Below are 57,519 nucleotides of genomic sequence, written 5' to 3' on the forward strand. Positions count from 1 at the left end.
CTCTCACCTATCGCGGAGATGGCGACATTTGCGGCGAGGTGAACGGGGTTGAAGAATGCATCCAGGAGTTGTCTGCGAATCGGATCCGGCGCACCCTTGTACAGCTCTTCTGGGTGTTCGAGCATGTCCAGATTGGTCAAGAGCATCTTGCTTGGCGGTCCAAGGTAATCGTCGCTAGACGTGCCTTCAACTCATCAGTCGCGAGCTCGCAAGTAGAGTTGCTTTAGTTAATGTCTCCCGCAATGCGCGGTCTGCCATCCGCGTGTCGTCAAGCGCAGCCGCCACCTTAGTGCGCAAGTCAGCCGTGAAGGCCTTGTCCAGATGTGTCCGTCGAGTAGATCGGGCCTCCGAATATCGACGTCTCAAACGAGGGCGGCTCGAACTCCTGAAGTTGAACGCGAGTTCGATTTTGCGTTCGAGACAGGCACGTTCGGGTGTTTGGCAGGTCAGCGGCGGATGTGACGTGCAATGTCCGGTGGTTCTCACTTGGGGTACATGGTGATGATCATCTCTTGGGCCTGGTGACGAGCTGATCTACCGGAACCGTTGCCACCCATGGTGCTGAAGGTTGCGCGTGAAACTGAAGAATCCACCTCAAACCATTGCCGTGCATCGGCGACGATATCCATGCCAGACATTCCATTGCTGGCTCTGCCTTGGGGGAATGTTGCTATAACTCGACAACTTCGATCGGCGAGGGTCTCGAGCAGGCGTCCTAGGCTCGCCCTGGCAGTGCTAACCATGCTGTACTCCGAACGACTTCGATCCGAGATATGAGGTGCCCGACCCGCACCGAACACGTCGGTATAGCCCCCCACCGCAACGGCTTCCAACACATGGTAGAACCGGCTGTACTGAGCGGCGGAATAGGGTGGATCCAGGAACACGACCTCGTTGCCCTCGAGGTTCTGTGCGAACTCATTTGCGTCGGCCTGTACGGCCCGTCCTTCGACTTGTGCGTGCTGACTAGTAATGCCGTCGAGTGACGAGGCCACTTCCTTGAGCAGATTCCTTCGCCAGATCGCGTCGATGTGAGGTAGGGCATTCTTCGTTGGCTGGAATGGTTGCGCGGTATGTCCCGGTGACGCCGAACTGCGACTAGAGGATGAGATGAGGGCGGCAAGTGCGGCTTCCGCCTCAGTCGGTTTGGTCGGCAAATTGGCTCGCAACGTGCCTATCGCGAGAGCTTGCTCAATGCTGAAATAGTGCCCCCCGTACGAGCGAACGAAGACATCACTGTGCTGAGTTGCGATCTCCCGGAGCGCCTGGACCTTTTCCGCGTCGAGCGCTTCGCTAAGCATCCTGCGCTCAAGAGCCACCGAGGCGTCTCGCTCGATTAGCTCGCTCGCCCGACTAGTCCACTTCGAGCCGAACTTGCCTGGGTCGAGGGGCACTGTTCGCCGAACCACGGCGCCACTGAGGGCCACTGCGTACATCTGCAAATCCACCGCCGTGACATGAACCGGCAGTATCTGTGAGGCGAACATTGCGACGGCGCCAGACCCCGAGAACAAGTCGACAAATCGGTCGCCAGGCTTGAGGACCTTCTGGAGCTGGAGACCCAGGCCGTTCTGCAACTGAGACCGTTTGGATCCCATGTACTTCACGCCGACATTCCCCACAGTCCTGGCAGCTCGAACTGAGCGAGGCGGCTGAAAATTCGTGGGCACGCTGCAGCTAAGTCCAAACTCGTGTAATTGCCCACATCTCGATCGAGCCAGTCCTCAACGACGTCAAGTTCATCACTTATGTCTTCCCAGAAGTCGCGTAGGTCATTCGTAGCGGGTGCCGTGCGCCAGATACCTCGTTCAACACCCAATGCTTCCCACCAGAACGACGTATCGTCTAGGCCCGATCCTGCGTCCTCGATGAGTCGACGAGACGCTGTGGTTGCGAGAACTAAGAGAAGCGCTGCGCGTGACATCACGTGCATGTGGTGGGAACGGTCAGAGGAGGCGCTGTCCTGTGCAGCGTTCCGGAGGATGTCTAGATCCAGCGGCTGCTGTGAGCGCATCAAAAAGTTAGCCGTTCTTGAGCTTGTCTGGCCGACACCCGCGACCTTCGCTATTGCGTTCGCCGCGGCTGCGAATGGCCCGGGGCGTGCAGTGGGCCCAGCTCCTTCTACGGCCTCAAATGCTCGCTCGAAGGTCACTCGGAGCAAATGTAGGTCAAGGTTTGGAAACCCATTGGGTCCGGGCTCAAGGGCGCGCCACAAGTTAATGGCGAACCGAGCACTCGCCGACGTGTCGACGAGATCTGGTTCCACTACTCGGTTTGGGCGGTAGCTGGCTTCATTTCGCGAGAATTGGTCGTTAGCAACCCGTTGAATGTCGAGACCGAGAGATTCGATCCAGCTCGTCGCGATCGGACCCCAGCCGGAGTACTTAGGGGCTGCTCCGAGCCATTCGCTCAGGTTTCGCCCGTATGGGCGAATGACGTCTCCCACCAATGACCACGAACCAGGCTTTGTTGACCACCACTGAAGCGCCTGCCAAGTAAATGTGTGCGTAGCTCCCGCACCACTGACCTTGGTGACTGACGTGGGGCTCGTGACAACGAAGTGCTGTTTGTCGAACACTCCAACGCCGTGGGCTGCAAGGATTGACATCGCCGCTCGGAGCTCTGCGTAGTACGCGAGATGACGAGCTGCTCCAGTGTCACCTGCGAGATGCGATTGCATCGCCCGTCCCAGAAAGCTCCAACCGTCCGAAGCGTGAAGTGGCGCCGAAGCAGCAATGTACTCCGCTAGGTGCTTCTGGTTGACGCCGCCATTCGTGACATCATTTTTTATTGCCATGACCGTATCGCGGCGATAGGAATTTTGTGCTCCAAGCCAGCGATCCTTCCTGAAGTACCGATCGAGCTTGGCGTAAGTGTCTACGACCGCCTGAGCACTGGCAAGCGCGAGGTCATTCTGGGCGGCAGCGCTAAGGCTTACATTCACTCCCGTCCCTGATTGGGTCATCGACGGTCCAGACCCAGCATCGATAGCACTTCCGATGCAACTTCGGCGATTTGTTCGTTCCGGCCGTTGGCGAGATGAGAGAGAACATCCTGACGCAGCTCCCGATAACCAGTGCTTCCGCGGAACCGCGCCTTGGAGCTGCGTTGTGAATCGGTCAGCCCCGGGGCGCCGTAAGTTCTCCAGTCATATGAAGCAAGTTCAGTCGCGATTTCCCGCAGGAAGTTATTAGCTCTCAAGGTCGAGAGCGACCTAAGGCTCTCGCTGAGCCCAATCTCTGATGTGCCTTCAGCAAAGTCGCTCGCCGGCCAGTTCCTCAGATCCAATTCGTCCGCACGAACGAACGACAGGTCGTTCAACACCGAGAGTACTGCTCGCACGCCCTGATCTGTATTAGGGAGGGTTGTTGGGCCGGCGAACGCAACATCACCATCAGCCTCCGGATATTCTTCACGAAGGGCGGCCGCCCACGGTGCCTCGGTTACTGCGATTTCGTCGCGCAGATGTGACCAGGCTGCAATCAAGAACGCGGCCTGTTGGGATCGTGTCCAGGGAAGCACCGCCTGATCAGCTCCTGCGGGCGCGCCGTAGAGGCCTCCAATAGGCACCCGGTTGCTCTCCCATTTCTTGACGAAGGTCGACAATAGCGAGCGAATCCATGCGGCCTGCGTGACCGACCTGCGTCCGCCGTCACCTAGCATGTCGATTCGCTGATGCCACGGGCTCTTTGGATAGGACCACAGCGCTTCCGTCAATTCCTGGGCTCGGGACTCGCGGTAAATGGTAGGACCACCCGCATGCTCGAGCCAGTCCTCGGTTCGCAGCAACGGGTAGAGATCGAACCCAAGGGAAGTGTTGATCTTGGCCGGCTTGATGTTGATTGTGTAGAAGAGGTACGCCTGCCAACTGACGTCAAGTCCGTGGAATATGACCACGGGCAACTCGAAGTCTTCGTCGGTATTTTCGTCGAAGGCCCAAAGACGATGCTGACCATCAATGACCTCGACGGGCGCCGTCTGCTTGGGCTTCCAATTGCTGCTCATACCTTCTGGCAGCGTGATTTCCGCGAACGTTCCCGTCTGCGAAATCTTTACGATGTCATTGGGGGCAACTGCACCGCCTTCTCGAACGTCGTCAGGCAACAAGACGTTCACCACAATCGCGGTCGGCAACCATCCTGGCTTCTTTAGATCGTCGTACCGTCCAGAGCGACGATCAGCACCCGACAACGCAGACCAGGGGAACCCATGTTGAACAAATTCAGCGATTTCCTCGCTTCGTTCTTCATTGTGTCTTCGCTGAACACCGAGATCACTTTTTCTCGACCCCTTGTGGGACGAAGAACGACGATGAATGTCGCAGAGCGCTCGGAGTTGGTTGGCTCGAATGGACGCAACGTAAAACTGTTCGGGTGGCCGTCGCCGATGCTGTGACTCGTCGAACTTGATCTCTTCCCAAGTTCTCAACCACTGACGAACGGGGAGTGCAGGAATGCTCGGCTGCTTGTCCTTGGGCTGTTCATCCTTGGGCATGACTTCATAGTAGAGGTGCCGGATCTCTCGGCGGTGCATTCGTCGAATCTGCGTACGTGCGCCACTTAACTCTGGTCGTCAGTTCTCGGTTACGGCATCGACCATAACTTTCAATCTTCGTGTAACGGCTAGCTACACAAGGCTGTCGCGGCTGTCGCGGCTGTCGCAAACGGTCTGCGCCTGCCCGCCGGTCTTCGCTCATGCGCACTGAGAGATTACGCACGGGACTCATGGTCCTGGTCGTGCCGGCCACGGGACTGCTCTCACTCATGGTGAGCTCCTCATCGGAATCGGCGGATAAACCCGGGCTGGATTCTTCGCCACCGCAGCCCGACAACGGGTGGATGACCGAGTTTGAACAATCGTTCAGGAACGTCGATGCTCGTTGTCTATTCGTCAACACCTGCAAGATGAGAACGGGCGTCGGGTCTATTCCTCGCCGGCCTCATCGACCGCAACCCAGCCCAATTCGACAAGCACCTTGGCAAGCACAAGATTTCCGGTCAGACCGTCGTACGGCGACTTGTTTCCGATCAGCGTCGATTCTGCAACCGCGAGCGTTGAGTCTTGCTCGCCGAGACGAGAAACCATGCGGTCGTACGCCTGGCCACACTGGTAAGCCACTGTGGAAGCTCTTTCGTGGGCGCAGCCAGGTGCGCACAAGGAAGGTTGTTCATCGGCAACGCGCTCGAGAGCTTCGCGGAACGCCTGCCCAGTCCAGCTCTGGTCCGTCCGAAGCCACTCGATCAGCCCCGTTCGCTCCGGTATTCGCCAATCACACTCCCGGCGCAGTTGTTGATCCGGAGAACCGCCGAGCGCGTCAATCACTTCGCTTGGCGTTGCGCGCATCGGCTGCATTCCGAGGACGACGCGGAACACGATGTCAGTGGCAGCGCTCAGCGGAAGGTTGAGCGTGTCTTCATTGAATGGTTCTCCGAGACTGTCGGGATTGTCGAGCGCACGCTGAACCCATTGTCCGAATCGATTGACTGCATGGGTGGCCGCGTTGTCTTTGCTCATCCCTCGATTCCGCTCATGAGCGGCTAATGCGTCGCGCGAAGATGACCACGCCATTCGGTAGATCTGCCCTAGTGGAAATTTCGTTGCAGCCTTTGCCGTATGTGAACGCAGTGTCTCAAGGTGCGCGACCGCAGGGTCCGGGAGGTTCAGCGACATCATGAAATAGCTGAAATAGCGGATCGCCTCGTCGGCAACGAGCTCTACCGAGAGTGCAATGAGGTCGCGTCGGTCAGTCGACCAGAGCGACTCGACATCGAGCGCCGATCGTAATCCGCTCGAGTGATCTTCGAGGCGCCTCGTAAGCAGACCTTCTCCAGGAGCAACAAATCTCGCTTGTTCCGGATAGAACGATCCAGTCATCGCCAGCGGGTCCTCGTCGTCCCACACAAACGCCGACGGTGCAGAAGTCGGATGAATGAGAAAAAGTTTCGCCCGAAATGCAGCAACAAAGAGTTCTCGGGACGTTTCGAAGCTGGGCGCGAGAGTGGCGTCATACTTCACGGGATAGACCAGACCCGAAGGCGTCTCGAACGCATGAATTGCGGCGAGCGCCCCGACCTTTGCGCGGAGAGTGGCGTTTGCTAGGGCGTTCCCTCCGTCGTCAAGTTCAGCCGGATACTCGGCCTCTACGACATTGCGCCGAGCCTCGACTAGTCGCTGTTCCTGCTCACGCGCTTGCTGACGTTCCGCAATCTTTGCTTCGTATGCATCTCGCGAGACTCGCTCGTCCTCGAGACGACGCGCGCGTTTCGCGAGAGCATTCGGATTGAGGATCGCAGCAGACCGATCGTTTACCGTGCCATTGCAGTTACGGCATTGCACGGATGATCCCCGCCGCGCATCAGCCAGCGTCTGACGAGACGACAAGGTGAGTGGCTTCTCGCAATTGGAACATGCAAAAGTCGGGGATAGCGCCTGAACTCCTGCTGCAGCGGCGTAGTAGGCAGTTCCTGACCATGGCTTGTAGTCGATGACGCTGGTCTTTCTCGTCCACCAGATCTCGTCGGTGTCGGGGTCAATACCTTCGAACTCCCAATACTGCTCGGCGACGACACGAAGTCCCTCCGGCGCCTCAGGATTGGGCGTGAGTATCAATTCGAAATCGATCGGATCTGCAACGCGCGGCATGGGTGAATCGTAGTGACTCCCGGAAGTCGGTGATCAGTTACACGCCACGATGCATACTCGTTGAGGGCTCTTTCTTGCCCGCGGAATCGAGGACGACAACTACATGGTCGTCCAGGAGGTCGACGGTGCGCTCGTCGAAACACCGTGGCGGATCGAGCGGGAATTCGATGGGTACCGGCTGAGCCATGCCGATGACAATCTGCAATCCGGTTTGATCGACGGCTTTGGCGCATCTAACTCGCCCGAGGCAGCTGTCGAACGACTGCGAGGGTCATCATGAGACGGTCGCCATGGAAGGCTCGGGGGCTGCCCCAAAGTTGTGGTCATGGCTGAGGTTGCAGTTCTCCGTGTCATGAAATCCGTCCTAATCGAGGAGGGAGCCGACAGCGTAACCCTCACTTGGGGGCTCGGGGATCCAGTGCCATCATCGTCGCCAGAGCATTTCGGATACGGGGGTGTATCAATACGACCCGACCGGCAACGGAGGCAAGCGATTGGGGTGCGGTTCGGATCTGAAGTGACGTCATAGGTCTTCGAGCACTCCACCAGCACTCAGGCGAACTACGTGGGCGAGCGTCACGATCTCCGACGACTCGTTGGTCATCCACTACCGAGATGCCGACCTTCGCCTTGAAGCGATCGGCACAATCGCGGCATACGCCCCATCAATGGGGTTGATCATCAGGTGGACATTTCAGTGAGTCTTCTGCGTTAGTCGAACTTGCCGGCGGAGTCTACTCGCCGGCACCTCGCTTGATGGAGGTAGTGAGCGATATGGATCGCGTGATCGATCTGAACGGTGGGTCTTCACGAGAGATCACCACAACGATAGGGTCTGTTTCACAGGAGCGGAGTTGGTACTTCTCGTCCTGGACCATGACGGGTCGGCGAGGGCCACCGTGGGGAGCTGGGCCACGAAGTTCTGCGCCGAGGCGAGGTGAACGTGAGCGTCGTGACACTACACCCATTGAGCGTCCCACTGAGAGCTGCTCTGCCAGGATGTGGGAATGACCCTCGATGAGTTCGAATACGCGATAGAACGGCTCCTGAGAGCCGTCGAGGCCGGTCCCAGCTTGACGGATTGGATAGGTGCGGCCGCAGCGGTAGTAACGGCGGTCGTGGCGGTTGTCGCGATCATCTACGCGAGAGGGCAGCTCAAGGAGGCTTCTGCCGCGAGGGAGCAGGCAAAGAGTCTCGAACTTGAGAAGTCGCAGCCGTATGTTGTCGTGACAATGGAGGGTGTCGATGGAACGCCCGAGATCCTGAATCTAGTCATCAGGAATTACGGAACCACGATCGCCCGTGATGTCCGGGTGACTATTGAGCCAAAACCGCAGTCGAGTAATGGCGGGGGTGTGATCCAGGAAGTGGGCTACCCAGACCTGATACCAGCACTAGCTCCAGGTCAACACTGGAGCACGGTTTGGGACTTTGGCAGGTATCGCCGTGACACGACTCTCCCAGATATGCACACAGGATCGGTTACTTACCTCGGTGTGAATGGCAAAGAGCTGTCCACCGACATCGTGCTTGATTGGTCCATCTACAAGATGCGGCACTGGATTGTTAGACGGGGTGTGCACGACATCGCAGAGGCGGTTCGTGACATCCGAGCGAACCAAAAGAAGTGGACAGAGAGCGCGAGCCGCGGGGGTCTGAAAGTGTTCTCGCGCGACGGACATAAGTTGGACAAGCGCGCCGAGAGGGAATACAAGAAGCGCATGAAACAGGCTGATGAGTGGAATGCGCATCAAGCCACAGCGCGAGAAGCCATCGAGTTTGACGAGTCGAGTCAGCAACTCCAGATCGAAGAACCGTCGCGTGACCTCCAATAGACATCACTAGATGCAGTCGATCTCCTGAAGTAGGCAAGGAGGTCACAATTGTTCTTCGTGGATATGTCTTATTGTGACTGTCTCCGCTAGGTAATTCCGCCTATCAAGAATGGCATTCAAATCCATTCGCGTCTCGGATTTGTCCGGGGGCGAAGGCGGCTGGGGAGGAGTTGGCCACTGTCGTTGTTCGTCAACACCCAGACCTCGAAGAGCCCGTATAGTTCGATGCCCAGCCGGACGCAGTGAAGGGTCTGCTCAGCGCGGTGATCTCGTGCACCTCGAGATCGAAAACGGGGAAACCCGGTCCATCGTCGTCATGCTCGCGAAGTTCAACATGCTGTCGCCCACCATCAAGGGTGGCCTCGCCAACCCTGACCCCCGACGGACTCCGCGGGCGTGGGAAGAGATTCCCGCCCCGGCCAGTAGGCCAACCCTCGACCCCGCTTACGTCACAGTCCCTGGCTCACGTAAGCGGGGTCCATAAAACTTCTACGGTGTTGAAGGCAGGAGATCGAAGCCGGGCAGACAGGCCCGAGCATCGATCAGACCGTCTTTGCAGGACTCTAGCCATGCGTACAGGAGGGCAGTGACCAACCTGACGAGTGCGGCGACATTGACCAACCCTAACCACCTGCGGCGAAATATAGGCCTGAAAAACGACCTCGTATGTGAGCGGCGGGTTTCGGGGCCCGGCACATCGGGGCTACCATTATTCATGTATCTAACCTTTCGACTTGACTGGAGAACGGAATTGATGCATGACCAGCGGTTGCCGCCGCTGATCGAAGACTAGATCTCAGTTGAATCAACTGAGATCTTTTCTTTTGCTACCTGAAGGATACCAAGGGTCCCTGACACAGCTCATTGAAGTTGCAAACTGTGGATCAAATTCCGGCCCCACAGCCGTGTATCGAACGTCTTGCCCCCCTACGAACTGCTCTGACATGCCAAGAATGCTCGTTTTTCAAGTAGTGGGTCTAGACCACCTCCGCTTGGGTGCATTCAAAAAACACCCATTTTTGCGAACCTTCGAGTTCTCTGAATGTCTGTAGCAATCCCGGAGGTTAATATGGCCAATGAAAAACCCGCCTTGCAGGGCGGGTCTTCTACGATGAGGCCGGAACGACTCTGCATCGCTCGACAGCGGACCTTCGTCGAACTCGATCAGCGAGTGGGTGATCGCGTGGAAGTAGTCGGCGAACTCTCGCTGATTGGCGGCGTACGCATCCGGGTTGTCGGCGGTCGGGAATAGAACGCGATAGCTCGGAGTGTCGAACAGCGCTGCTGCCATCAGGATCGCGGAGGGCTTGAACATGCCTGCGCCGACAAGCATCAGCAGGAGCCCCGGCTTCCTGAAGTTCGGGCCCGGAGAGTCGATGTGAGTCACCACGAAGACCGTAGAGTCCGCCTAGTTAGCTATGCAGCCATGCAGAGAGAGTAGCGATCGTGTCAAGGGAATCGTCGTGCCTCTGCCGCAACTGTCCGTTTTACTTGTCATAAGGTACATTATCAGCGGTGCCGGATTTGGAACTCAGCTGGCGGGCGCTAACGGCCGATGCAGATGATGACCGTCACCTGCGCCACTCCGAAACGCATGCAGCCCTTGCGCCGCACCTCCACTCTGTGACCGACTGCGTTGACTCCATTGTCGTTGAGGTTTATCGGTGAGGTGCGAGGCACGCCCTCGGCGCCGCGGGCGGCCGTATCGTCGTCCGCGCCGCCCACGAACTCGCCCGCCGAGGCGGCGGCGTCGCCGTCGCCGCCATCTGCATCGGTGTCGGCCAGGGCCTCGCCGTCGTGCTCGAACGCTGATTCAACAGAATAAGGAGTGATTCGTGATCGTCATGGCCAGTGGTCGTTCGCTGACCGAACCCGTCGAGTTGCTCGAGCCGGAACGCTTTGATGACCTGCACGTCGAGCAACCGAGGAATGCACTCATCCCGGCTGGCCTGCCCCTCGAGGCGCATAAAGATCGGCTTCGCCGCCGGAGACGGCCAGGTCGCCCTGCGAGTGGACTGGCTCGCCTCTCTGCGATGATCGGCTACGCCACGAGCAAAGGGTGGGCTGACGACCCGGCCCGCACGGTGACGGCGCACGTGGAGCTTATCTAAGCGCCTCGTGTCAGCCGTGATGCGAAGATGTAGGCATGAGCGACTTCGATGACGACGCGTCCGACCTCGAGGAGAGCCCCTTCTTCGTGCAGTCGCTCGCGAAGGGGCTCTCCGTGATCACGGCGATGGGAACTCAGCATTCGCAGGTGTCCTTGGCTGACGTCGCCCGTGCGACCTCGCTGACGCGCGCCACCGCGCGACGCCTCGTTCTCACCCTGGAACGGCTCGGCTACGTACGCGGCACGGACGGACTGTACTCGCTGACTCCGAAGGTGCTTGAGCTCGGCTTCAGCTTCCTCGGCTCCACGTCGATCCCCGAAGCAGCTCAACCCCATCTGGAGGCGCTCTCACGCTCGGTGGGAGAATCGACCTCCGCGTCGCTCCTGGACGGCACCGACATCGTCTACGTCGCTCGCGTATCCGCCCGCCGCACCGTGTCGCTCTCCATCGACATCGGCACCCGCCTGCCCGCCTACGCCACCGCCATGGGGCGAGTGCTCCTCGCGGCCCTGCCCGACCGCGAGCTGAACGAGATGTTGGCCGGGTTGACTCTGCGACAGCTCACCGAGCGCACAATCAGGAGCAAAGACGCGCTCCACGCTGAGATCGACCGCGTGCGCGAGCAGGGGTGGGCGATGGTCGATCAGGAGGCCCTGGAAATCGGGCTGCTCTCCATCGCCGCGCCGGTCTCGCGCGCCGGTCGGGTGGTAGCGGCGATAAACATCTCCTCCTCCGCCAACCGGGTCGCGGCCGTCGACCTGGTCGCGGAGTTCCGCGCCCCGCTTCTGGCCACCGCCCGGGCAGTCTCGGCAGAGCTGGAGCACCGCGACCTTCGATGACGTACCGGAGGTCGACCGGAGCCGGGGCGCGCTTACAGGTGTGCGCATTTCGCACACCTGTACGCAATGCGCTCAGACTGATAGCGTGTACCTGGGTTTGATTCACACCTACGAAACGGCAGGGACACATGCGTCACTACGGGCACTACATCAACGGCGAGGAAGTGTCCCCCCACTCCGGGGAGCATTTCTCGACCGAGAACCCTTTCACGGGCGAGCCATGGGCCATGATCAGCCGCGGCGACGGGATCGACGTTGATCTCGCCGTCGCTGCTGCGAAGCAGGCCGGAGAGGGCGAATGGGGAGCGCTCAGTGCGACCGATCGCGGCAGACTGCTCCGCGGACTGGCCGACCTGGTACGGGAGAAGGCACCGCATCTCGCACAGATCGAGATGACAGACAACGGCAAGCTCTTCGCCGAGGCCCTCGTGCAGGCACGGTACATGAGCGACTACTTCCACTACTACGCCGGCCTGGCCGACAAGGTCGAGGGTCGTGTGATCCCCACCGACAAAGCGGGCGTCTTCACCTACACGAAGTACGAGCCGAAGGGCGTGATCGGCATCATCACTCCCTGGAACTCGCCACTCTCCCTCGCCAGCTGGAAGATCGCTCCCGCTCTCGCAGCCGGGTGCACCGTCGTGGTCAAACCGAGCGAGTTCACCTCCGCCTCGACCCTGGAGCTGGTGAGCCTGTTCGAAGAGGCAGGCTTCCCGCCCGGCGTGATTAATGCCGTGACCGGGTTCGGAGCGGAAGTCGGTGAGCCGCTGGTGGTGCATCCGGATGTCGCGCACATCGGCTTCACCGGAGGCGGGGAGGCCGGGCGTCGCATCTACTCCTCGGCGGCCTCGCATCTGAAGACCGTGACCTTGGAGCTCGGTGGCAAGTCGCCGAACATCATCTTCGACGACGCCGACCTCGATCAGGCCCTCAAGGGTGCCATCGCCGGCATCTTCGCGGCGACCGGGCAGAGCTGTCAGGCGGGTTCCCGCCTGCTCGTGCAGGAGTCGATCCACGACGAGTTCGTGGAGCGGCTCGTCGCGTACGTCGCCGACATCACGCTTGGGGACCCTGCAGCGGCCGACACCCAGATCGGCCCGGTGGCCAACCGGCCGCAGTTCGACAAGATCCTGCGCTACATCGACATCGCCACCTCCGAAGGTGCGACCTGCGTCGCCGGGGGCAGAGCGCGTCCGGACATCGGATCCGGTCAGTTCATCGAACCGACCATCTTCACCGGGGTCGAGAACGGCATGCGCATCGCCCAGGAGGAGGTGTTCGGCCCGGTTCTGTCCGTGATCCCGTTCAAAGACGAGGAAGACGCCATCCGGATCGGGAACGACGTCGTCTTCGGCCTTGCCGGCGCCGTCTGGACCAGGAGCCTGCGGCGAGCGATGCTCCTAACGGACAAGCTCAAGGCCGGAACGATCTGGGTCAACAACTACCGGGCCACGAGCTTCACCTCGCCCTTCGGGGGCTTCAAGCAGTCGGGTGTGGGTCGCGAGAGCGGTCAGGAGGCCATCAAGGAATACCTCGAGACCAAGTGCGTCTGGATCTCGAGTGATCTCGACGTCGCCAATCCGTTCGTGAAGCGCTGAGAGAGGCTGGGGAATGTCCATCGATTTCGACCTGGACGGCAACGCCGCCGTCATCACGATCAACCGCCCGGAGCGTCACAACGCCATGGACGCCGAGCACTACGCCGGCCTCTCCGAGGCGTGGACCCGAGTGCGGGACGACAACGACATCCGGGCGGCCATCATCACCGGTGCCGGTGAGAAGTCCTTCACCGCGGGGGCGGATCTCAAGACCTTCGCCGGTCGCCAGGAGCCCTACGCCGACCTGTGGCTGACCCAGCGAGGGCAATTGCTCAATCGCGGACTCGAGGTCTGGAAGCCTGTGATCTCCGCCGTCAACGGGTACTGCGTGGGCGGCGGGATGACTCTGCTGTTCGCCACCGACATCCGCGTGGCCGTCGACACGGCGATGTTCAGCATCTCAGAGGTCAAGCGCGGCCTCATCGCCGCCAACGGCGGAACGCAGCGGGCGCTGCGACAGCTGCCGTACGCGATCGCCATGGAGCTGCTGCTCGTGGGTGACAAGCTCAGTGCCGAGGAGGCACTGCGCTGGGGGCTGATTAACAAGGTCGTACCGCGGGCCGACCTGCTCGAGACGGCCTTGGACTACGCCCACCGGATCTCGGCGAACGCCCCGCTGGCCGTGCAGGCGACGAAGGAGCTGGCGATCCGCAGCCAAGACGTCGACATCGCGACGGGCCTGCGTTTCGAGCAGCTGATCCAGCGCACACTCCGCAACACCACCGACGTCGCCGAGGGCGGGAAGGCCTTCGCCGAGAAGCGTCCCGCCGTCTTCCGCGGCGAGTGAGGCGCGACGTCATGGGCGAACGGATCGTGATCGCCGGAATCGGTCACACCGCCTTCGGTTCACTCCCGGGGCGCTCGACGGTGTCGATGACCGTTGAGGCCACGGCCAACGCGCTCGCCGATGCGGGCGTGGAGCGCGATGTCGTCGACGCCTTGTTCGTGAAGCCGCCGACATCGTTCTCGGAGACGCTGTACGGGGCGAAGATCGCGGAGGCGCTCGGGCTGAAGGGCCTCGGCATCTCCGGAGCCTGGGACCAGGGCGGAGCCGCGAACATCTCGCTCGTAAACTTCGCCTCCTACGCCTTGGCCGCCGGCCAGTGCAAGGTCGCGGTGATCGGTTTCGCCGACAACCCGAAGACCGGGAGTCGGGCCACCTACGCCCGCGCGCGGAACGCCGAGGACAACCTCTTCGGGTGGTACTCGACGATGGCCTACTTCGCCCTGTTCGCCCGCCGGCACATGCTACAGCACGGCACCACCCCCGAGCAGCTCGGGCACGTCGCCGTCACCATCCGGGGCAACGGCGCCCGCAACCCCGCCGCTCAATTGCAGAGACCGCTGACGCTGGACGACTACCTCGACGGCCGGATGGTGGTCGACCCGCTCCGACGCGACGACTGCGCCCTCATCAGCGACGGCGGAGCAGCCCTCGTCCTGATGACCGAGAAGACGGCGGCCGAAGTGGGTGTGGAGCGCCCCGTTCCCATCCTCGGCTTCGGCCAGGGTCTCACGTCGCCGTCTCGGCCCGATCTCACAAGGACCGGACTAGCGGTCGCGGCGGCGAGCGCCTTCGCGATGGCCGGCCTCCGCCCATCCGACATCGACGTCGCCCAGTTCTACGACTGCTTCACTCCAACCGTCATCACGGCGATCGAGGACTGCGGGTTCACCGCGAAGGGCACCGGCGGCCGGTTCGTCGAGGAGGGCCGGATCGCCCTGACGGGCGACCTGCCCGTGAACACCTCCGGTGGTCTTCTCTCGGAGACCGGTATGCCGGGCATGCAGCTGATCGTCGAGGCCGTCCGGCAGCTGCGCGGAACCGCCAATCTGCAGATATCCGGGGCCAGGAAAGCGCTCGTCACGGGCCAGGGCGGCGCGATGCAGACCCATTCGGCCATGATCCTGGGACAGTGAGATGACACCGAAACTCCCCGAAGCACCCGACCCCGCCGTCGAATACTGGCAGAACCTCTCCGAGGGTCGTCTGACCTTCGGCCGGTGCAGACAGTGCGACCACGCCTGGCTTCCCGTCTCCCGCGAGTGCCCCAGCTGCCTCGCTGCGGATTGGCGCTTCGAAGCGTCCACCGGCGATGCCGTCGCCCTGAGCTGGGTGGTCTACAACCACGCCTACAACGACCTGTGGGCAGACCGCCTCCCCTACGTCGTCGCCCTCATCGAACTCGCTGAAGGACCACGACTGATGTCCAATCTCGTCGGCGACTTCGACCCGACGCAGCTCAGGATCGACCACCCGGTACGACTGGTGATCGAGTCCGAGGGAGACACTGCCGTGCCGCGATTCGTACCCATCGAGCAAGTTCCCGAAGACGGAGACACCACGTGAACGACACCAGATCCCTTGACGACCCCACCACACCGCTCGCCGGGGTGAAGGTGGTGGAACTCGGGCAGATGCTCGCGGGCCCCTTCGCCGGAATGATCTTCTCCGACCTCGGCGCCGAGGTGCTGAAGGTCGAGAAGCCCACGGGCGGCGACGACGGGCGCAGGATGGGCCCGTCGCACAAGGGCGGCGACGCCATGGTGTTCTTGGAGTTCAACCGCGGGAAGAAGTCCGTGACCCTCGACCTCGATGATCCAGGAGATCGGGATCGTCTGCACGATCTGCTCGATGAGGCGGACATCTTCCTCCACAACATGCGTCCTGATGTGATCGAGAAGTTCGGCCTGACCTACGACGACCTCGCCGACCGCCATCCCCGGCTGGTCTACTGCGAGCTGTCGGCCTTCGGACACGTCGGTCCCCGTCGCAACCAGCCCGGATTCGAGCCCCTGGTCCAGGCGTTCAGCGGGCTGTCGAGCATCAACGGCTACCCCGAAAATCCCCCCGTGCGCGTCGGACCGTCGGTGTGCGACCTGGGAACTGGGATGTGGCTCGCGATCGGAGCGCTGGCCGCCTTGCGCCAACGCGACCTCACCGGCCGCGGCGGCCGCGTCAGCACCTCGTTGTTCGAGACCGCGCTCACCTGGGCGATGTCGCCGGTCGACGCCTGGGTCAACGAAGATCGCGTCCCCCGTCGCTACGGCACAGGACAACCCAACCTGGTGCCGTATCAGACCTTCGCTGCGAGCGATGGCGACATGATGATCGCGGCGGGCAACGACCGGCTCTTCGGCAAGCTGGCCACGGTGCTCGGGCATCCCGAGTGGATCGACGACGACCGTTTCCGCGGCAACCGTGACCGTTTGGCCGCCCGCGACGTGATCGTCGGGCTGGTCGCCGATGTCGTTCGTACGAGACCGCGCGACGAGTGGCTGCACGAGCTCTCCGCCGTGGGTGTTCCGGCCTCTCCCGTCAACACGATCCCGGAGGCGTTGGAGGAGGCGCAGTTCGCCGCCCTGCAGAACCTGCAGGCCGTTCCCGGCTCGGATCTGTCTCTGCTCGGGCTCCCGATCTCCTTCGGAGGCGAGCATCCCCGTATTCTGGGAGCGGCCCCCGCTCTGGGTGCGGACAACGGCTGACGGAGAAGGAGGGCGAGCGTGAATCCGGCACCGGAGCAGCTCGACTGGCGGATGGTTCAGCACACCCATCCGGTGATCGGTGAGAATCCCATCTACGAACCGCGCAACGACTCGCTGTACTGGGTGAGTCTTTTCGAACCCGCCCTGAAACGGATCGGACTGAGCGACGGTGTCGCTCGGTCGTGGTCACTGCCGTCGGAGTACGTGGGGGCGTATGCGCTGTTCGACGACGGTTCCGGGGCCCTGATCGCGGCGGCGACGGGGTTGTACGATCTCCAGTTCGACTCCGGCCGCACCGAGCTCGTGCACGACACCCCCTACGACCAGCAGCGATCCTGGTTCAATGACGGGCGCTGCGATCCCTCGGGGCGATTCTGGGTGGGGACGTTCCCTCAGGTGCTGGCCGGCGCGACACCCGGTCAGGAGCACTACTACCGGGTCGACGAACGCGGAGTGACCGCGCAGATCGACGGCATGACGATCGCGAACGGCACCGCCTTCTCGCCCGACGGGCGGCGGATGTACATCGCCGACCGAGTGAATCACCGCATTCTCGCCTATGAGTACGACCCCGTCACGGGTACCCCGAGCAACGGCCAGGTCTTCGTCACCGTCGCCGTCGCCGATGTCCCCGATGGAGCGGCCGTCGACGCGCGCGGGGGTTACTGGATCACGATGTACGGGGGCGGTCAAGTGCGCCGCTACACCCCGGAAGGCCGGCTCGATCGGGTGATCCGCACGCCCGTGTCCAGGCCGACCATGTGCGCCTTCGGAGGAAAGCGCCTCGACCAGCTGTTCGTCACGACGTCGAGGCTCTTCATGGATGAGGACCAGCAGGCGGCGGAACCGGACGCCGGCGCGGTGTTCGTGGTCGATGTCGGAGAGACCGGCATTCCCGAACCCCACTTCCCGAGGGCCTGGGCAGACAGCGCGCGATGAGTCTCGCGATCAGGCGAAGAGCGACCAGTCCTCGAGCAGATCCCGCTGGTTGAGAGGAAGGTCTGGCGTGGGAGCCGTCGAGTTGACGACCCGCGGAACGAGCTCGGCCACGGTCCTGTAGTTGAACGTGAGCCGTTGCTCCGCGATCAACCATCGACCCCCCACCCGTCGCATCCGGTTGAGGTAGGTGCCGCCCACGATGCCGGGGGTGCCTGTCTCCCCCACCCAGAAGTTGATGTGGCGGGCGGTCAGCAGTGCGGCGTCCCGATCGTTGGGATCGAGCGTCACCAGTACGTTGGTGCCGTGGTGGATGATGAACTTCTGATTGGTCATCAGGTACTCGTAGGAGCTGCGCAGGCTCTCCTTGCCGATGAAGGTGCCCCGCCCGTTCACCTGGATCGCATCGTCGGTGAAGAGATCAAGGGTGGCTTCGAGATCCCGGCCCCCATAGAAGATGTGGTAGAGCCGGAAGGCGTCTTCGATGGCCTTGATGTCCTCGAGGCGGGCAAGCCTCTCCTCGATCCGGAGATCGGGGTCGACCGGTGTCGCGAGCAGCCTCTTGCCCTGCTCGATTCCTGGCCGCCAGATCCCCTCGGCCCAGCCTCTGACCTGCTGTTCGATATCGTTCTCGGTGTCGCTCATGGTCCTACCTCGATTCCGTCTTCACGCTAGCACCGGCGCAAAATGCGCACAAGCGTGCGTAATGCGCACACTATCCCATCACTCGGAATCGGTCGCCCTCGCGCTCGAGATACAGCGCGGGGTGTGCCGCGATGTGGCCGGCGAGCAGAGGCACGCCGCTGTCCGCGCTCTCTGCGAAGACACGCTTGCGGGTGGCAACGGCTTCGTCGGGGAGGGAACTGAACCGCGAGGTGAGCGCCGGATCCTCGAACTGCAGAGCGTGGTGGAAGACGTCGCCGGTGATGAGCGCCACGGTGCGACCCTCGTCGACGAGTCGAACGACGACGTGCCCCGCGGTGTCTCCGGGGCCGGGCTCGAGCCGCAGGTGCGCCGTCAGCTCGAGCGGCGCGTCGAAGACCTCGGCGAGACCCGCATCGAACACCGGGGTGATCGAGTCGGCGACGAAGTCGCCGTTTCGCGCGAGCGACTGCGTGACGCTGTCGTCGCCGAGGGCATCGATCTCCAGACGGTTGAACAGATACCGGGCCCGCGGGAACGTCGGAATCCACTGTCCGCCGTCGAGCCGCGTGTTCCACCCGACGTGGTCCATGTGCAGGTGCGTGGAGACGACGACGTCGACGTCGTCGGGGTCGATCAATGCGGTGAGCTGCTCGTACCAGTCCGTGTCCATCTGCCGGAACATCGGCCGGAGGCGGTCGCGGGAGTTGCCCACCCCGGTGTCGACCACCAGCACGAGACCGGGCACCCGCACGAGGTAACTGGAGGAGGAGAGCACGATCTTGGCCGCGGCCGCGTCGTACTCATCGGGGCCGAGGGTCACCACCGGATGCACCGCGGGATCGTAGTTCGCGAAGAACTCGTCCAGTCCGAACATCGGGAGGGTGGTCTCGAGTATGCGATCGATCCGAACATTCGGAGTCACAATCAAAGGCTGCGCATCGGCGGTGGATTCCACGAGGTTCTCCCTGTCGGTCAGATCACGATGTACCGCATTCTAGATCTACTCACGAGTCAGCAATCAACTCACGTGACGACGAAGGTCGCTCGGCGGCGAGATCCCGACAGCAGACCGCGGGGATTCGGCGATAGAATCTGCACGCTCGCGATGTGGCGCCGCCTCCGGCACCTCGATGTGAGCGCACCCGAATGACGGCGACCACGATATCGGTGAGGAGTGGGAATGGCCGACCACCGACCGGTCACCGAACCCGGCATCACCATCGCTCACCTCGAGGACCGCGACCTCATGTCGATGTTCCGGGCGACCCTGTCTCGCCATCCGACGCGGACGATGATCCGGTACTTCGACGGCGAACTCACCTTCCAGCGGATCGACGAGGAATCCGAGGCATTCGCCGCCGCACTGGAGAGCCGGGGCTTCACCCACGGAGATCGCCTCGCCATCGTGGCGAACAACATCCCGCACTTCGTCATCACGATGATCGCGGCCTGGAAGCTCGGCGGCATCATCGTACCGATCCCGCCCGCTCTCGGCGACCACGAGATCCTCGAGCTCGTATCGCGATCAGGCGCCTCCACTATCGCCTGCGAGGAGGCCCGAATCGGCGACTGGATGGACGGCATCCCCCTCCCCACCCCGGTCATCTCGCTCTGCCCCCATGAGTACCACGACGCCGGCAGCGAGGAGTTGATCCCCCAGCACGCCGCACCCCGGGCCGACACCGTGGAGTTCCGAGACCTGGTCAACCGCCACCGGGGCGAGCCGGTGGCGATGGTGGTGCCGCACCCGGCCAGCGCCGCCGCGATCGTCTTCACATCAGGAACCACCGGCGCCCCGAAGGGCGCTGTGAACAGGCACGAGTCGCTGGCCTTCGTGGGGCAGGTCTATCGGGACTGGGTAGCGCTGACGGAACATGATCGGGTGCTGGAAGCTGCTCCCTTCCCCACCATCATGGGGATCGCGGCGGGGATCGCGCCGGCCATCGTCACCGGCTGCAGCGTGTCGATCAGCTACCGATTCCACGTCGCGACCCTGGCTCGGATGGCTCGGCAGCACCGAACGACCTTTCTCATGGGCGCGCCCACCATGTACCTTTCCCTTCTGAACGAGCCCTCGATCCGACGCGAAGACCTCGAGTCCTTGAACCACCTCTACTGCGGAGCGTCGACCGTGCCTATGGTGCTGGTCGAGCGCTGGCGAAGCCGCTTCGGCCAGCAGATCGGAACGGCGTACGGCATGACGGAGGCGTCCGGGCCGACGCACCTCTCCCCGGCCGGTGTCGAGGTGCCCATCGATCCGGCCAGTGGCGCACTCGCCATCGGCATGCCCGTCTACTCGACGGAGAGCCGGATCGTCGACCCGGCGAGCCAGCCCGGCGACGAGCTGCCGGAAGGAGAGGTGGGTGAGATGGTGGTTCGCGGACCGCAGATGATTTCCCGGTACTGGAATTCGGGCGAGGACGCTGCCGGCACCATCGCCGACGGGTGGATCCGCACGGGGGATCTCGCGATCCGCCGCGGTGACTGGTTCTACGTGCTCGACAGGATCAAGGACACCATCGTCACCTCCGGCAACAACATCTCTCCCAGGCAGGTGGAGGATTGCCTGCTCCAACACCCGAGCGTCGTCGAGGCGGCGGTGGTGGGCGTGCCGGACGGGCATCGCGGAGAGTCGGTCCAGGCGTTCGTCGTCGTCGACCGATCGCTCCCCGTCACCGCCGAAGAGCTCATCGAGCACTGCCGCAACCGACTGGCCTCCTACAAAGCACCACGCGTCGTGCGGTTCATCGAGTCGCTGCCCGTGAACCTCACCGGCAAGGTGCTTCGGCGTCACCTCAGAGAACTTGTCGCTTCGATCGATTCTTAAATCAGTTATCTACTCACGAGTGGAAAAACGTACGCCCAGAAGGGTAGGATGGGGCGTCGAGACCACGCGGGCTGCGGTGCAGCGCCTGGGATCGTTGCGCCGCTCTCACCGTCGGCGTACCGGAACGATTCGAGAAGCATCCTCCGGGATGACGAGGACCGAAAATGAGCGTCAAACGAGTAGCGATCATCGGCGGCGGAGCCGCCGGGCTCATCAATGCCCAGCGGTTCACCAAGGCCGGTGCCGACGTGGTGATCTTCGAGATCGGCACCAAGCTGGGTGGCCTGTGGATGTTCGGCAACGACAGCGGCCGAAGCTCGGCCTATCGGTCATTGCACATCAACACCACTCGCGATGCCACGCACTTCGACGAGTTCCCGTTCCGCACGGCGCCGAAGATGTTCCCGAGCCACGAGGACATGGCGGTGTACCTCAACACCTTCGCCGACGACAACGGACTCCGCGAGCGCACCCGGTTCCGCGCTGAGGTCAAGCGGGTCGAGCCCGTCGTCGAGGAGGTCGACGGAGTCTCGGTGACGAAGTGGTCGGTGACCGCGGCCGACGGCTTCGAGGGGGTCTTCGACACAGTCGTCGTGGCGACCGGGCACCTCACCGAGCCCCGGATGCCGGCCTCCCTGAGCGCTTTCGGCGGCGAGCTGCTGCACTCGCACTCCTACACCGAGCCCCAGCCCTTCCGCGGAAAGCGCGTGCTGGTGATCGGCACCGGCAACAGCGCCTTGGACATCGCCGCGGACCTCGCCGTCGTCGCGGGCCGCACCGTGATCTCGGCCCGCTCACCCGAACTCATCATGCCGAAGATCATCTTCGGGAACCCCGTCGGCAAGTACGAGGGGATGGTCAAGAAGAAGTGGCTGCCGAAAGACACTCACATCCTCGTCAGGCGCATCATCACCCGCATCGTGCACGGCCGGATGGAGACCTGGGGCCTGCAGACCCCGAAGGGCCGCACGCACCCGATCTCGCACGCGACACTCGTGAACCACATGGCCTACGACCGGGTCAAGGTGCGGCCCGGGATCAGGACCATCTCCGATCGGGCCGTGACCTTCACCGACGGCACCCGCGAGGAGTTCGACACGATCATCGCGGCGACCGGCTACGACCTATCCTTTCCCTTCTTCGACGAATCGATCGTCTCGCTGGACTCGGGGGGCAGCCTCAACCTCTACGGGCGAGCCGTCTCGCCCCGATGGCCCGGACTGTACTTCGCCGGCTACTTCAACACGACCGGGCTCTCGAATCTCCGCATCGACGACTACCAATCACGCTGGTTCGTCGCGCTGGAGACAGGAAAGACGATCCTCCCCGACCTCGCGACGATGAGGGCGGAGATCGATGAGGTCAAGGTCTGGGTGAAGCGTCGCTACCCGAACACGCCTCGTTACGCGTTCGAGCTCGATCCGCCGCTCTACCTGAAGTTCCTGCAGCAGGAGGAGCGGCTCGGCCCCAAACGCATCGCCGAGTCCGGGAGGCCCGCCGCGTTCCTCGCCGCAAACCGCTCGGCTGCCGACCGGTCGACGCTGCGGTCCGCCTCGGCCGCATGACGCTCTTCGCGCCTTCGAGGCGCCTCAGGCGGGGAATCGGTAGAGTGTAACCATGGCTCAACAACGCGACCTGTGGCTCTCGACGCCTGAGCAGGAGGGTCAGTCGCGGCAGCAGCGGCGGCGCGACCGCAAAGTCAACGACATCATGGCATTCACGGCTCTGACGGTGGCCGAGCACGGGTACCACATGACCAGTCTCGACGACATCGCGGAGCACCTCGACCTCTCGAAGGCCTCGATCTACCACTACTTCAACGGCAAAGAAGCGCTTGTCCTGGCAACCCTCGAGTCATGTTCCGACTACTCCTTCCAGGAGTTGACCGCTGTTCTCAACAAGGGCGGCACGCCGACAGAGCGTCTGCAGGGCCTGATCCGCCGCCACATCCAGATGACCTCGATCGAGAACGTCGAGATGTCCCGACTGTTCCTGCAGCCCCTGGATTGGCCGCCGACCATCGCCGAATCGGTGCTCCAACGCAACCGGGAGCACGTCGCCATGTTCCGCGACGTCATCCAAGAGGGAATCGATTCCGGCGAGTTCGAAGCCGGCGACGCCCGCGTGGCCAACATGTCCATCCAAGGGGCGATGATGCTCGCTCCGGTCTGGTACGGCAAGCAATTGCGTGGCCGCGGAGGCGCGGCCGTGCTCGACCGCCTCGTGCGGAGCCTGATGCTCCTCGTGGTGCCGGCGAAGGCCGCCGCGTCCGCCTGAGCGAGCGCCCCGCAGCGGCCGCCCACCCCGAGGGTTAGCTGCCCTTGGCAGAGTCGGCGGGCCGCTCGTACTCCGTGGTCTCCGGCCCCCCGACGAACGAGCCGAACGACGCCCGCACGGCACCGCGCGGGGTCACCAGCGAGCTTCCACCGTCGGCGATGATCGTCTGGCCCGTGACCCAGTCCAGGGCCAGGATGCCCGCGATCGACTGCGCGAGCAGTTCGGGCGTGCCCACACCGTGCAACGGAGTGGTCTCCACCACGAGGTTCAGGTAGTCGCTCCGACTGAGCGTGCGTTCGGTCATCGGCGTTCGGGTGGCACCGGGGTTGACGAGGTTCACCCGGATGCCGTGCTTGCCGAGCTCCACTGCCGCAAGTCTGGCCAGGTGGTTCAATCCCGCCTTGGAGACGGAGTACGGAACCGTCTCGGGGTCGGCGAGGACGCCCGACGTACTTCCGATCAGCACGATCGATCCTCCCGTGCCGGCCTCGATCATCGCCTTCGCCGCCGCCTGGAGTGTCAGGAAGGTGCCCCGGGCGTTGACCTCCATGATGCGGTCCCAGTCCTCGACCGTCGTCTCGACGAGCGGCCGTCGACCGTTGATGCCGACTCCGGCGACGAGTACGGTCGGCACGCCGAACGTCTTGACGGTCTCGGCCATGGCCGCAGTCACCGACTCGGGGTCGCGCACGTCGACCTGGACGTCGGCGCCGTCCGCGAGATCCCAGACCACGACTCGAGCGCCCAGATCGGCGAGGTGCTCAGCGGTGGCCGCTCCGATTCCGGATGCTCCACCCGTGACGATGGCGATGCGATCTGTGAACTCCACGGTGAACGTCCTTAGTCTTGACTCGAAAGTTGAATATCATCATGGTAGTAGAATTACATCCGATCGCAAAGAGATCGATCGACATGCCTCGCGACGTCAGGAGCGCCTTCATGGAAGCTGCCCGAGCCGCCCGGGAGCGCCGTCGCGGATTCGCGGTCTGCATCGCCGTCGCGACGCTCACGATCCTCGATCTCTCCAAGGTCACCGTGGGCGTGCCGTCCATCGAGTCATCACTGAAGGCGGCACCGTCTGAGCTGCAGCTCGTGGTGGCGGGCTTCGCGCTGGCGTTCGGACTCGCGCTGATCCCCGCCGGCCGCCTCGGCGACCTGCGCTCGAGAAAGCGCATGCTGATCATCGGCGTGGTGCTGTTCACCCTGGCGAGCGCGCTGTGCGCCCTCGCGCCGACGATCGAACTCCTTGTCGTCGCCCGGATCGCCCAAGGGGTCGCGGCGGGAATCCAGATGCCCCAGGTGCTCGGCATCATCCAACAGTTGTTCCAAGGCGATGATCGGGCCCGGGCCTTCGGAACCTTCGGCGCCACGGTCGGTCTCGCCACCGCGCTGGGCCCCGCGCTCGGCGGCCTGCTCATCGCGATCGGCGGCCCGGTCGACGGCTGGCGCTGGATGTTCTGGATGAACGTGCCGCTCGGAATCGCAGCGGCGCTCCTGGCGATGCGCTTCCTGCCCGGTGACGGCGCGCGCAAGCACGGACGTACCGACCTCGATCTGGTCGGTACCGGCCTGCTCGGCATCTCGACGGTCAGCCTGATGCTGCCCTTCGTGCTGACCACCGGTGGACCGGAGGACGACCCCCGTCGGTGGTTGTGGCTCCTCCTCTTCGCCGGCGCAGCGGCGGGTCTCCTCGGCTGGGAGCGGCGATACGTCAAGCAGGGCCGTTCTCCCGTGCTCGACGTGAGGCTGTTCTCGATCGCCTCGTACCGCAACGGACTCCTGGTCGTCACGGCGTACTACGCCGGCTTGCCGGCACTGTTCTTGCTCACCACGCTTTTCCTGCAGCAGGGACTCGGCTTGCCCCCCGTGTTCGCCGGGATGGTGAGCATCCCCTACGCGGTCGCGGCGGCCGGCACCGCCTGGCTCGGGGGGAGGTTGATCGGCCGCTATGGACGGAGGGTCGTGCTGGTGGGGCTGGTCGTCGCCCTGGGAGGGACCGGTCTCATCGCGGCCGCTTCCACGCATCCGACAGCAGCCACCGTCCCCTGGCTGATCGCCGCGGCGATGATCGTCGCGGGTCTGGGTGGCGGCCTGGTCATCTCCCCGAATCAGACCCTCGCGCTGGCCGAGGTCCCCCTGCCGGACGCCGGTCTGGCCGGATCCATGACCCAGGTCGGTCAGAGGGTGGGAACAGCGCTCGGTGTCGCGGTGGTCCTGTCCGTGTTCCTCGGAACTCTCGCGCGCCGGTCACCTGTCACCGGGGAGTCGGCGGCCTACCACGACGCCTTCATCCTCGGACTGGCCGCGACCATCTGCCTGATGGCCGTAGCGCTCGTGTTCAGCCTGTTCGACCTGAAGCACGGCCGGCGACGCGCCGGGTGACATCACCGTCCGCGCAGCCGGGGTGCGATGTCCCGTTCGAACAGATCGAGGAACCTCCGCTGGTCGCTACCGGGCGCATGGAAGACGAGGTGGTTGAAGCCCCAGTCCACATACTGTCCGATCGCGTCGACGATCTCATCCGGCTCGATTCCGACGATCCACCGCCGCGCCACCGTCTCGATGGGCAGTGCGTCTGCCGCGGCCTCCATCTCGACCGGATCAGTGATGGAGTGCTTCTGCCCGGCACTCAGCGACAACGGCGCCCAGAAGCGGGTGTTCGCGAGTGCCGCTTCCCTGGTGGTCTCGTAGGAGAGCTTGATCTCGATCATCCGATCGATGCCCTCGGCGGCGCGGCCGGCGGCGACCGCTCCCGCTTCGACAGCCGGCAGAAGCGCGTCCTCGTAGAGCTCACGCCCTTTGCCGGAGGTGCAGATGAAACCGTCGCCCGCCCGCCCGGCGTACTTCGCCACGACCGGGCCGCCTGCGGCCACATAGACCGGCACGCCCCCGCTCGGCACGTCGTAGATCGAGGCGTCGTGCGTCGAGTAGTAGTCACCCTCGAACGAGACCCGCTCACCGTTCCAGAGAGCGCGCATGAGGCGAATGCTCTCGCGGAGGCGAGCGAACCGTTCCTTGAACGGCGGCCACTCCTGCTCACCCGCCCCGCGGAAGCCCGTTGCGATCTCATTGAGCGCCTCACCGGTGCCCACCCCCAGGAACACACGGCCGGGGTAGAGGCATCCGAGCGTGGCGAAGGCCTGGGCGAGCACAGCGGGGTTGTACCGGAAGGTGGGGGTGAGCACGCTAGTTCCGAGCGAGATCGTCGACGTGCGCTCTCCCACAGCGGCCATCCAGGCGAGCGAGAATGGGGCGTGCCCGTCCGTGTGGCGCCACGGCTGGAAGTGATCACTCACGACCGCTGTCTCGAAGCCGTGAGCCTCGGCTTCCACGGCCAGCTCGACGAGCTCGCGCGGAGCGAACTGCTCCGCCGAGGCCTTGTATCCCAGTTTCAGTTCCATGCCATGCCCTTCCGTCGGGTCAGTGAGCGTCTTCGAGCGCGCGGCTCACGAGCCGGCCCAGCTCGGCCACAGCCGGATAGGCGGCGTCGACGGAGTCGAACAGCGCCATGAAGCCGTGGATCTGCGTGTCGTAGTGGATGAGCTGAGAGGCGATGCCGGCGGCGTGCAGCCGTGCGTGGTAGATCGCCCCCTCGTCGCGGAGCGCGTCGAACTCCGCCGTGATGATGATCGCCGGCGGGAGTCCCGTCAGGTCTGGCGCCGCCGCCGGCGAGAAGTACGGATTCGAGTCGAGTCCCGCCTGCGACCCTCTGTACTGAGCCCAGTACCAGCGCATGTGGTCAGCCGAGATGAAGTAGCCGGTTCCGTTCACCTCAGGCCGGTACGACTCCGTCGACATGCTCGCGTCGAGCACGGGATAGATCAGGGCCTGAAGTGCGATCCTGGAGCGACCGCGATCCCGGTCCCGCAGAGCCGACGCCGCGGCGAGGGCTCCTCCGGCACTGCCGCCCATGACCACTAGTTTCGAGGTGTCCGCGTCGAAGAGACGCTTTGCGTTGTCGGCCGCCCACTCGAGGGCGCTCTCGGCATCGTCGAGCGGCTGCGGGTACGGGTGTTCCGGCGCGAGGCGGTACTCGACGCTGACCACCACCAGGTGACCCTCGGCCGCGAGGATGCGGCACGTCGTGTCGTTCATGGCGATGCTGCCGGTGACGAAGCCGCCGCCGTGCAGGTACACCACCACGGGCAGGCCGGCGCCACCGGCCTCGGGAACGTAGCTGCGCAACGCGAGTCCGCTGTCGGACACGTGGTCTGCGACTTCCACCGCGCGGGCTTCCGGGCTCAGCAGCGCGCGACCGGGCGTCGAGAGCAGCTGAGCGCGCTCGCGCCCGATCTGGGCAGTGAGTTCGGGCTCGACATCAGCCCCTCCCTGCGGTAGTTCGAGAGCGGCTCCGTAGAGCTCGATGAACCGGGCGCTGGCAGCGTCCAACGGACCGCGATCCGGCCCGGGCATCAGGCGGGCATCCGCTCGATGGCGACCGACACGGCCATCTCAGTCAGCCTCGGCGGGACCCGCCGGGAATCGACTGGTCAGCGCCTGCGAGACGCCGTCGGGGGTCCACGCATCGGAGCTCTCGATCAGCGAGACTGTCGTCTGGTAGACGCTCAAGTCTCGGGCGTCGAACCTGACGAGTGCGCCCGACACGGTGGCCGTGTCATCGGAGAGCAACGAGACCACGACCGGCGCGACGCGATCTGGGGTGGGGAAGCGGCCCGGGTCTGCCTTCGTTTCATCGAGCGTGTCGATGGTCATCTGCGTCATCGCGAACGGCGAGACCGCGTTGACCCGGATACCGCGTTCCGCTCCTTCGATCGCCCAATTCACCGTCATGCCGGCCACTGCACCCTTGCTCGCGCCGTACGCGCTCATGCCCTTGAAGCCGTACATCGCACCGGAGACCACCGTCACGATCGATCCCCGGGTACCGGTGTCGATCATCGACCGCATCGCATGCCGGATGCAGAACTGCACACCGAGGATGTTGACCTCGGCGATGGCCCGCAACCGCGTCTCCTCCTCGGCCCAGGGCTCGACCATGTGCAGGATGGCGGCGTTGGCCACGAACCCGTCGATCCGGCCGAACTCGGCCACGGTCGTGTCGACCAGACGCTTTGCATCATCCCAGTCCGCGACGGAGCCGACGACGGCCAGAGCCCGGCCACCCGCCTCCGTCACCTGACGAACGGCAGCCTCGGCCGCGTGGGCGTTGACATCGTTGATCACGACGGTCGCTCCCACGGCGGAGCAGGCGAGTGCGTACTCGAGACCGAGACCGGTCCCCGAGCCGGTGATCACGACGATCTTGTTGTCCAGGCGGGTCATGTACGCGCTCCTCTGCTCAGCCCCATCGCTGCGCCGACAATCATCTGCGTCGTCGGCCCTGCATCGAAATTCATCGACGCTTCGTTCATATGTTGAACCTCTAGTTGACTATAGTGGCAGTTGCCCGAAGTGCGGATGCCGCGTTGGGCTTTCCTCCGAAACTGCTAGACAAGACCAAGGAGCAAGCGATGAAGCTTGGAGTGTTTCTCATGCCGTCCCATCCGCCGGAGCGAGCGCCGTCCGACGCCTACGCGTTCGACCTCGACGTCATCGAATGGGCTGATCAATTGGGATTCGCGGAGGCCTGGCTCGGAGAGCACTTCACGGCGCCGTGGGAACCCGGCCCCGCACCCGATCTCATGATCGCTGCAGCGCTGAACCGCACCAGCCAGATCAAGCTGGCGCCCGGAGCGCATCTGCTCCCCTATCACCACCCTGCGGCTCTCGCCCATCGGCTCATGCAGTTGGACCACATGTCCGGCGGCCGGCTGATGGTCGGATTCGGTGCCGGCTCGGTGCCAACCGACTTCCCGCTCTTCGGCATCGACCCCTCGACCGGTGTCCAGCGCACCATGATGATGGAGTCGCTGGAGATCATCCTGAAGATCTGGACCGAGGAAGGACCCTGGAAGTACGACGGCGAGTTCTGGAAAGTCGAACTCGCGGAGGAGTACCTGGGCTTCAAGCCCCACATGAAGCCGTTCCAGAGCCCGCATCCGCCGATCGCGATCGCCGGGCTCACCGAGCGCAGCAGCAGTCTGAAGTTCGCCGGAACTCGAGGCTACATCCCCCTCAGCCTGCTCTTCAACCCGAAGTACCTCAAGGGTCATTGGGACGTGTACGAAGAGGGCGCTGCAGAGAGCGGACAGACCGCGAGTCGCGACATCTGGCGGATCGTGCGGGACGTCTTCGTCGCCGACACCGACGACGACGCCTACGATCTGACGGTCAACGGAAACCAGGGCCGCCAGTGGGAGGCCAACATGGTCGTCAACAACGCCGTCGGCTGGACGCAGTATCTGAAGCACGATCCCTCCGTGGCCGACGAGGACGTGACCGTGCCGTATCTCGCTAAGAACCTCTGGCTCGTCGGTGCACCCGACACGGTTGCACAGAAGCTCCTGGACATCTACGACGCCGTGGGCGGGTTCGGCACACTGCTGATCGAGGAGTACGACTTCTTCGACAACCCCGGGCCGTGGCGGCATTCGATGGAACTCCTCGCCCAAGAGGTCGTTCCCCGATTCGATCGCCTGCTCGCGAAGAGGTCCTGACCTCTCAGAGGCCCACACAGAATGGCCGGCCCGTCAGAGGACAGGCCGGCCATTCTCGTCCGTAGCGGGAACGATCCGCTACTGCGGGCGCTTCTCCGGATGATCGGGGTCGATGGGCTCGAGGCCCTCTTCGATCGCCTTGATCATGAGTGCGCTGAACTGGGAGTAGAAGCGGGCCATGCGGATGAAGCCCGCACCGAACCACAGCCCGGGCTGCGCAGAGCGACGCCAGGTGTTGGCGTACTCACCGTCATCCGCTCGGGAGTAGGCGCTCTCGATCTTCGAAGCCACCGATCCCAGTGTCGGCCCCATGTGGCCCCAGAACTGGTGGTAGCCGGTGGCGAACACGATGACGTCGACCTCGAGTTCCGTGCCGTCGCTGAACAGGACGGAGTTCCCACGGATCTCGGAGAGCTCGACACCATGCTTCAGGTGCACGGAGCCGTTCGCCACGAGCTGTGACGCACCGATGTCGATCTGGTACCCGTCACGACCGGACTGGTGCGCACCGAGCACGCCTGTGCCGTCAGGACCCCACTCGAGGGCGAACCCGGCGGAGACCAAGCCGTCCAGCAGCTCCTTGTCGGTCTCGGCGCCGTCCTTTACGAGCTGCTGGAAGCGGGGGATGTTCTTCACGAACGGCACGGCATTGCCGACCTGATCCGCGAACTCGGGAGCCATCGGCATGTCTTCGGTGAAGAGCGGATTCCAGTACTTGTGATACGACTCGTAACTCAGCACGTAGGTCGCGCTGCGCTGCAGCATCGTCACGTCCGCACCGTGCTCCCACAGGTCGTGAGCGATCTCGTGCGCGCTCACGCCGGCACCCACCACGAGCGCGCGCTTGCCGGCGAAACTCGCCCCGTCCTGGAACTTGTCGGAGTGCATGGCCTCACCCGCGAAGGTGTCGAGGCCCGGGATGTCGGGCGTCTTAGGAGCCCCGAACATCCCACCGGCGACGAAGAAGTGTCGGGGGTGCAGCTCACGGATCGAACCGTCCGGCCGGCGGACGCGGATCGTCCAGCGCTGCGTGTCGTCGTGGTACTCGCCGCCCACGTACTCGGTTCCGGTCCACACGTTCAGGTCGAGGAGTTGGGCGTAGGACTCCAGCCAGTCGGCCCACTTGTCCTTGGGCGTGTGCGCCGTCCAGGTGGGAGGAAGCGGGAGGTATGGGAGGTGGTCGCCGAACACGCTGCTGTGCAGCGCCAGCGCGGCATAGCGGTTGCGCCACTGATCTCCGACGCGATCCTCCTTGTCGATCACGAGGGTGGGGACGTCGAGGGCACCGAGTCGGGCGGCGACGGCGAGGCCGTTGTGGCCGGCACCGAGAATGAGCACGGCAGGATCGCTGTCCTCGAATGCGGACTCCTTCGTGCGGTCGCTCCTCCACCTCGTGCGATTGGGAACCAGTCCGTAGACCTTCCCCTCCGGCCGGTTGTGTCCCGTCCGTTCGGGGAACTCCTGCAGCGAGATGATCTGCGTCTGCATGCTCCTCGCCACGAAACGCGAGTCGACCCGTACCAGGTGCACGTAGCCGCGATCCACCCGATCGCGGGTCTGGAAGTCGAAGAAGCCCTGGATCGAGTCGCCGTCGGTCAGCGGTTCCTGATCGGTGTTGACGGAGAAGGCGGTCGCCTGCCAGACGGACGCCGCCTCCAGGAACGCCGGCACGAGCGACTCGCGGTCGAGCTGGTTGGAGAAGTCCCACCGGAAGGCCATGAAGTCGCGCCAACTCGCGTCGGCGTCGAACAGGCCCGCCAGTCCGTCCTGGTCCTGCGATTCGACCGCTCGGGCGAATTCATCGAGCCAGGTCGCGAAGAGGCGTGCCGCATCCGCCCGGTCGAGTTCGATCGGGGCCGTCATTAGCGTGTCAGTCAATAGCCTTCAACTCCTCATTGATCAGATCGATGGGTTCGATCATTGTGCCTCTACTTCGCTGCGTCCGAGGTAGGCGTCTCGAACGGCTGCGCGCACTCCGGGCGCATCGGCGCGACTCGAGAACACGAGATGGCCGAGGTCGACGACGACCACATGCGACGCCAAGGAGAGCGCGAAGTCGACGGACTGCTCGACCAGGACGATCGACATCCCTGTCTCCTGCAGTCGCGCCAGGGTGTCGAGCACGTCGCCGACGATCGCGGGTGCCAGGCCTGCTGACGGCTCGTCGACCAGCAGCAGACGCGGCTCCGGCATCAGCGCCTGGGCGATTCCGAGCATCTGCTGCTGCCCCCCGGAGAGCATCGCCGCCAAAGACGAGCGCCGGTCGCGGAGAACGGGGAACATGTCGTACGCCCACTCCATCCGCGGAGCCAGCTGCCGCCGGTTCCACCGCTTGACGTTGGCCCCCAGCCGGAGGTTCTCGTCGACCGTCATGTCGCCGATCAGCCGCTTGCCCTCCTGCACGAACCCGAGTCCGCGGCTGACCCGCTCATACGCGGGCAGCGATCCGAGATCGTCACCGTCGTATTCGATGGAGCCCTTGTGCACGGCGTTCAGGCCCATGATGGCGCGCAGGATCGTCGACTTGCCGGCGCCGTTGCGGCCGAGGAGCGCCAGCACCTCGCCCTGCTCGACCGAGAAGCTGACATCCCAGACCACTCGGAGGTCGCCGTAGCCCGTTGCGAGAGAATCGACCTTCAAGATCTCGCTCATGCGCGATCCTCCTTCTGCGAGGCCGTGGCGGAGGCCGCAAGCGGAGTGTCGTCCTGGTCGGACACCGTCGTGCCCGAGACACCGGCCCCGGATCCGAGGAACCGTTCGAGCACGTCCGGATGCTCGGCGATGGTCTGCGGGCTCCCATCGGTGAGCACGGTGCCCTCGGCGAGCACGACCACGTGGTCGGCCAGGGACTGGACGAGACTGAAGTTGTGCTCGACCAGGATCACGGTCGCACCGGCGTCGCGCACCCGGCGCAGCACGGTGGCGAGCTCCTGCACCTCGTCGCGGTCCAGACCCGACGCGACCTCGTCGAGCAGCACGACGGACGGGTTCTCGCAGAGCGCCCGTGCCAGCTCGATCATGCGTCTCGTTCCGAGCGCCATCGACGCCGCCGGCGCATCGGCCAGAGCGGTGAGTCCGAGGATCTGCAGCCACTGCATGGCGACGCGGTGGTTCTCCTCAGCGTTCCGACGGTACTTCGGGGTGCGCAGGATGGTCGACAGCAGGTTCGCGTGGTGACCCTGGATCCGGCTCGAGGCGACCACGTCGACCACCGACAGATCGGTGGGGATCGCCGGCGTCTGGAACGTGCGCGACACCCCGTGGCGGGCGATGCTCACCGCGGGTTGGCCGGTCACGTCCTCGTCACCGAGCAGGATGCGACCACTCGTGGGCTTCTGGAAGCCGTTGATCATGTTCAGGGTGGTCGTCTTGCCCGACCCGTTCGGGCCGATGAGAGCGGTGATCTGCCCGGCACGCGCCAGGAGGGAGACGTCTTTCACCGCCTTCACTCCGCCGAACGACTTCGACACCGATTCCATGCGCAGATCCTTGCCGGCCAGCGCAGGGATCGAGATCGAGGTGTCGGCGACCATGCCGGCCACCTTCTCGGGCGCCGCCTGCTTGCGGAAGCGCCGAACGACCCACCTGCCCAGTCCCGAGACCCCGCTGCCGAAGGCGAGCCCGCCGACGATCAGGAACAGACCGAAGGCGACCTCCCCGAACTCGCCGAATCGCGTCGACTGGGTGCTGATCACCTGAACGAAGGCGACTCCGACGAAGATCGCGAAGATGCTCCTGCGCCCGGCGACGATCGACGCCACCAGCACGTTGATGATGAGTGCGAGCCCAAGACTCTCGGGTGCGATGATGCGGTCGGTGTAAGCGAACAGCGCACCCGCCATCCCCACCGGCATCGACGCGAAGGCATAGGTCGTGAGCTTGAGCCGATACCGCGACATCCCGAGCGACGGCGCGAGCACCGACCCGTGCTGCAGGATCAACAGGGAGTTGCCGAACTGCGACTTGACCGCGCTCCGGTAGATGGCGAACCAGACCGACGTGACGACGATCACCACGACGAAGAACCCGCTGCGATCGAGTTCGAGACCGAGGAGCGACGGTCTCGGAATGCCCGTGAAGCCCGACTGGCCTCCCAGGAACTCGAACGGGATCACCTGGAGCGTGGTCGGGATGAGCAGAACCAGGAGGAACGAGCTCACCGCCAGCATCCAGCCTCCGAGGCGGAGTCCGGGGATGCCGGCCAACAGCCCGACGAGCACCGAGGCGATCGCCGCCAGGACCAGGCAGAGCAGGATGTCGTTGAAGATGCGACTGGCCATGTACCCGGTCAGGTACGCTCCGACCGCGTACATCGCGGGGAGCCCCATGTTAAGCTCGCCGGCCCAGCCCAGGTTCAGGTTCAGACCGATGACCAGGAGCGACATCACCGACATCAGCAGCAGCGGCCGCGTCAAGGAGGGCGAGAGGCCAATCAGAGGAAGCACCGCCACGACCGCGGTGACCACGACCCAGATCAGCGGCAGGAGGAACTTGTTCCTCGTGCGCATCGGGGAGATCGTTGTTGCGCTCATCTCACACCAGCCTCAGGTTCTTGTTCCCGAACAGCCCACGCGACCGGAACAGCAGGACCAGCACGAAGACGATGAAGACCGCGTAGTCGCCGAAGAACGGACCGACGAACAGAGCGACCATGGACTCGATCAGCCCGATGATGAAGCCGGCGATGATCGCCCCGACCTGACTTCCCAGCCCACCCAGCGCGAGCACGACGAAGCCCTTCAGAGCGAGACTCAACGCGAGATACGGGCTAGCCGAGGTTGAGACGAGCACCAGGGGCCCGACCAGCCCTGCGAAGATTCCCGCGATCGCGAACGCGCTCAATGAGAGCCACCGCACATTCACGCCCCGGAGCGTCGTCGCCTCGCGATCGAAGGCCTGGGCCCGGCTGTTCAGCCCGAACCGCGTGTGGTTCAGCAGCAAATGCATGGCCACACCGAACACGATCGGAAGCGCGATCAGGATGAGATCGATCGGCGAGACGCGGAATCCCAACAGCTCGAACGGCTGCTGCTCGAAGAGCACCAGCCGCTGGGGGTCAGACCCCCAGATGATCGCGGTAAGCGCGGTGAGAACCGTGGCCGCGCCCAGTGTGGTGATCAGCTCGGCGTGGCTCCCCGCGGGCATGAACCGGATCGCGCCACGCTCGACCAGGGCCGAGACTACGGCGCACACGACGGCACTGATTAGCAGCGTCAACGGCAGCGGCAGGCCGGCGGCCGTCGCCGTAAGGGCGACGAACCCACCGAACACCAGCGTGTTGGCGAATGCAAAGTTCAGAACACCCGACGACGTCAGCGTGATGTTGTAGCCGATGGCGATGAGTGCATAGATGGCGCCGGTCGCCAAGCCGGCGATGAGGGCGATCATCATGGTCGGTCACCTCTTCCTTCGGTGGTTACTCGCGGTGACGGGCGGGCGGGACCGGCCGGGGACAGGCGATCAATCGACAACGTAAAGACCGTCGACCTTCTCGGAGTCGCAGGGGATCAGCGTCAGGCTGCCCTCGCGCAACTCGGGGAACCGGTAGTCCGCCGTGTAGCTCGTGCCCGTCGGGAAGAAGGCCAGGTAGTCGGCCGGCACATCCTCGGAGACGATCGCATCGGTTAGCGCCTGAGCGCTGGTGTCGTCGCCGGCACGCTCGAAGGCGAGCGCGATCAGGTGGATCGCATCCCACCCGTAGCCCCCAGTCGCGACGCTCTGGTTACCACCCGCGAACGCCTCGTAGAGCGGCGCGAGGTAGTCGGGTTCTTGTTCCTGCTTGATCGTGAAGTTCGAGGCCGGCGCCTGGCATCCTTCCAGGGCTTCCTCCGACACTAGGGTCGCAATGGGCGAAGATGCCACGGATGCTCCGCCGTAGATCGGAATATCGGTCGCGCCGACGGCGACCCGAGCTTCGAGCGCGCGTGCGATGGTGTCGTAGCCCGTGAACTCGAAGTAGATAGCGTCGGGATCGGCCGCCTGAACGCGCTGCATCTCGACCGTCAGGTTGAGCGCGGCCGGATCGGGCCGTTCGACGTCGACGATCTCGATTCCCGCGGCCTCCGCCGCATCCTGCATCCCACTACTCACTGAGTCACCGAAGGCGTCCCCGGACGTCACGACGCCAAGCTTCTTGACACCGTCGGCTTTGAGCTCGGTGACGACCGAGGCGACGAGGTCGGCCTGGGTGGCGGAGTTGCCGAACACGAACGGATAGGTCGAGGGGTCGTTCACGAGCGGGTTCGTGGCCGACGTGGAGGTGAAGAGCTCGTCTTCGGTCGTCAGCGGCAGGAGGGCTAGTGCCTCGTTACTGACCGAGCCCGGGATGACGGCGTCGGGAAGACCTCCCGAGTCGATCGACTCGGTGAGAACGCTGACCGCTTGCGTCGGATCGCTTCCGTCGTCTAGTGCCAGGACTTCGATCATGCGGCCGTTCACCCCGCCGTCGGCGTTGATGGCCTCGACCGCCGCGTCGACCCCTTTGCGAAGGTTGCCTGTGAAAGAGGAGAACTGACCCGTCTGGCCATAGACGAGCGTGATGTTGATGGGATCGTCTCCCGACGCGGTGGCGGCGTCCTCGCTCGTCCCGGAGCATCCCGCGAGCAGCAGCGCTGCAGACGAGCCGAGCGCGACCAGTCCGATGAAAGGGCGTTTCACAGTGTAAGTCTCCTTTGACCTTCGGTTGTTCGATAACCAACTTGGAATTAGAATTCCGACTACTTGTTGGAACTGTATCGCATCACATTCATGTTGTCAGTTCTGAAGGCACATCCTCTACTTTGAGTTTGAAGTTCAACCCATGATTAGAGTAAATTCGGTCGTAAAGTTGTATTCGGCGGAAGGCCCGCTCAATTTCACGACGAAGTGACGAGGAATTTCCCCTATGACGCAGAAGCCATCAGACGACTCCTACGACGTAATCGTGCTTGGGAGCGGAGCGGCCGGGCTCACCGCAGCGTTCACCGCCGCCCATGAGGGCGCCACCGTCGCCGTGTTCGAGAAGAACTATCGCGTGGGCGGCACTACCGCGTGGTCCGGCGGCCACATGTGGGTTCCCAACAACAATTTCATGGGAGACATCGGTCGTGCCGACAGCACCGAGGAGGCGGTCACCTACCTCATGTCGATGAGCCGCGGCATCGCGGACGAGACCCTGGTGCGCGCCTTCGTCGAGGCCGCCCCCAAGATGGCGGACTATCTCAGCGAGAACGGCGGAATCGCATTCTTCGCAGTGCCCACGCCTGACTACCACCCCGAGCACCCGGGCGGAAAGCCCACTGGCGGCCGCAGTTTGGGCAACGAGTTGTTCTCGTTTGACGAACTCGGCGAATGGCGCGACCGCGTGGAGGTCAGCCCGTACTACTCCGTCTACTACCGCATGGACGAGCTGGGGATTGGGTCAGCGGTCCCCAAACCGCCGTCGGCCGCCGAACTGGCCCGCCGCGAGGTTAAGGACGAACGCGGAGCCGGAGGCGGGCTGATCGGCGCCCTGCTTCACGCGTGCCTGAGATCTGGAGTGCACGTGGAGGTCTCCACGCCCGCGGTCGACCTGCAGATCGAAGACGGGAATGTCGTCGGAGTCGTCATCGACTCGGAGCAGGGCCGCCGTACCATTCTTGCCCGGCGCGGCGTAGTCCTCGCCACGGGCGGATTCGAATGGAACGAGGAGTACCGGCGCACTTTCCTCCGCGGAACAGTTCACAAGCCGGCATCGATCCATACCAATACCGGTGATGGGCTCCGCATGGCGATGAAGGCCGGAGCCGCCCTCCAGAACATGCGCGAGGCCTGGTGGATCCCCATCACCGTGCTGCCCGAGGGCATCAACAGCATGGACCTCGACATGATCAACGCCGACCGCACTCGACCCCGCAGCATCATGATTAACCGCCTCGGTATGAGGTACACCAACGAAGCCACCAACTACAACACGATTGTGGGGGCCTTCCACCAGGAAGACGTGAACGAATTCAACTACGCGAACCTTCCCACCTGGATCATCGTCGACCAGAGAAACATCGAGACCTACGGCTCGCGTGGCGTGCCCTACAACGGCACCACACCCGACTGGCTGATCGAGGGAGCGACCCTCCGCGAGCTGGCGGAGCGGCTTGGCGTGCCCGCCGACGCGCTCGAGGCAACCGTGGCCCGCTGGAACGCGAACGTGGCCGACGGGGTGGACCCGGACTTCCATCGCGGCGAGAGCGCTCACGACCGCTGGTGGGGCGACCCCTACAAGAAGGGGTCGATCGATGGAACGCTCGGCCCCCTGGACACCGGCCCCTACTACGCGATGGAACTGAAGCCCGGGGTCATCGGCACCAAAGGAGGTCCGAAGGTCGACATCCACGCCCGCGTGATCGGCCTGGACGATGAGGTCATCCCCGGCCTCTACGCCGTCGGCAACGCCTCGTCGCCGACAGGCGCCGGCTACGGCGGATCCGGCGGCACCCTTGGACCCGCCATGTCCTTCGGCTGGCTCGCCGGGCGTCACGCCGCACAGCGGGCCGAGCGATGAGACTCGGCGTCGCCTTCCCGCAGAACGAGCTCGGCGGGGATCCGACGGCGTTCCACCGATTCGGTGTCGCGGTCGAGCAGCTGGGATACGACCACATCCTGATGTACGACCACCTGGTGGGGGCCGTGCGCACCGGGCGCGACCCCTCGGTGCCCAAGCTGGCCTACGGCGAGAAGGACACCTTCCACGACCCGTTCGTCGCCCTGGGATACCTGGCCGCTATGACGGAACGGATCGAGCTCGTCACCGGGGTGCTCATCCTCCCCCAACGCCAGACCGTGCTGGTCGCCAAGCAGGCGGCGGATGTCGCGCTGCTCTCCGGAGACAGGCTCCGGCTCGGGGTGGGCCTCGGCTACAACCCGGTCGAGTATCACGCGCTCGGCGAGGAGTTCACCACCCGAGGTCGGCGCATGGCCGAGCAGATCCCCTATCTCCGACGGCTGTGGACGGGCGAGCCGCAGAGCTTCGACGGCGAGTTCGACCAGATCGACCGGGCGGCCGTCATCCCCTCACCCGTCGATCAGATCCCGATCTGGTACGGCGGTTCCTCCGAACCGGCGTTCCGCCGCGCCGCAGCACTCGCCGACGGCTTCATCTTCAGCTACGGCTTCCGCCAGCAGGCCGCCGACGCGTGGGCGCGCATCCAGGAGCTGCTCCACGAGGCCGGAAGGCCGGTGGAAGGGTTTCGATCGCTGTTCCACCTGCTCCCCGAAGAACCCGGGCCGTCGCTGGAAGCCAGCGTCGAGGCGCTCCCGCGCATCCGAGACCTCGGGGCGACCGACGTGTGCTTCGCCAGCACCAAGAACGGCCTCACGACCGTGGAACAGCACATCGACTTCATCGCCGAGCTGAAGGAGCGGGCAGACGTCGCCCTGCGCTGAACAAGATCGATGAACGACGAGGGGGGATGGCGGAGTCCGCCATCCCCCCTCGTCGCCGATCCGGTCACGCCATGAAGCTTCCTCCGTTGACGTGGAGGGTGGTTCCCGTGGTCTGGTCGGAGTACGGGCCGCAGAAGTACAGCACCGCTCCCGCGATCTCGTCGGCGTCGATCAACCGGGTCGGCACGGTGATGTGACCACTCGAGCGCGCTTCATCGGCCTGGCTCTCCGGAGTGGGGAACACGCTCGCGAGCATCGGCGTCAGGGTGTTGCCGGGAGCCACGTTGTTCACGGTGATGCCCCACTCCGCCGTCTCCATCGCGAGCACTCGGCCATACGCGAGCATGCCGCCCTTCGCGGCGGCATAGGGCCCGTTGCCGATTCGCCCTCGGTGAGCAGCACGGGACGTGACGTTCACGATGCGGCCCCAGCGCCGGGTGCGCATGTCGGCCAGTACTGCCTTCGTCGCGACGAACATACTCCCGAGGTGAACGGCAACGACCCGATCCCAGGCCGCCTTCTCCAGGTCGACGGTGCGGTCGGTGGTCACGATTCCCGCATTGTTAACCAGGATGTCGATCTTCCCGAGCCGGTCCAGGCCCGCAGCGACCAGCCATGCAACCTGACCCTCGTCCGTGCTATCGGTGGGGATCGCCACTGCGCGGCGCCCGAGCGCTTCGACCTCGGCCACCAGGCTCTCCCCGCCCTCGGCGTTGAGGTCGCAGACCACGATGTCCGCCCCCTCCCTGGCCAGCATCAAGGCGGTCGCCCGACCTATCCCGCTGGCGCCCCCGGTGACCATTGCGACATGGCCCTCCACGTTGCCCCGCGATTCCGATGTCATTGTGATCCGTGCCTCTCATTCGTCGTGTACCGTGTGTAGGCTACTGGCCGATCAAGTTCCATACAAGAGTTGATATTCGACTTCTCAGTCACCTTTATACTGCTGATCCGGCATCCAGAACGCGCCCGAAGCCCGCAGGCCGTCGCGCTCGGAGTGCCCGAGCCGCAACCACTGCTCGAGCACTGAGTCGCCGTCCGAGCCCAACCTTGGCGCGCCCCGGGGGCGGCGCGGCGGGTCGCCCACCAGCCGGTGGACCGGCGCGATCATCCCGCACACGCCGAGGTCGGGATGGTCGACTTCGACGATCTCGCCCCGTGACCGCAACTGGGGATCTCGGAAGACGTCCTCGACGTTCTGCACCGGTGCGGCCGGGACGCCCGCGCCCTGCAGCAGTCGCGCCGCCTGAAACGGCGACCTGTCGTCCAGCCAGGCCTGAAGTGCGGCACGGAAGCCGGCGGGCTCGCCGTCGGCATCCCGCTCGACCACGCGGGTATCGGTCGCCCACCCCACAGCACCGGTCAGCGCCCACCAGTCCGCATCCGTCTCGGCCTCGATCGCGATCCAGCCGCTCCCGCCGCACGGCAGCACGTCGGACCACACGGAGCCGGCCACGCGGTTCCCGCTCCTCACCGGTTCGCGACCGTTCGCGGTCCAGTCGAGTACCATCGGACCCATGATCGAGCCCGCAGCGTCGATCATGGCGAGGTCGATGAAGATCCCCTCGCCGGAGCGATCCCGTGCGGCGAGCGCCGCCACCGCACCCAGAACCGCGTGCCCCTGCGCGACGTAGTCGAAGTGCACCAGGTTGGCGTACCCCCACGCCCTCGTCAGGCCCACGAAGGAGCACACCGTACCGCCGTAGGCGACATGGTGCGCCTTAGACGACCCCGTGTGCCCGTACCCGCTGATCGACACGTGGATCAACTGCGGGTTCACTTCGGCCAGCCGCTCGTGTCCGACACCCCACCCCTGCAGCACACGGGGGCTGAAGCTGTCGATCAACACATCCGCTTCACGCACGAGGTTCAGGAACAGGGCGATCGCCTCCGGATTCGTCATGTCCAGGGCAAGACTCCGCACGGAACGGTTGAAGCTGCCGAAATTCGGAGAGGTCGGCACCCCGGACGGTTCGCGAACCACGGGCGTTCCTGCCGGGGGCGCGACGAATCGCAGGGCGTCGGGCTGATTCGGATTCTCGATCTTCACGACGTCGGCTCCGAGATCGGCCAGAACCGCAGCGGCCTGGGCGCCGGCGAGCGCCGCGCCGAAGGAGAGCACCCGCATTCCCGAGAACGGAGCGACCGGGTGCGTCGGAGCTGCCGCGCGGGGCGAGGTCTCGCGCCATCGCTCCGCGACCGCTGCGGGAGACGCGCCCGGCAGCGCCGGCGCAGCCGAGCGGTAGAGATCGAGCAGCTTCGCACTGGAGCGGAACGGCGCGCCCGGTGCCCTCACCAGCCGTCCGGCCACATCGATGTCGACGAAGAACCCCCGGCTCGACGGCGGATCGTCTGAGGTGTAGTCGGCCATCGACGAGACGATGGAACTGGGCACACCGGCCTCCTGTGCGCGGGAGACCACCTCCGCGCAGGTCATCGCGCCCAGGAGGGGTCGGACGATCCGCGTCAGCTCGTCGCATCGGGCACGCCGCACGGACGCCTCGGCGAACTCGGGCGCCGCGAGCCCGGCCGGCCGGCCGAGGAGACCGAGCAAGGCGTTCCATTGCCGCGCTGTGGTGGTGATCAGGATGACTTCGCCATCGGCACAGTCCCAGACACCGCCGTACTCGTTGACCTCGCCGGTGAACCGCTCGGGGATGTGACTGGAATGCGCGTAGGTCAGCAGGTCGAAATTCGTCGATCCGAGGATCTGATGGGCCGACAGCTCCGCAGCGATCCGCCGGGCCGGAAGGCCCGCCCGGCGAGACCGCTCCCGCTCCCGCAGGGCGACGAAGATCGTCGTCGCCACGTCGATCCCGACCCGCGCGTACATCTGCTCACCCGGGATGACCTGCGGCGGCCCGATCGGAGGACCTTGCTGGCCGAGAAGCCCTGCCATCGCGCAGGACACCAGGTGCGTCGCCCGCCACCCGCGCAGCGGACCGGTGGAGCCGAGCGGGGTGATCGCCACCACGATCGCGCCCGGCGGAGCCCAGTCGAGGAGGGTCTCGACCGGGTCGAAACCCACTACCGGGTTCTCGGTGCTCGGCGTGACCAGGATGACGTCGCAGTTCTCGGCGAGGCGCTTCAGCGTCTCACGCGACGACGATGCAGCCAGGTCGAGGCGGATTCCGGTCTTGTTGGCCTCGAAGTAACCGAAGGCGAGCGAGTCCTCTCCCGCATCACCCAGGAACGGCGGCTGGGTGCGCAGCGTCGCTCCCGCGATCGGTTCGATCTTCACGACATCCGCTCCGAAGTCGGCGAGAAGACGACCGCCGTAGGCGCCCAGCCGATCGGTGGCGTCCAGAACCCGAATCCCGTCGAGGGGAAGCCCTGCGGTCCGATCGCCCACTGCCGCCACCTCCATCGATTTCACCATGGGTTAAGTTATCGACTATTAATTCAAATTTCGAGCCTTGACGGAAACTCAACTTGATGGTAAATACCAAACCACTTGATGAAATCTGACCGATGGGTCACACTTTGTTCCACGCGCCCACACAGCGATATCAAGTCAAAGGAGACTGAGATGCAACGAATGCCCCGCACCATGGTGGCTCTTGCCGCTTCGACCGTTCTGCTAGCCGGCTGCGCGGCCGGCGGAGGAGGAGAGGGAGGAGGCGACTCGACGGACAGCGCGAGCGATCCGTTCAAGATCGCCTATCTCTACGGCGTCACCGGCCCAATGGCCGGATACGCCGAGAACTACTTCACCGGCGTGCACGCAGCCGTCGACCAGATCAACGCCGAGGGAGGAATCCTCGGTCGGCCGCTGGAGCTCAAGATCGTCGACACCAAAACGGATGCGACCATCGCCGTCAGCGCGCTGACCGAACTGCTCGACTCGGGATACAAACCCGATGCGGTCGTTCCGGGTGTGGTCGCCGGTGACGCCCTGGCTGTGCTCCCCATCCTCACCGAGGAGAACATCTTCACCGTCTCCCCGGCGGTATCGGCCAATCTGATCGATCCGGAGGCCTATCCGTACTTCTTCGACATCTCGCTGCTGTCCACCGGCCCCATCGGCGTCGTCGGCGCCGACATGAAGAAGAACGGCGTCACGAAGATCGGAGTGCTCGCGGGATCCGACGCCGCGGGCGACGACCACCTCGCCAGCATCAAAGAGGTGGCCGAGAAGAACGGCATCGAGATCACGGCGATCGAACGCCCGAACCCGGAGGCGCTGAACTTCACGGTCGAGTACGAGCGCGTCATGTCGACCGGGCCCGACGCGGTGTTCGGCGACTTCAATACTCCCGACACCCTGGCGCGCATCTTCACGGCGCGACAGACCGTCGGCGCGACCGACACGCCGTACTACGGAGGCATGTCCGTCTCGGCGAGCGAACCGTACACTCTCGTCGACCCGGCAGCGATCACCGAGTGCAAGATGCCTTCGATCGCCGAGATGATCACCCAGGAGTCACCGCCCGAGTACATCCAGCCCCTTCTCGACGCCTATGAGGGCAGCGGAACTGGCGCGTACCCGGGGGCGATCGGCTACGACTCCATCCGCCTCGCCGCCCTGGCCATCGAGCGGGCGAACGGGGAGACGACAGGCGAGGCGCTCACCGCGGCGCTGCTGTCGGAGCCGGTTCCCGCCGACTACCTGGCCGAGTACCCCGGAGGTCTGGAGTACACCGAGGACTTCCGCTTCCCCGTAGCGGTGGAGGGCGACCTCATCCTGATCCCGTGCGGCTCGTCGATCGAGAACGGCCTGTGGGTGACCGAGGAGTAGAGGTACGAACCCACTGAAAAGGGTGGCTGGCCGGTGAGAACCGGCCAGCCACCCTTTTCAGTTCCCCTCCGACTCACACAGGCAGCTGCTCGTAGCGGTGGTGGTCGACCGCGTCTGTGACGAACCGCCCCCAGCGCATGCCGGGGAAGTGCGACGCGGCGAACGGGACCCCCGTGTCGAAGAGAACGCCCCTGAACTTCTCGATCGCCTCGATCGCAGCAGGACTGTCGATGTGGGCCCCCAGGGCCCAGTCGTCACTGAGTAGCTCGGTGTAGCCGTGAACCAGGTCGCCGATGATCAGCCCCGACTCCCGCGAGTCGCCCACCTGCAGCACCGTCGTTCCCGGGGTGTGGCCGGCGGCGTCGAGCGCCTCGAGCCCGGCGAACACCTCGCCGTCACCCTCCCAGAACTCCATCCGATCCGCGATGGGCGCCAGTCTCACCTGGGGTGCGTCGAACTCCGGCTTCGACAGGAACGGTTCCCACTCCGGCAGCTCGTACTCCGCAGCCATGAAATGGTTCCAGTCACGACTGTCACAGCGATAGGTCGCGTTCCGGAAGAACGGCTTGCCCCCCAGCGAGGCCCAGCCGATGTGGTCAAGGTGCAGATGGGTGAACACGACATCGGTGATGTCGTCGGGATGCACGCCCAGCGCCAGCAGGCTCGACCGGAGGGCACCTCCCGAGAACGGGAAGGTCGGATTGTTTCCGAGACCCGCGTCGACGAGCACCAGCCGATCGGCGATGCCTTCGATCAGGAAACTGCCCACGGTCTGCACCGGATTGCCGGTCAGGTGACACAGCAGCGGTGAGAACTCACCCCACTCCTCGTTGCTGTGACCGGCCCAGACCCCTTCGGTGGGGATGGAGATCTCCCCGTCGATGATAGATGTGACAGTCAGACTTCCGATTCTCATGATCTTCTCCTTTGCTCATCACGACTCTGGTCATCACGACTCAGACGCCCGGCCAGCGCGAGCTGACCGGGCGTCCGGGTGATCTTCTCGTGTTCAGTGCGACGCGAGTTCCTTCTCCTTAGGAGTCTGGCTCGGGTGATCGGGGGAACGAAACGACTCGGGGACGATGCCCTCGAGCTCCGCCTGCACCTGCAGGGCGACGAGCGGGGTGTACCAGCGCCCCGGGCTGATGCCGCTCTCCATGATGATCAGCCTCGGCTGTCCCGGAATCGGGCGCAGGCAGCCGCGGAACGGCTCGCCTCCGGCATCGAAGCCGTCGATCTCGCCGATCCGCTCGGCCACCTCGCTCCCGAAGAACCGCTCCAGGATCTGGTTCTGCTTCGCATACCCGGTGGCGAGTACGACCGCATCGAAGGGCAGAACCTCGCCGCTCTTCAGCCGCACCCCCTCGGGCACGAAACGATCGATGTCCGAGTACTGACGGACGTGGATGTTCCCGTCGATGATGGCCTGCGAAGCGCCGACGTTGATGTAGTAGCCCCCGGCGACCTCGTAGTACTTCGTGAACCAGCCGCCTTCATGCCAGTCGATCTTGAACCCGGCAGCCTCCAGTCCGCGGTGCAGCTCCACATCCGCTTCGTTGCCGATGGCCGTCGCCGTCTTGAAGCCCATCCTCACACGCGGTTCGATCATCGTGGACTGCCACCGCTTGTCGAGGGCTTCCGTCGGACGCTGGCGGGCGTTGTAGTGCCCGTAGTTGAGGTTCGCGGTCGGCAGATCGACGATGGCGACGGGGCCGCGCTGGAACATCGTGGCTTGACCGCCGTGGTTGAAGACGTCGAAAGCGATGTCGTGCGCGCTGGTCGCTGCTCCGATGACCAGCACCCGCTTGCCGGCGTAGTCGGCGCCCGTCTTGAAACCCTCACTGTGGCTGACCGTTCCGGCGAAGTCCGAGAGCCCGGGCAGGTTGGGGATCTGCGGCGTGCCACTGCCTCCGGTGGCGAGCACCAGATGCTTGGGGTGCAGGGTACGGGTGGCGCCGTCGGCCCGGCGGACCACGGCACTCCACTGCTTCGCGGCCTCGTCGTACTCGCCGTGGACGAACTCCGCCGACGTCCAGAGGTTGATGTCGAGCGCCGCGACATAGGCATCCAGCCAGTCCGCCATCCGGTCTTTCGCGACGTAGTCGGGGAAATTCTCGGGAAAGGGCATGAAGGGGAAATGGAGCATGCCGTGAGGCTGGTGCAGCACGAGGGCGTCGTACCGGTTGCGCCAGTTGTCGCCGGCACGGTCGTACTTGTCGACGACCAGAGTGTCGATCCCGAGGCGACCGAGTGCCGCTGCGACGAAGAGGCCGTTGTGCCCGCCGCCGATCACCAGCACCTCGGGGTCGTGTTCGGCGTAGTCCGCACGGGCTTCCTTGCGGCGGCGCTCTTCGACCAGCTCGTCGTGGTTGTATCGCCCGAATCGCGGCCACACGGCATCGTGCCCCCGCAGCCCTTGGAGACGTGTGAACAGCAGATCGGCCCGGAAGCCGACGGGCGAGGTCTCATCGGGGACCACGTTGACGAGACCGTCGGCGTACCCGGCGGCGGTCTCGAAGGTGAAGTTGATCTCCCAGGTCTCGGTCTCGACGAATTCGACGGGCGAGACCGCACCTTCCACGAAGTCGATGTCGAGAGCGAAGTTGCTCGGCCGGATGTCGTCCAGCGTCGTCCAGATGTAGTCCCTGATCTCGGTCCGACCGTAGAATTGCCGGAAGTTCCACGTGAACGCGACCAGGTCACGCCAATCGCATTTCTCGAGGAAGAGGCTGTCGAAGAGACTGACGTCCCGATTCGTGATTGCGGTCTCGAATTGCTGCAGCCACCGCCCAGCGCTCTCGTAGATGTCCGTCACGTCTGCCACTCCCTTGTGATCGATCCGACTGGCTCGACGCGGCCGGTGGCCACGAGCCGAAGTTGGTCTAACGATACGAAGGATTTGGTTTTCATACAAGGGACATCTATTCAACTCTAGAGTCAGCAATCCGTGCCTAGTATGTTTATTGGTCTTTGAGTAGAGTTCAGAAACACGGATACCAGCTGGAGGATCGATGGAGATCTCTGACCTTGACCGACTGATCGCGATCGAAGCGGTCAAGCGGCTGAAGTCCCGACGGGACCGGGCGCTGGACACGAAGGACTGGGCGACCTTCCGGTCCCTCCACGCCCCGGAGCACGAGTCGGCGAACGACGGCTTCGCGTCGTGGAAAGGGCGCGACACCCTCGTGGAGCGGTCGATGGCCCTTCTCTCGGGCATGACGACCGTTCATCAGTGCCACACCCCCGACATCGTCATCGATGCTCCGGATCGAGCATCCGCCGTCTGGTACCTGGAGGACCAGCTCTACTGGACGCAGGACGATGAAGAGCACTGGATCCACGGCTTCGGTTTCTATCACGAACGCTCTGAGCGTCGGGACGGCGAGTGGGTCTTCACGCACCGTCGCCTGCAACGCACGCTGCTGTTCGCCTCCCCCGGGGCCGAACACCCGGCGATAGCCGGAGCCAAGGCCGCCGGCGTCTTCCGCGCCGGCCACCGCTGAATCGACGCGCACAGGCCGCGTCGGACACCCCGAGGAGAAGAGACATCATGACAGTCGATGACGCAACCCACATCCAGGTGCTGGAACGCCTCCAGCGCCTCGAGGACCGTCTCGAGATAGCCGAGCGGACGGCTCAGTACGGCCAGGCCGCCGACAGCGGAGCCGGAGCGACGGCTTCCGCGCTGTGGACGGAGGACGGGATCTACGACGCCGGAATCATGTCAATGCGAGGCAGCGCCGCCGTCGAGGAGATGCTCGCCGGAGACGTGCACCAAGGTTTTCTCGCCCAGGGAGTGGGCCACATCAGCACGACGCCGGTGATCTCACTGGACGGAGACCGCGCCGTCTCGACCTGCTATTCGCTCGTGTTCCGACGTGATGAAGCGACTGACGCCTTCAGGCTCTGGCGGATGTCGGCGAACCGCTGGGAGTGGATCCGCACGCCCGAGGGCTGGCGCGTCACCTCCAGGGTCAACCGCCCACTCGACGGCACCGCCGACGCCCGAGAGCTGTTCCGGGCATCCTTCGACGCCCGCTGATCGGCTCGATGCGGATCCGGTCACTCCCGGGGCGGTTTCAACCGAGACCGAGCTCGCTCTTGGAGAAGGGCAGCCGGTGGTAGAAGTCATCGTCATCCAGCGGCGCGGTCATGATGGCCTCGGTCATCCCCCCGTCGACCAGGATGCTGGTTCCGTTGATGAAACCGGCGTCCTCCGAGAGCAGGAACGCCGTCGCACTCGCGATGTCCTCGGGCGTGCCCAACCGCGGAGACGCGACCCGGCGCAGGAACGGCTGCAGCATCGGCTCCTCGGCCTCGGGGATGTTGCCGGTCACGATTCGCCCGGGAATGACGATGTTGCACCGCACACCCTGCTTGCCCCAGCGCGCCGAGACGTGACGGGCGACGGCGAACAAGCCGGACTTGGCGATTCCGTAGGTCACCCGCGTCGGCTCCCCCTTGATTCCGGCTATCGAACTCGTCATGACGATCGAGCCGCCCCCGGCCGCGATCAGGTGTGGGATCGCGAACCGCGCGGTGAACACCTGGCCACGGAGGTTCACCTCGAGCAGGGTGTCGAGCAACCCGAGGTCGACGCTGACGATGTCCGTGTCGTCGGCTCCGTACATCGCTGCGTTGTTCACGAAGCCGTCGAGTCCGCCGAGCGCCTCGGCCGCGCCATCGACGAACGCCTGCGTCGAATCCGCATCGGCCAGATCGACCGCTGCGACTCCCGCGATCCGGTCGCGGCCGGCCAGATCGGCGGTCACCTGCAACCGCGACACGTCGCGGCCGCCGATGTACACGCGTGCACCCTCGGCGGCCAGGCGTGCGACGATGGCGCCGCCGATCTGACCCGGCGCCGCGCCGATTACGGCGATCCTTTTTCCTTCGAAGCGATTCATCCTGCGGTTCCTCCGTATACGGCGGCGTCGACGACGCAGCCAGGGTCAGTCGTTGGTGATGAGGGGCGTGAGTTCGTCGTACACCACGGCACTGAACGTCGTGTGAAGGGAATCGCTGAGCACCATCCCCTGCGCGACGGCCTCGCTCATTCTCGCGAGAGCCTCGGTGGCGTCACCCTCGAGCTCGTACAGGGCCATGTACCTGAAGGGGGCGTCCTCGTTGACGTCGGAGGCGATGTACCGTTGCGCCGAGACGAAGCCGGGAACCGCGATGACGTCTTTCAGATGCTGGTTCGTGTACCAGTCGTTGTACTCGTCCTCCCGGCCTTCGACCGGGTTGCTGTGCACCACATAGTAGTTCTTCGGCATGATCTTCTGTTCCTCCTTGAATCGGTCAACGTGTGGGCCCGGTCGTCGGGCGCACCTCACAGTGCTTTCAGTTCCTCCGAGATGGAGGCCACCGACGCCTTCGCGTCACCGAACAGCAGCGACGTGAACGGTGCGGAGAAGAGCGGGTTGTCGATTCCCGCGAAACCCGAGCTCATCGAGCGCTTGAGCACGATCACCGATTTCGATTGGTCCACGTTGAGGATCGGCATCCCGTGGATGGGCGAACCGGGATCGTTGCGAGCAGCCGGGTTGGTGACATCGTTGGCGCCGATCACGATCGTGACATCCGTTCGCGCGAACTCGTCGTTGATGTCGTCCATCTCCTTCATCGCGTCGTAGGAGACGTCCGCCTCGGCGAGCAGCACGTTCATGTGGCCCGGCATCCGCCCCGCCACCGGGTGGATCGCGTACTTCACCTCGACGCCCCGAGCCTCGAGCATCTTCGCCAGGTCTTTCACCGCGTGTTGGGCCTGGGCGACGGCCAAGCCGTAACCGGGAACCACGATGACCTGATTGGCATAGGCGAGTTGGATGGCCGCATCGGCCGCCGACGTCGCCTTGACCGGCCCTCGCTCCGAGGCGAGGGCACCCGCCGGTCCTCCGGCCGACGATGCACCGAAGCCGCCGGCGACGATGGCCGGGATCGACCGGTTCATCGCCTTCGCCATGAGATTGGTGAGGATCGTGCCGGAGGCGCCCACGATCATCCCCGCGACGATCATCGCGACGTTGTTCAGTGCGAGCCCGGCTGCCGCCGCCGACAATCCGGTCAAGGCATTCAGGAGCGAGATCACAACCGGCATGTCGGCGCCCCCGATCGGGAGCACGACCGTGAGACCGAGAACGCTGGCCGCAGCCAGTACGATCACGAACCACCACAGCGGAGCACCTCCCGTCGCCGAGCCGATCCCGACGCCGACCCCCGCCGCGATGGCGACGAGCAGCAGCACCAGATTCATCGGCTGCTGTACCGCGCCCAGGCTGATGGAGCGACCGGGCAGGATCTCCTGCAGCTTCAGGAAGGCCACGACGGATCCCCAGAAGGACAGCGCCCCGATGATCGTGGCGAACACCGACGCGATGATTATCGCCAGCACGGGGGTCGCGCTGTCCCCTGTGTGCGAGAAGCCGTCGCTCTCGAGGAACTCGGCGAACGCTATCAGGGCCACCGTTCCGCCGCCCAGCCCGTTGAACAGGGCCACCAGTTGCGGCATCGCCGTCACCTTGACGCGACGCGCCGGCGGGATGCCGAGTACGATCCCCACGACCAGACCGGCGATGATCAGGATCCAGTTGCCGGTCTCCCGGATCGAGATGAGTGTTGCAGCGACGGCCACGGCCATTCCGGCAGCGGCGACGAGATTCCCCCGCACAGCAGTCCTGGGCCCGGCGAGCCCCATCAAGCCGTAGATGAACAGCGCGAAGGCGATGACGTACAGGCCGTAGACGAGCGCGGTCACGAGCGCTCGCCCTCTCGGCGCGTGCCCGGTTTGGCCTTGAACATCGACAGCATCCGGTCGGTCACCACGAACCCGCCGATGACGTTCACCGTTCCGAAGACCAGCGCGACGAAGCCGACGATCTGCATCAGGAGGCTCGGCTCCGGCGTGGTGCCCAGAACGATGAGCGCCCCGAGCACCACGATTCCGTGGATGGCATTGGTACCCGACATCAACGGTGTGTGCAGGGTGTTGGGCACCTTCGAGATGACGGCGAAACCGGCGAAGCCGGCGAGCACGAGAATGGCGACGTTCGTGAGGAAGGCGGTGTAGTCCATGGTCAGCGGGCTCCTTCCGAGGCGGCCTCGGCCATCGGCCGCGCCCGGGCCACGCAGGATTCGGCGACGATCTGATCCGAGAAGTCGGGATCGAGTGCGCCGTCGGTGATTAGCAGCTCCAGAAGCGAGGTCACGTTCTTCGTGTAGAGCTCGCTGGCATGCTCGGGCATCGTCGCGGGGAGGTTGAGCGGCGAGGCGATGATGACGCCGTCGCGTCGGACCGTCTCGCCCGGCTCGGTGAGTTCGCAGTTGCCGCCCGACTCTCCGGCGAGGTCGACGATCACGCTGCCCGGCTTCATGCCCCTCGCCGCGGCTGCCGTCACCAGTCGCGGCGCGGCCCGGCCCGGAACCAGCGCCGTGGTGATAACCACGTCGAACCCCATGATCGCGGTCTCGAGAGCCTTCTGCTGCGCCTCACGCTCAGCGTCGTCGAGCGCTCGCGCATACCCGCCCTCACCTTCCGCGGCGATGCCGAGATCGAGCCACTGCGCGCCGACCGACCGCACCTGATCTGCCACTTCCGGCCGCACGTCGTAGCCCGTGGCCCGCGCTCCGAGTCGCTTGGCCGTGGCGAGCGCCTGCAGTCCTGCCACGCCGACCCCGAGAACCAGGAGGCGGGCAGGCCGCACCGTTCCCGCGGCGGTCGTGAGCATCGGAAAGAACCGCGTGCAGAGCGACGCCGCCAGCACCACGGCCTTGTAGCCGGCCACGTTGGCCTGCGAGGAGAGGGCGTCCATCGTCTGGGCGCGCGAGATGCGGGGGATGGCCTCCATCGCGAAGGCGGTCACACCGGCCGCCTCGAGCGCGGCGATGCGGTTGTCGGCACTTCGCGGGGACAGGAAGCCGATCAACGTGGATCCGGCTGCGAGCTGGGCCACCTCCCCCTCGGAGGGCGGTGCGACCTTCACGACGACCTTCGAGCGCCACGCCTCCGCACGGTCCACCACGGGGGCTCCGGCCGCGAGGTACTGGTCGTCCCCGATCAACGACGCCTGCCCCGCGCCCCGCTCGACCACGACCTGCATCCCGCTCGCGATCAGGCGCGCCGCGGCGGCGGGAACGAGGGCGACCCTGGTCTCGCCGGCGCCGGTCTCGGCGACGACCCCCACGATCAGCCGGTCGGATCGATCGGTCATGCTTCTCCTTCGAGGCCGGTGTGCGAGCGGAACGGTTCCTACCGCGGGTGAGTTTAGTCGACTTGCCGAACATTTATCAACCAATAAGTCAGTTTACAACTCATAGATCAGCCAAGGCGGTATGGTTTCCGCCTCGCGGGATCACCAGGTGGAATCGCCGCGGATGACGGCGTCGCTGCCGCCGTCGACGAAGACCACCTGGCCCGTGACGTGCGTTTTTTCCTCGCTCACCAACCAGGCCAGCAACCGGGCCGGAACGAGGGCGTCGGCGAACCCGCCGAGCGGCATCGGCACCGCCGCCCGCATCTGCTCCCGCCCTTCCTCCGTCGCGCGGAAGGGCGCTGTCCTGGGAGTGACGACCATTCCGGGCGCGATCGCATTGAGTGGGATGCCGGCTCCGGCCCATTCATCCGACACCGCGGCGCGGCGCACCCATTGGGCGAATGCCTTCTTCGTCGCCGGATAGATGAGCTGACCGACCTGGGGATCGGCCGCGAGCTCCTCTGCGCGGGTCAGCGCCCGTGCCTCGTCGCCCTGGCTCAGGAGGTCGACCAGTCCAGCATCCAGCGGCTGGATGCTGGACATGGAGGAGACCCCGACGGCACGCGGCGCCGATGACTGAAGCAGCAGGGGCCGAAGCAGCTCGAGTGTGGCGATCATGCCGAAGTAGTTGACGGAGACGGTCCCCGGAACGGGCGCCGCCAGACCCGCCGCCGCGACGACGCCGTCGATGCTCCCGTTCGCGTGCTCAGCCACCTGATCTCGGAAGGCGAGCCGACCGTCAGGGCTTCCGAGATCCGCCACAACGTCCGCGTTACGGAGGTCGACCCCGATCACCCGGTCACCTCGCTGCCGGAGCAAGCCGGCCACTGCCTCCCCGGTCCCCGACGCGGCACCGGTGACGACCATGGTTCTCGACATTGAGCTTTCCCTGGTCCATCGACATAATTCGACTAGTAAGTCAATATTAGACGAACACTAGGTTTACAAACTTGATAGTCAAGAAAGGGAGACCATGATCGCTCTCGCATCCGCCCCCCACCCCGGCGCCAATGACCCAGCCGAGCAGAACCTCGGAGGCGCTGCCGTCACCCCCCTCCCCGGAGGGCGATCCGTCTCTCCCGACGAGTTCAAGGCCGCGTTCCGCAACCATGCCGCCGGTGTCGCAGTGATCACGGCCGACGCGGGCGACGGACCGGTGGCCCTCACCGCCACCTCGGTCTTCTCCGTGAGTGTCGAACCACCCCTGCTGGTATTCTCGGTCTCGGAGCTGTCCTCCAGCACGCCGACGATCCGTCGCGCTGAGACGGTCGTCGTGCACCTGCTCGGAGCAGGGCAGATCGACATCGCCAAGCTCGGGGCCACATCAGGAATCGATCGTTTCGCGGATGTCTCCATCTGGACGCGGCTGCCCACCGGCGAGCCTTGCTTCCCTGCGGCACACGCCTGGATCCGGGGCCGGGTCGTGAACACCATGGCGGCGGGCGGCTCCACGATCATCGCCGTGCAGGCCCTCGAGACACACGCACCCGCACCGGAGGACATCTCGATCGCCGACGCGCGGCCGCTGGTCTACCACAACCGCACCTGGCACAGCTTGGATGAGCGGTCGCAGATCGACTGACATCGCATCCGGAGCCGTGGGCGAGATCCGCCACCCACGGCTCCGGATGCCGGATCAGGTGAGGGTGAAGCCGGCGTAGCCCTGCTCGGTCGCCCGGTGCACATGGAGCACGTACTCCTTCATGCCTCCGCTGAACGGCTGGAAGAACCGCGAACCGTCGTCGTTGACATGGACCATGTACTGATTCTCGGCCCTTCGGATCGGGTAGAGCTCCTGCGCATAGCCGTCGACCGTGTGCATCCACTCCTCGGAGGCCGCGTCCGACGCCTCGATGGAGGAGAATCCCTGCGAACGGACGTGGGTGATGCACTCCGCGATCCAGTCCCCGAGGAACTCGGCGAGCAGCATCGCGTTTCCGAGCACCGAAGGGCTCCCGGCGTTGGTGACATGGAACATGTTGGGGAATCCGGGCGTCATCAGACCGAATAGGGTCCGGGGCCCGTTCGACCAGACGTCGGCGACAGTGGTGCCGGCCTCGTTGCGGATCCCGGCGTCCTCCAGCGGGCCGATGAAGGCGCGGAACCCCAGGGCGAACACCACGAGATCCGCCTCGTGGTCCCCCGCCGTCGTGCGCACTCCCGTCTCGGTGAGCTCGACGATGGGCGTCTCGAGCACGGAGACCAGATCGACGTTGTCCCGGGAGTACGCCTCGTAGTAGTCGATGTCGAGGATGAGCCGCTTCGTGCCTGCCGGATAGTTCGGCGTGAGTCTCTCCGCGAGTCGGCTGTCTCCGATGCGCTCGATGGTCATCTCCCGGATGAAGTCGGTGACGTACTGGTTGGACTCCAGGTTGGTCGTGGTGTCGGAGAAGACATAGGTGAGGCCGTGACCGCCGAACTCCCACTGCTTCTCGAGCACGTCCCGGCGCTGTGCAGGGGTGTAGCTGCTGGCAGGGCGGGCCGCCTCGCCGCTCGCGAACGCCCGCGGGCTTCCCGGCTGGTTGAGAGCCAGGGCATCGACGGTGGCGGCATCTACGGGGAGGAAGTCGCGGTAGGACATGCGAACCGCGTCACCGAGCGTGCTCGCGACTGCATCTTGTTCGGCCGACCCGAGCGGGCGGTTCCGCGCGGGGATCGACCAGTGCGGGTGGCGCTGGAACACGGTCAACTGGTCCGCGTCCTGCGCGAGAGCCGGGATGGATTGGACCCCTGAGGATCCCGTGCCGATCACGGCGACCTTCCGACCCTCGACGTCGACGCCCTCCCGAGGCCAGTGCGCGGTCTGGGCCCACTGGCCCTTGAACCGCTCGAGCCCGGCGAAGGCGAGCTTCTTCGGCGCGCCGAGCGACCCCGTGCACATGATCAGGAACTGAACCCGAATCTGATCGCCGTTGCTCGTGGAGAGGTGCCACCGCTGGGTGACGCTCGACCAGACAGCGCCCTCCAATCGCGTGTTGAAGCGAAAGTCATCGCGCACGCCGAGCTCGTCTGCCACGAAGTTGTGGTAATTCTGCAGCGTCGGTGCGTCTGAGTAGCGTTCGTGCCAGCGCCACTTCTCATACAGCTCCTTCGAGAACTGCAGGCTGTAATCGACGCTGTCGCTGTCGATCCGCGCCCCGGGGTACCCGTTGTGGTGCCAGACACCTCCGAAACCCGCGCCTCCGTCGATGCCCACGACGGACAGCCCTTCCACCTTCAGGCGATAGGTGGTGTAGAGACCGGATTGCCCGGCACCAATGACTGCGGCATCGAAGTGCTCCATACGGTGGTCGCCTTCCTTTTTCACGGGGGTACCGTGTTCGTGCCGCGGGCGCTCCCGGCGGCGTCGCCGGATCGGGTTCGACAGGCGTGGACGGCTCTCGGGCACCATCCAGTTTATCAACCCGATATTTGAGTATTGAACTCAGAGTAGATCTTTTGCGATCGTCGGTCAAATGACGGGACGAGGTCGGCCGGCCGCGTTCGGCTGGAACGCCTCGGCGAACAGCTCCCGAGCCGCGGGGGTGCCGTCGAGCGGCCGATTCACGCGGCCCGTGACCTTCCAGCCGTCAGGCGTGCGGTGCCACTCCCACCGATTCGCCGAGATCCGCCAGGTGCGGAACCCGTCATTCGCCTCGTCTCGGTACAGAACCTGGGAGTAGGCGGTAGCCGTCGCCCGATCGCCGTCCAGCTGGATGAACGGGGCACTTAGCACGTGCGCCGCCCCGTTCGCGAGGAGCTGTTTGTGCTCGGGCGCCAGGAGGTGGGCCAGGATGTCCGGGTGCCCCTCCATCCGCAGCCCGGGAGCCGCGTCGAAGGGACTGTTAGCCTCGAACATCTGGATGACGACGTGCGGAAGTCCCGCATCCGCGGCTGGGCCGTACGAGGCGATCAGCTGTGCAATTGCAAGACGATCTTCGAGCTCCTGCACGCGTTTCGCCAGCGCCCCTACGATCTCGATCAATGTGGGTTCCTCGGACATACGTTGACCTCCATGATCGTGTCGATGGCCGCGGCCATCCCGTACCGACACTTTAGTCAATTCTCGACTGCTAGTTCGACTATTTCCGAGTGCGCCAGAGCGACTCGCACTATCCGGCGTGCCGGGACTTAAATGGGCGACGACGCCCTCGGGCGGGCCGCCGGGCGGTGAGAGCCCGAAGAATAAGGGGCGCGGCGCTTCTATGACTTAGAGCCGGGATCACCTAGCGCAATTCAAACTGTTCGGACCACGGCAGAGAACTCTGGGCCACCTGACAGCCACCGTCGAGCGTTGCCGAGTCCTGCTAGCCCGTTGCCACACAGCAACGGCCGAAATGCGGTCTGGATGCACCGACGTTGCGGGGTTGGTTGTTGCTCATGCCCGCAATCACCGTCGACCAACGGCGTCCCCACGGTGGTTGGCAGACGTGTTTGGTCGGAAATGGCAGTGGCAGCTTCTGACCAAGAGTGTCTGTACAGCAGACGGTCGCGCAGGGACACCACTCCCTTGCGGCTCGATCATCGAATTTCCGCGTCCCCCGCGTTCCTTCCGAACCGAATCCGGAGCCGGCTGCACAGCTGAGACGCCAGCTGGCGCAAATCTCCGCGCTCGCGCCCAGTTCGAACACAGGAATTCTTCGAGACAGACACGCCAGGACGTCCCTCGTCCTTGGCCCTTTGCGGAACTGGCACTCAATCAAGCAGGCTTTCTCGGCATAAACGTGACGACCTGCGCGCACCGTCCTTTGGATCAGGCGCCTTCCTTCGCCCAAACTATAGTTGTTTGCCCCTTTCCGTGGAAAAGCTGCCGAGCCACTTCAAGGTAGGTTTAGGGGTTCGTTTGAACGTTCGTCGGTCCACCACGATAAGACCGAAGATCGGTCCCAGTGCCCACACTCATAGTTGTCGAGCAGACTCCAGTGTAGGTAGCCGCGAACACCTCCCCCGTCGTTGATAGCCGCCGACAAGTGTCCGAGCGCCAGTGCTTCCGCGCTCCTCGCGGACCTGAGGGAGAACTATCTGACGCCCGAGAACGTCGCCCTGTCGGACGTCAACTCCAGTCTGTGCGTGAGATTGTGACCACCACACGGGTGTTCTGCGGCTCCTCGCTCGGAAACGTTCGCGACGAGCGGGCAGTGGACGGGTGAAATCCTGACTACGCCGCCGGCGGTGGGTCTGCGGAAAGACCACGCCGTGTGCTCTATCGGCAGCGGCGTTGTGCTGCGAAGAGTGCCCGAAGCGGCGCAAAATGCTCATACTTCCGGGCTCGGTCACCCGTTAGCCAGGCCATAAGCAGCGGAAGCACCCAGGAGGTCTGGTCTCTCCGGACACTGAACGATAATGCCGAATGGACACGGAGACATAGAAAACGCTCAGTATCGAGTGGCCCCACGTG

The 57,519-nt window shown here is 64.6% G+C and carries 50 protein-coding genes and 1 pseudogene (1 of these 51 running past the window's edge); 23 read left to right on the forward strand and 28 right to left on the reverse strand.

The features are described from left to right. Nucleotides 1–140, reverse strand: partial view of a hypothetical protein gene (locus tag BLW00_RS23100; RefSeq protein WP_139256814.1) — the 5' end (the start) only. Its footprint begins 148 nt before the window's first position; 140 of the gene's 288 nt are visible here — the first part of the coding sequence; it begins with the start codon at nt 138–140; its stop codon lies off the left edge, out of view. Nucleotides 141–482: 342 nt separating this feature from the next. Continuing rightward, nucleotides 483–1,598, reverse strand: a complete 1,116-nt coding sequence (locus BLW00_RS19590; RefSeq protein ID WP_092557419.1) for a DNA adenine methylase — start codon at nt 1,596–1,598, stop codon at nt 483–485. A gap of 1,151 nt (nt 1,599–2,749) precedes the next feature. Here BLW00_RS19590 and BLW00_RS23105 point away from each other — a divergent pair. Then, a complete protein-coding gene (locus BLW00_RS23105; protein WP_139256816.1) occupies nt 2,750–2,956 on the forward strand; it encodes a hypothetical protein in 207 nt (68 codons plus the stop codon). A 5-nt stretch (nt 2,957–2,961) separates the two neighbouring features. On the opposite strand, the gene BLW00_RS19595 is transcribed toward BLW00_RS23105, so the two are convergent. Together BLW00_RS19595 and BLW00_RS23110 are read right to left on the reverse strand one after the other, a co-directional pair. Next, on the reverse strand, nt 2,962–4,494 hold the full coding sequence (locus BLW00_RS19595; protein ID WP_175494429.1) for a DGQHR domain-containing protein: 1,533 nt from the start codon (nt 4,492–4,494) through the stop codon (nt 2,962–2,964). A gap of 429 nt (nt 4,495–4,923) precedes the next feature. Beyond that, complete coding sequence (locus BLW00_RS23110) at nt 4,924–6,642, reverse strand: hypothetical protein (RefSeq protein WP_139256817.1); 1,719 nt, start codon at nt 6,640–6,642, stop codon at nt 4,924–4,926. A 103-nt stretch (nt 6,643–6,745) separates the two neighbouring features. Here BLW00_RS23110 and BLW00_RS23625 point away from each other — a divergent pair, with 103 nt between their 5' ends. After that, entirely contained in the window at nt 6,746–6,922 is a 177-nt protein-coding gene (locus tag BLW00_RS23625; RefSeq protein WP_175494431.1) for a hypothetical protein, read from the forward strand. Nucleotides 6,923–7,649: 727 nt separating this feature from the next. After that, nucleotides 7,650–8,477, forward strand: coding sequence for a hypothetical protein (locus tag BLW00_RS19610; RefSeq protein WP_092557427.1), 828 nt, complete (start codon nt 7,650–7,652; stop codon nt 8,475–8,477). Nucleotides 8,478–9,441: 964 nt separating this feature from the next. On the opposite strand, the gene BLW00_RS23115 is transcribed toward BLW00_RS19610, so the two are convergent. Continuing rightward, nucleotides 9,442–9,864, reverse strand: a complete 423-nt coding sequence (locus tag BLW00_RS23115; protein WP_139256818.1) for a hypothetical protein — start codon at nt 9,862–9,864, stop codon at nt 9,442–9,444. A gap of 302 nt (nt 9,865–10,166) precedes the next feature. Between BLW00_RS23115 and BLW00_RS19620 the strand changes: the two are divergent. The 9 genes and pseudogenes from BLW00_RS19620 to BLW00_RS19660 form a co-directional block, all read left to right on the forward strand. Then, nucleotides 10,167–10,289: pseudogene (locus BLW00_RS19620) on the forward strand (3-oxoadipyl-CoA thiolase); the annotation flags it as partial. 23 nt (nt 10,290–10,312) lie between these two features. Then, nucleotides 10,313–10,588, forward strand: a complete 276-nt coding sequence (locus BLW00_RS19625; protein ID WP_092557430.1) for a hypothetical protein — start codon at nt 10,313–10,315, stop codon at nt 10,586–10,588. A gap of 35 nt (nt 10,589–10,623) precedes the next feature. Then, a complete protein-coding gene (locus BLW00_RS19630; protein WP_092557432.1) occupies nt 10,624–11,427 on the forward strand; it encodes an IclR family transcriptional regulator domain-containing protein in 804 nt (267 codons plus the stop codon). A 128-nt stretch (nt 11,428–11,555) separates the two neighbouring features. Next, complete coding sequence (locus BLW00_RS19635; protein WP_092557434.1) at nt 11,556–13,025, forward strand: aldehyde dehydrogenase; 1,470 nt, start codon at nt 11,556–11,558, stop codon at nt 13,023–13,025. A gap of 13 nt (nt 13,026–13,038) precedes the next feature. After that, nucleotides 13,039–13,812, forward strand: coding sequence for an enoyl-CoA hydratase/isomerase family protein (locus BLW00_RS19640; RefSeq protein WP_092557436.1), 774 nt, complete (start codon nt 13,039–13,041; stop codon nt 13,810–13,812). An 11-nt stretch (nt 13,813–13,823) separates the two neighbouring features. Continuing rightward, complete coding sequence (locus tag BLW00_RS19645; RefSeq protein ID WP_092557587.1) at nt 13,824–14,945, forward strand: thiolase family protein; 1,122 nt, start codon at nt 13,824–13,826, stop codon at nt 14,943–14,945. Nucleotide 14,946: 1 nt separating this feature from the next. Further along, nucleotides 14,947–15,375 (forward strand): Zn-ribbon domain-containing OB-fold protein, encoded by a 429-nt coding sequence (locus BLW00_RS19650; protein ID WP_092557438.1) that lies wholly within the window; start codon nt 14,947–14,949, stop codon nt 15,373–15,375. Continuing rightward, the gene (locus BLW00_RS19655) at nt 15,372–16,511 is read left to right on the forward strand and encodes a CaiB/BaiF CoA transferase family protein (protein WP_217634438.1); all 1,140 of its coding nucleotides are present in this window, start codon (nt 15,372–15,374) and stop codon (nt 16,509–16,511) included. The genes BLW00_RS19650 and BLW00_RS19655 overlap by 4 nt, the downstream gene beginning before the upstream one ends. A gap of 18 nt (nt 16,512–16,529) precedes the next feature. Then, the gene (locus tag BLW00_RS19660) at nt 16,530–17,450 is read left to right on the forward strand and encodes an SMP-30/gluconolactonase/LRE family protein (protein ID WP_092557440.1); all 921 of its coding nucleotides are present in this window, start codon (nt 16,530–16,532) and stop codon (nt 17,448–17,450) included. A 9-nt stretch (nt 17,451–17,459) separates the two neighbouring features. Here BLW00_RS19660 and BLW00_RS19665 read toward each other — a convergent pair whose 3' ends face one another. Both BLW00_RS19665 and BLW00_RS19670 read right to left on the reverse strand, forming a co-directional pair. After that, nucleotides 17,460–18,092 carry a nuclear transport factor 2 family protein gene (locus BLW00_RS19665; RefSeq protein ID WP_092557442.1) on the reverse strand — a complete coding sequence of 211 codons (633 nt, stop codon included), beginning with the start codon at nt 18,090–18,092 and terminating at the stop codon, nt 17,460–17,462. 70 nt (nt 18,093–18,162) lie between these two features. After that, a complete protein-coding gene (locus BLW00_RS19670) occupies nt 18,163–19,014 on the reverse strand; it encodes an MBL fold metallo-hydrolase (RefSeq protein ID WP_139256819.1) in 852 nt (283 codons plus the stop codon). Between the two features lie 258 nt (nt 19,015–19,272). On the opposite strand from BLW00_RS19670, the gene BLW00_RS19675 reads away from it, so the two are divergent. The 3 genes from BLW00_RS19675 (at nt 19,273) to BLW00_RS19685 (ending at nt 23,196) form a co-directional block, all read left to right on the forward strand. Continuing rightward, nucleotides 19,273–20,919 carry a class I adenylate-forming enzyme family protein gene (locus tag BLW00_RS19675; RefSeq protein ID WP_092557446.1) on the forward strand — a complete coding sequence of 549 codons (1,647 nt, stop codon included), beginning with the start codon at nt 19,273–19,275 and terminating at the stop codon, nt 20,917–20,919. 164 nt (nt 20,920–21,083) lie between these two features. After that, complete coding sequence (locus BLW00_RS19680) at nt 21,084–22,484, forward strand: flavin-containing monooxygenase (RefSeq protein WP_092557448.1); 1,401 nt, start codon at nt 21,084–21,086, stop codon at nt 22,482–22,484. A 52-nt stretch (nt 22,485–22,536) separates the two neighbouring features. After that, nucleotides 22,537–23,196 carry a TetR/AcrR family transcriptional regulator gene (locus BLW00_RS19685; RefSeq protein WP_092557450.1) on the forward strand — a complete coding sequence of 220 codons (660 nt, stop codon included), beginning with the start codon at nt 22,537–22,539 and terminating at the stop codon, nt 23,194–23,196. Nucleotides 23,197–23,230: 34 nt separating this feature from the next. Here the strand turns inward: BLW00_RS19685 and BLW00_RS19690 are convergent, their stop codons facing one another. Continuing rightward, on the reverse strand, nt 23,231–24,025 hold the full coding sequence (locus BLW00_RS19690; protein WP_217634439.1) for an SDR family NAD(P)-dependent oxidoreductase: 795 nt from the start codon (nt 24,023–24,025) through the stop codon (nt 23,231–23,233). 110 nt (nt 24,026–24,135) lie between these two features. Here BLW00_RS19690 and BLW00_RS19695 point away from each other — a divergent pair, with 110 nt between their 5' ends. Next, nucleotides 24,136–25,578, forward strand: coding sequence for an MFS transporter (locus tag BLW00_RS19695; RefSeq protein WP_175494433.1), 1,443 nt, complete (start codon nt 24,136–24,138; stop codon nt 25,576–25,578). A 2-nt stretch (nt 25,579–25,580) separates the two neighbouring features. On the opposite strand, the gene fgd is transcribed toward BLW00_RS19695, so the two are convergent. From fgd to BLW00_RS19710, 3 genes are read right to left on the reverse strand one after another with little or no spacing between them, the layout of a single operon-like run. After that, nucleotides 25,581–26,597 carry a glucose-6-phosphate dehydrogenase (coenzyme-F420) gene (gene fgd / locus BLW00_RS19700; RefSeq protein WP_092557454.1) on the reverse strand — a complete coding sequence of 339 codons (1,017 nt, stop codon included), beginning with the start codon at nt 26,595–26,597 and terminating at the stop codon, nt 25,581–25,583. Nucleotides 26,598–26,616: 19 nt separating this feature from the next. Beyond that, complete coding sequence (locus BLW00_RS19705; protein WP_092557456.1) at nt 26,617–27,609, reverse strand: alpha/beta hydrolase; 993 nt, start codon at nt 27,607–27,609, stop codon at nt 26,617–26,619. 39 nt (nt 27,610–27,648) lie between these two features. After that, nucleotides 27,649–28,479 carry an SDR family NAD(P)-dependent oxidoreductase gene (locus BLW00_RS19710; RefSeq protein ID WP_092557458.1) on the reverse strand — a complete coding sequence of 277 codons (831 nt, stop codon included), beginning with the start codon at nt 28,477–28,479 and terminating at the stop codon, nt 27,649–27,651. 188 nt (nt 28,480–28,667) lie between these two features. Here BLW00_RS19710 and BLW00_RS19715 point away from each other — a divergent pair, with 188 nt between their 5' ends. Continuing rightward, nucleotides 28,668–29,753, forward strand: coding sequence for an LLM class flavin-dependent oxidoreductase (locus tag BLW00_RS19715; RefSeq protein WP_092557460.1), 1,086 nt, complete (start codon nt 28,668–28,670; stop codon nt 29,751–29,753). Between the two features lie 78 nt (nt 29,754–29,831). On the opposite strand, the gene BLW00_RS19720 is transcribed toward BLW00_RS19715, so the two are convergent. The 5 genes from BLW00_RS19720 to BLW00_RS19740 form a co-directional block, all read right to left on the reverse strand. Further along, complete coding sequence (locus tag BLW00_RS19720) at nt 29,832–31,616, reverse strand: flavin-containing monooxygenase (protein WP_092557462.1); 1,785 nt, start codon at nt 31,614–31,616, stop codon at nt 29,832–29,834. A gap of 54 nt (nt 31,617–31,670) precedes the next feature. Beyond that, nucleotides 31,671–32,405, reverse strand: coding sequence for an ABC transporter ATP-binding protein (locus tag BLW00_RS19725; protein ID WP_092557464.1), 735 nt, complete (start codon nt 32,403–32,405; stop codon nt 31,671–31,673). Further along, nucleotides 32,402–34,285 (reverse strand): branched-chain amino acid ABC transporter ATP-binding protein/permease, encoded by a 1,884-nt coding sequence (locus tag BLW00_RS19730; protein ID WP_092557466.1) that lies wholly within the window; start codon nt 34,283–34,285, stop codon nt 32,402–32,404. Before BLW00_RS19730 ends, BLW00_RS19725 begins: the two co-directional genes overlap by 4 nt. A 1-nt stretch (nt 34,286) precedes the next feature. Then, on the reverse strand, nt 34,287–35,141 hold the full coding sequence (locus BLW00_RS19735) for a branched-chain amino acid ABC transporter permease (RefSeq protein WP_217634440.1): 855 nt from the start codon (nt 35,139–35,141) through the stop codon (nt 34,287–34,289). 72 nt (nt 35,142–35,213) lie between these two features. Next, the gene (locus BLW00_RS19740) at nt 35,214–36,410 is read right to left on the reverse strand and encodes an ABC transporter substrate-binding protein (protein ID WP_175494437.1); all 1,197 of its coding nucleotides are present in this window, start codon (nt 36,408–36,410) and stop codon (nt 35,214–35,216) included. A gap of 226 nt (nt 36,411–36,636) precedes the next feature. Between BLW00_RS19740 and BLW00_RS19745 the strand changes: the two genes are divergently transcribed. Then, the gene (locus tag BLW00_RS19745; protein ID WP_092557472.1) at nt 36,637–38,271 is read left to right on the forward strand and encodes an FAD-dependent oxidoreductase; all 1,635 of its coding nucleotides are present in this window, start codon (nt 36,637–36,639) and stop codon (nt 38,269–38,271) included. Then, nucleotides 38,268–39,152, forward strand: coding sequence for an LLM class F420-dependent oxidoreductase (locus BLW00_RS19750; RefSeq protein ID WP_092557474.1), 885 nt, complete (start codon nt 38,268–38,270; stop codon nt 39,150–39,152). The genes BLW00_RS19745 and BLW00_RS19750 overlap by 4 nt, the downstream gene beginning before the upstream one ends. A 64-nt stretch (nt 39,153–39,216) precedes the next feature. Here BLW00_RS19750 and BLW00_RS19755 read toward each other — a convergent pair whose 3' ends face one another. Together BLW00_RS19755 and BLW00_RS19760 are read right to left on the reverse strand one after the other, a co-directional pair. Further along, complete coding sequence (locus BLW00_RS19755) at nt 39,217–39,996, reverse strand: SDR family NAD(P)-dependent oxidoreductase (RefSeq protein WP_092557476.1); 780 nt, start codon at nt 39,994–39,996, stop codon at nt 39,217–39,219. Between the two features lie 84 nt (nt 39,997–40,080). Beyond that, nucleotides 40,081–42,531: a CaiB/BaiF CoA-transferase family protein gene (locus BLW00_RS19760; RefSeq protein ID WP_092557478.1), complete on the reverse strand. Its 2,451-nt coding sequence runs from the start codon at nt 42,529–42,531 to the stop codon at nt 40,081–40,083. Between the two features lie 150 nt (nt 42,532–42,681). On the opposite strand from BLW00_RS19760, the gene BLW00_RS19765 reads away from it, so the two are divergent. After that, nucleotides 42,682–43,890: an ABC transporter substrate-binding protein gene (locus BLW00_RS19765; protein ID WP_175494441.1), complete on the forward strand. Its 1,209-nt coding sequence runs from the start codon at nt 42,682–42,684 to the stop codon at nt 43,888–43,890. A gap of 73 nt (nt 43,891–43,963) precedes the next feature. On the opposite strand, the gene BLW00_RS19770 is transcribed toward BLW00_RS19765, so the two are convergent. Beyond that, nucleotides 43,964–44,806 (reverse strand): MBL fold metallo-hydrolase, encoded by an 843-nt coding sequence (locus BLW00_RS19770; RefSeq protein WP_092557482.1) that lies wholly within the window; start codon nt 44,804–44,806, stop codon nt 43,964–43,966. A gap of 93 nt (nt 44,807–44,899) precedes the next feature. Further along, nucleotides 44,900–46,705: a flavin-containing monooxygenase gene (locus BLW00_RS19775; protein ID WP_175494443.1), complete on the reverse strand. Its 1,806-nt coding sequence runs from the start codon at nt 46,703–46,705 to the stop codon at nt 44,900–44,902. A 196-nt stretch (nt 46,706–46,901) separates the two neighbouring features. Between BLW00_RS19775 and BLW00_RS19780 the strand changes: the two genes are divergently transcribed. Continuing rightward, nucleotides 46,902–47,393, forward strand: a complete 492-nt coding sequence (locus tag BLW00_RS19780; protein WP_092557486.1) for a nuclear transport factor 2 family protein — start codon at nt 46,902–46,904, stop codon at nt 47,391–47,393. 47 nt (nt 47,394–47,440) lie between these two features. Then, a complete protein-coding gene (locus BLW00_RS19785) occupies nt 47,441–47,932 on the forward strand; it encodes a nuclear transport factor 2 family protein (protein WP_092557488.1) in 492 nt (163 codons plus the stop codon). 37 nt (nt 47,933–47,969) lie between these two features. Here the strand turns inward: BLW00_RS19785 and BLW00_RS19790 are convergent, their stop codons facing one another. The 6 genes from BLW00_RS19790 to BLW00_RS19815 all read right to left on the reverse strand — a co-directional run bounded on the left by BLW00_RS19790 (nt 47,970) and on the right by BLW00_RS19815 (nt 53,021). Continuing rightward, complete coding sequence (locus tag BLW00_RS19790; RefSeq protein ID WP_092557490.1) at nt 47,970–48,797, reverse strand: SDR family NAD(P)-dependent oxidoreductase; 828 nt, start codon at nt 48,795–48,797, stop codon at nt 47,970–47,972. Between the two features lie 45 nt (nt 48,798–48,842). Continuing rightward, complete coding sequence (locus BLW00_RS19795; protein WP_092557492.1) at nt 48,843–49,166, reverse strand: DUF4286 family protein; 324 nt, start codon at nt 49,164–49,166, stop codon at nt 48,843–48,845. 56 nt (nt 49,167–49,222) lie between these two features. Next, nucleotides 49,223–50,647 (reverse strand): NAD(P)(+) transhydrogenase (Re/Si-specific) subunit beta, encoded by a 1,425-nt coding sequence (locus tag BLW00_RS19800; protein ID WP_092557494.1) that lies wholly within the window; start codon nt 50,645–50,647, stop codon nt 49,223–49,225. After that, entirely contained in the window at nt 50,644–50,964 is a 321-nt protein-coding gene (locus tag BLW00_RS19805) for an NAD(P) transhydrogenase subunit alpha (RefSeq protein WP_092557496.1), read from the reverse strand. The genes BLW00_RS19800 and BLW00_RS19805 overlap by 4 nt, the downstream gene beginning before the upstream one ends. A gap of 2 nt (nt 50,965–50,966) precedes the next feature. Further along, complete coding sequence (locus tag BLW00_RS19810) at nt 50,967–52,100, reverse strand: NAD(P) transhydrogenase subunit alpha (protein ID WP_092557498.1); 1,134 nt, start codon at nt 52,098–52,100, stop codon at nt 50,967–50,969. 141 nt (nt 52,101–52,241) lie between these two features. Further along, a complete protein-coding gene (locus BLW00_RS19815; RefSeq protein ID WP_092557500.1) occupies nt 52,242–53,021 on the reverse strand; it encodes an SDR family oxidoreductase in 780 nt (259 codons plus the stop codon). A 94-nt stretch (nt 53,022–53,115) separates the two neighbouring features. Between BLW00_RS19815 and BLW00_RS19820 the strand changes: the two genes are divergently transcribed. Continuing rightward, a complete protein-coding gene (locus BLW00_RS19820; RefSeq protein WP_092557502.1) occupies nt 53,116–53,724 on the forward strand; it encodes a flavin reductase family protein in 609 nt (202 codons plus the stop codon). Between the two features lie 54 nt (nt 53,725–53,778). Here BLW00_RS19820 and BLW00_RS19825 read toward each other — a convergent pair whose 3' ends face one another. After that, nucleotides 53,779–55,425, reverse strand: a complete 1,647-nt coding sequence (locus BLW00_RS19825) for a flavin-containing monooxygenase (RefSeq protein ID WP_175494445.1) — start codon at nt 55,423–55,425, stop codon at nt 53,779–53,781. A 168-nt stretch (nt 55,426–55,593) separates the two neighbouring features. Next, nucleotides 55,594–56,106 carry a nuclear transport factor 2 family protein gene (locus BLW00_RS19830; RefSeq protein ID WP_217634441.1) on the reverse strand — a complete coding sequence of 171 codons (513 nt, stop codon included), beginning with the start codon at nt 56,104–56,106 and terminating at the stop codon, nt 55,594–55,596. Nucleotides 56,107–57,519 lie beyond the last annotated feature (1,413 nt).

This window comes from Herbiconiux ginsengi (assembly GCF_900107435.1).
In the GTDB taxonomy this organism is placed as follows: Bacteria; Actinomycetota; Actinomycetes; order Actinomycetales; family Microbacteriaceae; genus Herbiconiux; species Herbiconiux ginsengi.

Excerpts from the sequence above, each read along its gene's own strand:
- BLW00_RS19785 (WP_092557488.1), top strand. The coding sequence starts at position 47,441 with ATGACAGTCGATGACGCAACCCACATCCAGGTGCTGGAACGCCTCCAG.
- BLW00_RS19595 (WP_175494429.1), bottom strand. The coding sequence starts at position 4,494 with ATGCCCAAGGATGAACAGCCCAAGGACAAGCAGCCGAGCATTCCTGCA.
- BLW00_RS19780 (WP_092557486.1), top strand. The coding sequence starts at position 46,902 with ATGGAGATCTCTGACCTTGACCGACTGATCGCGATCGAAGCGGTCAAG.
- BLW00_RS19750 (WP_092557474.1), top strand. The coding sequence starts at position 38,268 with ATGAGACTCGGCGTCGCCTTCCCGCAGAACGAGCTCGGCGGGGATCCG.
- BLW00_RS23625 (WP_175494431.1), top strand. The coding sequence starts at position 6,746 with ATGGTCGTCCAGGAGGTCGACGGTGCGCTCGTCGAAACACCGTGGCGG.
- BLW00_RS19710 (WP_092557458.1), bottom strand. The coding sequence starts at position 28,479 with ATGACCCGCCTGGACAACAAGATCGTCGTGATCACCGGCTCGGGGACC.
- BLW00_RS19610 (WP_092557427.1), top strand. The coding sequence starts at position 7,650 with ATGACCCTCGATGAGTTCGAATACGCGATAGAACGGCTCCTGAGAGCC.
- BLW00_RS19810 (WP_092557498.1), bottom strand. The coding sequence starts at position 52,100 with ATGACCGATCGATCCGACCGGCTGATCGTGGGGGTCGTCGCCGAGACC.
- BLW00_RS19695 (WP_175494433.1), top strand. The coding sequence starts at position 24,136 with ATGGAAGCTGCCCGAGCCGCCCGGGAGCGCCGTCGCGGATTCGCGGTC.
- BLW00_RS19735 (WP_217634440.1), bottom strand. The coding sequence starts at position 35,141 with ATGATCGCCCTCATCGCCGGCTTGGCGACCGGCGCCATCTATGCACTC.
- BLW00_RS19765 (WP_175494441.1), top strand. The coding sequence starts at position 42,682 with ATGCAACGAATGCCCCGCACCATGGTGGCTCTTGCCGCTTCGACCGTT.
- BLW00_RS19815 (WP_092557500.1), bottom strand. The coding sequence starts at position 53,021 with ATGTCGAGAACCATGGTCGTCACCGGTGCCGCGTCGGGGACCGGGGAG.
- BLW00_RS19745 (WP_092557472.1), top strand. The coding sequence starts at position 36,637 with ATGACGCAGAAGCCATCAGACGACTCCTACGACGTAATCGTGCTTGGG.
- BLW00_RS19645 (WP_092557587.1), top strand. The coding sequence starts at position 13,824 with ATGGGCGAACGGATCGTGATCGCCGGAATCGGTCACACCGCCTTCGGT.
- BLW00_RS19720 (WP_092557462.1), bottom strand. The coding sequence starts at position 31,616 with ATGACGGCCCCGATCGAACTCGACCGGGCGGATGCGGCACGCCTCTTC.
- BLW00_RS19755 (WP_092557476.1), bottom strand. The coding sequence starts at position 39,996 with ATGACATCGGAATCGCGGGGCAACGTGGAGGGCCATGTCGCAATGGTC.
- BLW00_RS19680 (WP_092557448.1), top strand. The coding sequence starts at position 21,084 with ATGAGCGTCAAACGAGTAGCGATCATCGGCGGCGGAGCCGCCGGGCTC.
- BLW00_RS19705 (WP_092557456.1), bottom strand. The coding sequence starts at position 27,609 with ATGCCCGGGCCGGATCGCGGTCCGTTGGACGCTGCCAGCGCCCGGTTC.
- BLW00_RS19805 (WP_092557496.1), bottom strand. The coding sequence starts at position 50,964 with ATGGACTACACCGCCTTCCTCACGAACGTCGCCATTCTCGTGCTCGCC.
- fgd (WP_092557454.1), bottom strand. The coding sequence starts at position 26,597 with ATGGAACTGAAACTGGGATACAAGGCCTCGGCGGAGCAGTTCGCTCCG.
- BLW00_RS19635 (WP_092557434.1), top strand. The coding sequence starts at position 11,556 with ATGCGTCACTACGGGCACTACATCAACGGCGAGGAAGTGTCCCCCCAC.
- BLW00_RS23110 (WP_139256817.1), bottom strand. The coding sequence starts at position 6,642 with ATGCCGCGCGTTGCAGATCCGATCGATTTCGAATTGATACTCACGCCC.
- BLW00_RS19685 (WP_092557450.1), top strand. The coding sequence starts at position 22,537 with ATGGCTCAACAACGCGACCTGTGGCTCTCGACGCCTGAGCAGGAGGGT.
- BLW00_RS19795 (WP_092557492.1), bottom strand. The coding sequence starts at position 49,166 with ATGCCGAAGAACTACTATGTGGTGCACAGCAACCCGGTCGAAGGCCGG.
- BLW00_RS19630 (WP_092557432.1), top strand. The coding sequence starts at position 10,624 with ATGAGCGACTTCGATGACGACGCGTCCGACCTCGAGGAGAGCCCCTTC.
- BLW00_RS19715 (WP_092557460.1), top strand. The coding sequence starts at position 28,668 with ATGAAGCTTGGAGTGTTTCTCATGCCGTCCCATCCGCCGGAGCGAGCG.
- BLW00_RS19820 (WP_092557502.1), top strand. The coding sequence starts at position 53,116 with ATGATCGCTCTCGCATCCGCCCCCCACCCCGGCGCCAATGACCCAGCC.
- BLW00_RS19640 (WP_092557436.1), top strand. The coding sequence starts at position 13,039 with ATGTCCATCGATTTCGACCTGGACGGCAACGCCGCCGTCATCACGATC.
- BLW00_RS19650 (WP_092557438.1), top strand. The coding sequence starts at position 14,947 with ATGACACCGAAACTCCCCGAAGCACCCGACCCCGCCGTCGAATACTGG.
- BLW00_RS19770 (WP_092557482.1), bottom strand. The coding sequence starts at position 44,806 with ATGAGAATCGGAAGTCTGACTGTCACATCTATCATCGACGGGGAGATC.
- BLW00_RS19675 (WP_092557446.1), top strand. The coding sequence starts at position 19,273 with ATGGCCGACCACCGACCGGTCACCGAACCCGGCATCACCATCGCTCAC.
- BLW00_RS19730 (WP_092557466.1), bottom strand. The coding sequence starts at position 34,285 with ATGAGCGCAACAACGATCTCCCCGATGCGCACGAGGAACAAGTTCCTC.
- BLW00_RS19790 (WP_092557490.1), bottom strand. The coding sequence starts at position 48,797 with ATGAATCGCTTCGAAGGAAAAAGGATCGCCGTAATCGGCGCGGCGCCG.
- BLW00_RS19665 (WP_092557442.1), bottom strand. The coding sequence starts at position 18,092 with ATGAGCGACACCGAGAACGATATCGAACAGCAGGTCAGAGGCTGGGCC.
- BLW00_RS19760 (WP_092557478.1), bottom strand. The coding sequence starts at position 42,531 with ATGGTGAAATCGATGGAGGTGGCGGCAGTGGGCGATCGGACCGCAGGG.
- BLW00_RS19725 (WP_092557464.1), bottom strand. The coding sequence starts at position 32,405 with ATGAGCGAGATCTTGAAGGTCGATTCTCTCGCAACGGGCTACGGCGAC.
- BLW00_RS19825 (WP_175494445.1), bottom strand. The coding sequence starts at position 55,425 with ATGGAGCACTTCGATGCCGCAGTCATTGGTGCCGGGCAATCCGGTCTC.
- BLW00_RS19590 (WP_092557419.1), bottom strand. The coding sequence starts at position 1,598 with ATGGGATCCAAACGGTCTCAGTTGCAGAACGGCCTGGGTCTCCAGCTC.